At 39.8% G+C, this 44908-nt stretch carries 23 protein-coding genes (1 of these 23 only partly in view); 10 read left to right on the top strand and 13 right to left on the bottom strand.

Features of this window, described 5'->3' with window-relative positions:
- A partial coding sequence (locus tag LVD51_RS01340; protein ID WP_236969372.1) for a SprB repeat-containing protein occupies positions 1 to 18350 on the bottom strand: 18350 nt, incomplete at its 3' end.
- Positions 18351 to 18796: 446 nt separating this feature from the next.
- Here LVD51_RS01340 and LVD51_RS01335 point away from each other — a divergent pair.
- From LVD51_RS01335 to LVD51_RS01310, 6 genes are all read left to right on the top strand, one after another.
- Positions 18797 to 20938, top strand: coding sequence for a hypothetical protein (locus tag LVD51_RS01335; RefSeq protein WP_236969371.1), 2142 nt, complete (start codon positions 18797 to 18799; stop codon positions 20936 to 20938).
- A gap of 18 nt (positions 20939 to 20956) precedes the next feature.
- Positions 20957 to 22141 (top strand): AGE family epimerase/isomerase, encoded by a 1185-nt coding sequence (locus LVD51_RS01330; RefSeq protein WP_236969370.1) that lies wholly within the window; start codon positions 20957 to 20959, stop codon positions 22139 to 22141.
- Complete coding sequence (locus LVD51_RS01325; protein WP_236969369.1) at positions 22134 to 23522, top strand: sugar porter family MFS transporter; 1389 nt, start codon at positions 22134 to 22136, stop codon at positions 23520 to 23522. The genes LVD51_RS01330 and LVD51_RS01325 overlap by 8 nt, the downstream gene beginning before the upstream one ends.
- Positions 23523 to 24033: 511 nt before the next feature.
- A complete protein-coding gene (locus LVD51_RS01320; protein WP_236969368.1) occupies positions 24034 to 25176 on the top strand; it encodes an FAD-dependent monooxygenase in 1143 nt (380 codons plus the stop codon).
- Between the two features lie 242 nt (positions 25177 to 25418).
- Complete coding sequence (locus LVD51_RS01315; protein WP_236969367.1) at positions 25419 to 26006, top strand: hypothetical protein; 588 nt, start codon at positions 25419 to 25421, stop codon at positions 26004 to 26006.
- A gap of 133 nt (positions 26007 to 26139) precedes the next feature.
- Positions 26140 to 26979, top strand: coding sequence for an endonuclease/exonuclease/phosphatase family protein (locus LVD51_RS01310; protein ID WP_236969366.1), 840 nt, complete (start codon positions 26140 to 26142; stop codon positions 26977 to 26979).
- A 29-nt stretch (positions 26980 to 27008) separates the two neighbouring features.
- Here the strand turns inward: LVD51_RS01310 and LVD51_RS01305 are convergent, their stop codons facing one another.
- From LVD51_RS01305 to LVD51_RS01285, 5 genes are all read right to left on the bottom strand, one after another.
- The gene (locus tag LVD51_RS01305; protein ID WP_236969365.1) at positions 27009 to 29012 is read right to left on the bottom strand and encodes an SGNH/GDSL hydrolase family protein; all 2004 of its coding nucleotides are present in this window, start codon (positions 29010 to 29012) and stop codon (positions 27009 to 27011) included.
- A 3-nt stretch (positions 29013 to 29015) separates the two neighbouring features.
- Positions 29016 to 31325, bottom strand: a complete 2310-nt coding sequence (locus LVD51_RS01300; protein WP_236969364.1) for a glycosyl hydrolase family 95 catalytic domain-containing protein — start codon at positions 31323 to 31325, stop codon at positions 29016 to 29018.
- 331 nt (positions 31326 to 31656) lie between these two features.
- A complete protein-coding gene (locus LVD51_RS01295; RefSeq protein WP_236969363.1) occupies positions 31657 to 32199 on the bottom strand; it encodes a hypothetical protein in 543 nt (180 codons plus the stop codon).
- Between the two features lie 122 nt (positions 32200 to 32321).
- Positions 32322 to 32516 carry a hypothetical protein gene (locus LVD51_RS01290; RefSeq protein ID WP_236969362.1) on the bottom strand — a complete coding sequence of 65 codons (195 nt, stop codon included), beginning with the start codon at positions 32514 to 32516 and terminating at the stop codon, positions 32322 to 32324.
- A 416-nt stretch (positions 32517 to 32932) separates the two neighbouring features.
- On the bottom strand, positions 32933 to 33322 hold the full coding sequence (locus tag LVD51_RS01285; RefSeq protein ID WP_236969361.1) for an alkaline phosphatase family protein: 390 nt from the start codon (positions 33320 to 33322) through the stop codon (positions 32933 to 32935).
- Positions 33323 to 34294: 972 nt separating this feature from the next.
- On the opposite strand from LVD51_RS01285, the gene LVD51_RS01280 reads away from it, so the two are divergent.
- Together LVD51_RS01280 and LVD51_RS01275 are read left to right on the top strand one after the other, a co-directional pair.
- Complete coding sequence (locus tag LVD51_RS01280) at positions 34295 to 35029, top strand: hypothetical protein (protein WP_236969360.1); 735 nt, start codon at positions 34295 to 34297, stop codon at positions 35027 to 35029.
- Positions 35030 to 35041: 12 nt separating this feature from the next.
- Positions 35042 to 35293 carry a hypothetical protein gene (locus LVD51_RS01275; protein WP_236969359.1) on the top strand — a complete coding sequence of 84 codons (252 nt, stop codon included), beginning with the start codon at positions 35042 to 35044 and terminating at the stop codon, positions 35291 to 35293.
- 80 nt (positions 35294 to 35373) lie between these two features.
- Here the strand turns inward: LVD51_RS01275 and LVD51_RS01270 are convergent, their stop codons facing one another.
- Complete coding sequence (locus LVD51_RS01270; RefSeq protein WP_236969358.1) at positions 35374 to 36765, bottom strand: sulfatase family protein; 1392 nt, start codon at positions 36763 to 36765, stop codon at positions 35374 to 35376.
- Positions 36766 to 37358: 593 nt separating this feature from the next.
- On the opposite strand from LVD51_RS01270, the gene LVD51_RS01265 reads away from it, so the two are divergent.
- Both LVD51_RS01265 and LVD51_RS01260 read left to right on the top strand, forming a co-directional pair.
- Positions 37359 to 38312 carry a 2-dehydro-3-deoxygalactonokinase gene (locus LVD51_RS01265; RefSeq protein WP_236969357.1) on the top strand — a complete coding sequence of 318 codons (954 nt, stop codon included), beginning with the start codon at positions 37359 to 37361 and terminating at the stop codon, positions 38310 to 38312.
- Positions 38305 to 38940 (top strand): bifunctional 4-hydroxy-2-oxoglutarate aldolase/2-dehydro-3-deoxy-phosphogluconate aldolase, encoded by a 636-nt coding sequence (locus tag LVD51_RS01260; protein WP_236969356.1) that lies wholly within the window; start codon positions 38305 to 38307, stop codon positions 38938 to 38940. Before LVD51_RS01265 ends, LVD51_RS01260 begins: the two co-directional genes overlap by 8 nt.
- Before the next feature lie 102 nt (positions 38941 to 39042).
- On the opposite strand, the gene LVD51_RS01255 is transcribed toward LVD51_RS01260, so the two are convergent.
- From LVD51_RS01255 to LVD51_RS01230, 6 genes are all read right to left on the bottom strand, one after another.
- On the bottom strand, positions 39043 to 39999 hold the full coding sequence (locus LVD51_RS01255; RefSeq protein WP_236969355.1) for a phosphotriesterase family protein: 957 nt from the start codon (positions 39997 to 39999) through the stop codon (positions 39043 to 39045).
- A 66-nt stretch (positions 40000 to 40065) separates the two neighbouring features.
- Positions 40066 to 41442: an FAD-dependent oxidoreductase gene (locus tag LVD51_RS01250; protein WP_236969354.1), complete on the bottom strand. Its 1377-nt coding sequence runs from the start codon at positions 41440 to 41442 to the stop codon at positions 40066 to 40068.
- A 19-nt stretch (positions 41443 to 41461) separates the two neighbouring features.
- Positions 41462 to 42253, bottom strand: a complete 792-nt coding sequence (locus LVD51_RS01245) for a sugar isomerase domain-containing protein (protein WP_236969353.1) — start codon at positions 42251 to 42253, stop codon at positions 41462 to 41464.
- Between the two features lie 7 nt (positions 42254 to 42260).
- The gene (locus LVD51_RS01240) at positions 42261 to 43172 is read right to left on the bottom strand and encodes an ROK family protein (protein WP_236969352.1); all 912 of its coding nucleotides are present in this window, start codon (positions 43170 to 43172) and stop codon (positions 42261 to 42263) included.
- On the bottom strand, positions 43165 to 43959 hold the full coding sequence (locus tag LVD51_RS01235) for an SDR family NAD(P)-dependent oxidoreductase (protein WP_236969351.1): 795 nt from the start codon (positions 43957 to 43959) through the stop codon (positions 43165 to 43167). Before LVD51_RS01235 ends, LVD51_RS01240 begins: the two co-directional genes overlap by 8 nt.
- A 22-nt stretch (positions 43960 to 43981) precedes the next feature.
- On the bottom strand, positions 43982 to 44908 hold the 3' end of the coding sequence (locus LVD51_RS01230; protein WP_236969350.1) for a PVC-type heme-binding CxxCH protein. 1920 nt of this gene lie beyond the right edge of the window; only the last 927 of its 2847 coding nucleotides appear in the window; its start codon lies beyond the right edge, outside the window; it ends in the stop codon at positions 43982 to 43984.

Below are 44908 nucleotides of genomic sequence, written 5' to 3'. Positions count from 1 at the left end.
CCAAAGTTCTCTACATACTCATCATTTACGATCTGGTAGGCCGTATCTGTTGGATTCGCATTTAATATACTGGTCTGCAAATTATCATCTCCTCCATAGGTAACCAGTCCACTGATAAACTCAGCTCCAGCCCCATATTTTATCGTATCGCTTAAATCATAGTAAGCTCTTACTCCTGTGGTATCTTCTACTCGAATAACATAGGTGGTGGTAAACTCATTCACATTGCCAGTAGGCATACCATTCACCAATACATCCTTGGTCAACAATACTCCTGGCATTGGCACAGGTTGACAAGTAGAATCCCTTGAAACAGGTACCCCATCATTGATAACGGCTACGTTGGTCAGACCACTATTGGCTCCTCCATCATTACTATAGTCACAGTCAGCACTTTCCGCTGTTAATGTATTGGGATCTATCGTAAAGACTACCTCTACATAGAAACTATCTACCCCAAAGTTCTCTACATACTCATCATCCACTATTTGGTAGGCCGTATCTGTTGGATTCGCATTTAATATACTGGTCTGTAAATTATCATCTCCCCCATAGGTAACCAGTCCACTGATAAAGTCAGCTCCAGCCCCATATTTTATCGTATCGCTTAAATCGTAGTAAGCTCTCACCCCTGTGGTATCCTCTACTCGGATGACGTAGGTGGTAATAAATTCATTTAAATTACCTGTCGGCATGGCATTCACCAATACATCCTTGGTCAACAATACCCCTGGCATTGGTACAGGCTGACAAGTCGAATCTCGACTAATCGGTACACCATCATCGATAACAGCTACGTTGGTCAGACCACTGTTGCCTCCACCATCATTGCTATAATCACAGTCCGCACTTTCCGCTGTTAATGTATTGGGATCTATCGTAAAGACTACCTCTACATAGAAACTATCTACGCCAAAATTTTCAATATACTCATTATCTACTATCTGGTAGGCTGTATCCATAGGATTGGCCGTAACAATACCAGTCTGTAAACCATCTGGTCCTCCGTAAGTAACTTCCGCACTAATAAAGTCAGCTCCCAAGCCATACTTGATGGTATCACTTAAATCATAATAAGCTCTCACCCCTGTGGTATCCTCTACTCGGATGACGTAGATGGTAGTGAATTCATTTAAATTACCTGTCGGCATGGCATTCACCAATACATCCTTCGTCATCAAGACCCCAGGCATTGGGATGGGCTGACAAGTGGAATCTCGACTAATCGGTACACCATCATTGATAACAGCTACGTTGGTCAGACCACTATTGCCTCCTCCGTCATTACTATAATCACAGTCCGCACTTTCTGCGGTCAAAATATTCGGATCAATAGTAAAGATTACTTCCACATAGAAGCTATCTATTTCAAAATTTTCTACCGTCTCATTATCCACAATCTGGTATGCTGTATCTATTGAATTGGCTGTAATAATAGTTGTCTGCAATCCATTCGTTCCACCATAAGTAACTTCTGCACTGACAAAATTCGCACCTAATCCATATTTAATGGTATCACTTAAGTCATAGTATGCCAAATTACCCGTGGTATCTTCTACTCGAATAACATAGGTGGTAGTATATTCATTGACATTGCCAGTAGGCATGGCATTCACCAATACATCCTTCGTCATCAAGACTCCAGGCATTGGAATAGGCTGACAAGTTGTATCGCGAGATATTGGGACACCGTCGTTGATTACGGCTACGTTGGTCAATCCACTATTCGCCCCACCATCGTTACTATAATCACAATCAGCACTTTCTGCTGTTATGACATTGGGATCTATAGTAAAGATTACCTCTACATAGAAACTATCAACTCCAAAATTCTCAACATATTCATCATCCACTATTTGGTAGGCAGTATCCGTCGGATTGGCATTCAAAATACTGGTCTGCAAATTATCTCCTCCACCATAAGTGACCACAGCACTGACAAAATCAGCTCCTAAACCATATTTTATCGTATCGCTTAAATCATAATAAGCTCTAATCCCTGTTGTGTCTTCAACTCTAAGAACATAAGTCGTTGTATATTCATTGATATTGCCTGTAGGCATGGCATTTACCAATACATCCTTCGTCATCAAGACTCCTGGCATTGGGATAGGTTGACAAGTGGAATCTCGAGAAATTGGTACACCATCGTTGATAACAGCTACGTTGGTCAAACCACTATTCGCCCCTCCATCATTACTATAATCACAGTCCGCACTTTCCGCTGTTAATGTATTGGGGTCTATGGTAAATACCACTTCTACATAAAAACTGTCTACTCCAAAATTTTCTATATATTCATCATCTACGATCTGATAGGCCGTATCCATTGGACTGACTGTAACAATTCCAGTCTGCAAGCCATCAGGTCCACCATAGGTTACCGCTGCACTGACAAAGTCTGCTCCTAAACCATATTTTATCGTATCACTTAAATCATAATAAGATCTAGTGCCAGTAGTATCTTCCACTCGGATCACATAGGTGGTGGTAAATTCATTGACGTTGCCAGTAGGCATAGCGTTGACCAATACATCCTTCGTCATCAATACCCCAGGCATTGGGATGGGTTGACAAGTAGAATCCCTTGAAACAGGTACCCCATCGTTGATAACAGCTACGTTGGTTAGACCACTATTGCCTCCTCCGTCATTTGTATAATCACAGTCTGCACTTTCCGCTGTTAATGTATTGGGATCTACAGTAAACACTACTTCTACATAAAAACTATCTACTCCAAAGTTCTCTACATACTCATCATCTACGATCTGATAAGCCGTATCTACTGGACTGGCTGTAACTAATCCAGTTTGCAAGCCATCTGGTCCACCATAGGTTACCACTGCACTGACAAAATCAGCTCCTAATCCATATTTTAGCGTATCACTTAAATCATAATAAGATCTAGTACCCGTAGTGTCTTCCACTCGGATGACATAGGTGGTGGTAAATTCATTGACATTGCCAGTAGGCATTGCGTTGACCAAAACATCCTTCGTCATCAAAACCCCAGGCATTGGGATGGGTTGACAAGTAGAATCCCTTGAAACGGGCACACCATCATTGATCACAGCTACGTTGGTCAAACCACTATTGCCCCCTCCGTCATTTGTATAATCACAGTCTGCACTTTCCGCTGTTATTGTATTGGGATCTACAGTAAAGACTACTTCTACATAGAAACTATCTACTCCAAAGTTTTCTATATATTCATCATCTACGATCTGATAAGCTGTATCCATTGGACTGGCTGTAACTAATCCAGTCTGTAAGCCATCTGGTCCACCATAGGTTACCACTGCACTGACAAAATCAGCTCCTAATCCATATTTTATCGTATCACTTAAGTCGTAATAAGATCTAGTACCAGTAGTATCTTCCACTCGGATGACATATGTTGTGGTAAACTCGTTGACATTTCCAGTAGGCATAGCGTTCACCAATACATCCTTCGTCATCAAGACTCCAGGCATTGGGATGGGCTGACAAGTAGAATCCCTTGAAACAGGTACACCGTCGTTGATAACGGCTACATTGGTCAGGCCACTATTACCCCCACCATCGTTAGTATAATCACAGTCTGCGCTTTCTGCTGTTAAAGTGTTGGGATCTACAGTAAAGACTACTTCTACATAGAAGCTATCTACGCCAAAGTTTTCTATATATTCATCATCTACAATCTGGTAGGCCGTATCGGTTGGATTGGCATTTAGTATAATAGTCTGTAAATTATCATCTCCACCATAGGTTACCATTGCACTGACAAATTCAGCTCCTAAGCCATACTTAATTGTATCACTTAAATCGTAGTAGGCTCTGAAACCAGTAGTGTCTTCCACACGGATGACATAGGTGGTGGTAAACTCATTGATATTGCCAGTTGGTAAAGCATTTACTAAAATATCCTTGGTCATCAGTACTCCCGGCATTGGAATGGGTTGGCAAGTAGAATCCCTTGAAACAGGTACACCGTCGTTGATAACGGCTACGTTAGTCAAACCACTATTGGCTCCTCCGTCATTAGTATAGTCACAATCTGCACTTTCTGCTGTTAATGTATTGGGATCGATGGTAAAGACTACTTCTACATAGAAGCTATCTACTCCAAAGTTTTCTATATATTCATCATCTACAATCTGGTAGGCCGTATCGGTTGGATTGGCATTTAGTATACTAGTCTGTAAATTATCATCTCCACCATAAGTTACCACTGCACTGACAAATTCTGCTCCCAAACCATACTTAATCGTATCACTTAAGTCATAATAAGCTCTTACTCCTGTGGTATCTTCTACTCGAATAACATAAGTTGTAGAGAACTCATTGATATTGCCAGTTGGTAAAGCATTTACTAAAATATCCTTGGTCATCAATACTCCAGGCATTGGGATGGGCTGACATATGGTATCACTATTCATCGGTACACCATCGTCGATAACAGCTACGTTGGTTAGACCACTATTGGCCCCACCATCGTTACTATAGTCACAGTCCGCACTTTCTGCGGTCAATGTATTGGGATCAATGGTAAACACAACCTCTACATAGAAGCTATCTACTCCAAAGTTTTCTATATACTCATCATTGACTATTTGATAAGCCGTATCTGTCGTATTAGTTGTAACAATACTGGTTTGTAAACCATCTGGACCACCATAAGTTATTTCAGCACTAATAAAGTCTGCACCCAAGCCGTATTTTATCGTATCACTTAAATCATAATAAGCCCTATGACCAGTGGTATCTTCTACTCGGATCACATAAGTCGTCGTAAATTCATTGATATTACCTGTTGGCTCAGCATTTACCAATACATCCTTCGTCATCATTACCCCAGGTAATGGAATGGGTTGACATGTTGTGTCTCTACCTATTGGTACCCCATCGTTAATGACGGCGACGTTGGTCAGTCCACTATTGCCTCCTCCGTCATTACTATAATCACAGTCAGCACTTTCTGCGGTCAAAATATTCGGATCAATAGTAAAGATGACTTCTACATAGAAGCTATCTACTTCAAAGTTTTCAATGACCTCATCATCTACTATCTGAAACGCTGTATCCAGAGGATTGGCTGTAACAATACTGGTCTGCAGTCCATTGCTTCCACCATAGGTAACTGTAGCACTGACAAATTCTGCTCCTAAACCATACTTAATGGTGTCACTTAAGTCATAATAGGCTAGGTTGCCGGCCCCGTCTTCTACACGAATCACATAAGTCGTTGTATATTCATTGACATTACCTGTAGGCATAGCGTCCACTATGATCTCCTTAGTCATATAAACACTGGGTAATGGAATGGGTTGACAAATGGTATCTCTATCCAATGGTACACCGTCATTGATGACAGCTACGTTGGTCAGACCACTATTGCCTCCACCGTCATTAGTATAATCACAGTCCGCACTTTCCTCAGTAATAACATTGGGATCGATGGAAAAAAGTACTTCTACATAGAAGCTATCCACTCCAAAGTTTTCAATGACCTCATCATCTACTATCTGAAACGCCGTATCCATAGGGTTGGCTGTAACAATACTAGTTTGTAAGCCATCTGGGCCACCATAAGTCACTACCGCACTAATAAAGTCTGCACCTAATCCATACTTGATGGTATCACTTAAATCATAATAAGCTCTCACTCCGGTAGTATCTTCTACTCGAATGACATAAATCGTTGTAAATTGATTTACTACTCCAGTTGGTCTCGCTTCAACCAAAATATCTTTCGACATCGCTACCCCTGGTAATGGTATGGGTTGACAAATCGTATCACTGGCCATAGGTACGCCGTCGAATATAACAGCTACGTTGGTCAGACCGCTATTGCCTCCGCCATCATTAGTATAATCACAATCCGCACTTTCTGCGGTCAATGTATTGGGATCGATGGTAAAGATTACTTCTACATAAAAGCTATCCACTCCAAAGTTTTCTATATACTCATCATCTACAATTTGATAGGCCGTATCCAGTGGGTTGGCCGTAACAATACCAGTCTGTAAACCATCTGGTCCACCATAAGTAATTTCTGCACTTACAAATTCTGCTCCCAAGCCATATTTAATGGTATCACTTAAGTCATAGTAAGATCTAATTCCTGTAGTATCTTCCACGCGGATGACATAAGTCGTTGTATATTCATTGACATTGCCAGTAGACATAGCATTTACGAGAATGTCCTTAGTCATCAAAAGCCCAGGCATTGGAATGGGTTGACAAGTGGAATCTCGAGAAACAGGTACCCCATCGTTGATAACGGCTACATTGGTCAAACCACTATTGCCTCCTCCATCATTAGTATAGTCACAGTCCGCACTTTCTGCGGTCAATGTGTTGGGGTCTATGGTAAAGACAACTTCTACATAGAAGCTATCCACGCCAAAGTTCTCTACATACTCATTATCAACGATCTGGTATGCTGTATCCATTGGACTGGCTGTGATGATACTGGTCTGCAAACCATCACCACCTCCATAACTCACTAATCCACTTACAAAATTTGCGCCTAATCCATACTTAATCGTATCACTTAAGTCGTAATATGCTCTCACTCCTGTGGTATCCTCTATTCGGATAACATAAGTGGTGGTAAACTCATTGACATTACCAGTAGGCATGGCATTGACCAATACATCCTTAGTCATCAATACTCCCGGCATTGGAATGGGTTGACAAGTGGAATCTCGAAAAACAGGTACACCGTCGTTTATAACGGCTACGTTGGTCAAACCACTATTATCCCCTCCGTCATTAGTATAATCACAGTCCGCACTTTCCGCGGTCAAAGTGTTGGGATCAATGGTAAAAGTTACCTCTACATAAAAACTATCTACTTCAAAATTTTCAATAGTTTCATTATCTACAATCTGATAGGCCGTGCCCATTGGACTAGGAGTTACCATACTAGTTTGCAAGCCATTACTTCCACCGTAGGTAACCATTCCACTAACAAAATTTGCTCCTAAACCGTACTTAATGGTATCACTTAAATCATAATAGGCCAAATTACCAGTGGTATCTTCTACTCGAATAACATAAGTGGTAGTAAACTCATTGACATTCCCTGTAGGAATAGCATTGACCAATACATCCTTAGTCATCAATACTCCTGGCATTGGGATGGGTTGACAAGTGGAATCTCGAGAAACAGGTACACCGTCGTTGATAACGGCTACGTTGGTCAAACCACTATTGCCACCACCATCGTTACTATAATCACAATCCGCACTTTCTGCGGTCAAGGTGTTGGGATCTATAGTAAAGACCACTTCTACATAGAAGCTATCCACGCCAAAATTCTCTACATACTCATTATCTACGATTTGGTATGCCGTATCCATGGGACTGGTTGTAACGATCACAGTCTGCAAGCCATCAGCACCTCCATAACTCACTAATCCACTTACAAATTCTGCTCCTAAGCCATACTTAATCGTATCACTTAAGTCGTAATATGCTCTCACTCCTGTGGTATCCTCTATTCGGATAACATAAGTCGTCGTATATTCATTGATATTGCCAGTAGGCATGGCATTCACTAATACATCCTTAGTCATCAAAAGCCCAGGCATTGGGATGGGCTGACAAGTGGAATCACGACTAATGGGAACCCCATCGTTGATAACGGCTACATTGGTCAAACCACTATTGCCGCCTCCATCGTTACTATAGTCACAGTCCGCACTTTCTGCGGTCAATGTGTTGGGATCTACAGTAAAGACTACTTCTACATAGAAGCTATCCACGCCAAAGTTCTCTACATACTCATTATCTACGATCTGGTAGGCCGTATCCATGGGACTAGATGTAATGATACTAGTCTGCAAGCCATCAGCACCTCCATAACTCACTAATCCACTTACAAATTCTGCTCCCAAGCCATACTTAATCGTATCACTTAAGTCGTAGTAAGCTCTCACACCTGTGGTATCCTCTATTCGGATAACATAAGTCGTGGTAAACTCATTGATATTACCAGTAGGCATGGCATTGACCAATACTTCCTTCGTCATCAATACTCCTGGCATTGGGATGGGTTGACAAGTAGAATCCCTTGAAACAGGTACTCCATCGTTGATGACGGCTACGTTGGTCAGTCCACTATTACCCCCTCCATCATTACTATAGTCACAGTCCGCACTTTCCGCTGTCAATGTATTGGGATCTATGATAAAGACTACCTCTACATAGAAGCTATCCACGCCAAAGTTCTCAATAAACTCATCATCTACAATCTGATAGGCCGTATCCATTGGATTAGCCGTAACAATACCAGTCTGCAATCCATCTGGTCCGCCGTAGGTAACCACTGCACTGACAAAATCGGCTCCTAAACCGTATTTAATCGTATCACTTAAGTCGTAATAAGATCTAGTACCGGTTGTATCTTCCACACGGATGACATAGGTGGTGGTAAATTCATTGACATTACCAGTAGGCATGGCATTGACCAACACCTCTTTAGTCATCAATACTCCTGGCATTGGAATGGGTTGGCAAGTAGAATCCCTTGAAACAGGTACTCCATCGTTGATGACGGCTACGTTGGTCAGTCCACTATTCCCCCCTCCATCATTACTATAGTCACAGTCCGCACTTTCCGCTGTCAATGTATTGGGATCTATGGTAAAGACTACTTCTACATAGAAGCTATCTACTCCAAAGTTTTCTATATATTCATCATCTACGATCTGGTAGGCCGTATCGGTTGGATTTGCATTTAATATACTAGTCTGTAAATTATCATCTCCACCATAGGTAACCACTGCACTGACGAAGTCAGCTCCTAACCCATATTTTATCGTATCACTTAAATCATAATAAGATCTAGTGCCAGTAGTATCTTCCACACGGATGACATAAGTGGTGGTAAATTCATTGACATTGCCTGTAGGCATAGCGTTTACCAATACATCCTTCGTCATCAATACTCCTGGCATTGGAATGGGCTGACAAGTGGAATCCCTAGCTATCGGTACTCCATCGTTGATAACAGCAACGTTGGTCAAACCACTATTCCCCCCTCCATCATTGCTATAATCACAGTCCGCACTTTCCGCTGTCAATGTGTTGGGGTCGATAGTAAAGACTACTTCTACATAGAAGCTATCTACTCCAAAATTTTCTATATATTCATCATCTACGATCTGATAGGCCGTATCTACTGGATTGGCTGTAACTAATCCGGTCTGCAATCCATCAGCACCTCCATAGGAAACTGTGGCACTGACAAATTCTGCTCCCAAGCCATATTTAATCGTATCGCTTAAGTCGTAGTAGGCTCTGTAACCAGTAGTATCTTCTACACGGATAACATAAGTGGTAGTATATTCATTGACATTTCCTGTAGGCATAGCATTTACCAATACTTCTTTTGTCATCATCAATCCGGGTTTCGGAATCGGTTGACAAACAGTATCTCTAGCCACGGGGACACCATCGTTGATGACGGCTACATTGGTCAGACCACTATTCCCCCCTCCATCGTTGGTATAATCACAGTCGGCACTTTCAGATGTCAATACACTGTGATCAACAGTAAAGGTCACTTCTACATAAAAGCTATCCACTTCAAAATTTTCAACGGCTTCATCATCCACTATCTGGTAGGCTGTATCTGTAGTACTTGCGGTAACTAAACTGGTCTGTAATCCATTACTTCCCCCATAAGTTATAACAGCACTTTCAAAATTGGCACCTAAACCAAACATTATGGTATCGCTTAAATCATAGAACACCCTTAAACCCGTTGTATCTTCTACTAAAATCACATAAGTCGTAGTATACTCATAGCCATTACCTGTAGGCATAGCATCGGTTAATATTTCTTTCGTCAATCTTACTCCTGGCAGTGGGATAGGCACGCAAACACTATCCAATATTTCATCGATAGGAGAGACTAGACTGGCCACGTTGGTCAATCCTGTATTGCCCGCATTATTAGATGGATCACAATCTGCTAATGCTGGGGAAATCACTGAATAGTCCATTTGCAAAATATAGGAAACCCTAAAAGTATCCACCATACCTGGACCAACGGTATCGTTCATCACAATCAACTCATCGGATACACCATCGTACATTGTATTAATCATTCCCGACAAACCATCACCACCCAAATAGGTAATACTTGGACTCCCGACTACACTCACACCATCGGCAAAAGCAATGCTGTCATATAAGCTGTAGTAACCTTGGGTTACATCATCGTTTCTAGCAATTAGATTGTATTCCAATAAAAACTCATTAACAGTCCCCGTTGGTGTTAATCCAGCCAATTCCTTTTCAAATTGAATATCAGTAGAACAATTGGGATCTAGCTCTAATTCATAGCCTTCCGCTACTACACATCCATTGGCATCAGTCACCATAACACTATAAGCACCACCTGTTATATTGATTAAATCTTTACTCGATCCACCATTGCTCCAATTATAACTATAGTTAGGGCTGCCTCCCATTACATCGATACCCAATACGCCACCGGGATTATTCATATCACATATAGGCAATTCAATACTGGTAATTTCCAAATCCAAGACTTCTGCAGGCTCGGCTATTTCTATTATGGTTACTGTTCTACAACCCAATTCTGTGTATGCAGTAGCATGGTAAGTTCCCGCCCATAAATTCTCTATAACTGGACCTGTACCTACGATCAAACCTTGATCATCACTTAATGCCAATAATGTGCCTGGAGTACTGCTGGACAAATGTATAATGCCACTCGCATCTCCTATACACAGTACATCTGAATTCACTGTAGCGGTCAATTCCGGCCCACCCTGATTGCCGATCGCTACCGAGGCTAGGGTTGAACATCCATTGGCATCGGTCACCAATACCTCATAATAACCGGCTACCAAATTAATTAGATTTTTACTCGTCGAACCTGTATTCCATAAATAAGTAAAGGGAGCTGTACCTCCACTGACATTGACCGTTGTCGACCCATTGGATCCATTACAAGCCGCATCACTACCTATGATACTTACAGATAAATCTCCTGAACTTTCTCCGATAGTTACCACCTCTGTTTCAGTACAACCATTGGCATCGGTAACTACAACAGAATATATACCTGCAACCACATTGGTCAATGTATTACCTGTCTGTCCGTTGCTCCATAAATAATTATATGGACCGACCCCCTCATCTACCATTACAGTCGCACTTCCATCTGCATCCATACAAGTAGCATCGGTGACAGAAGAAATACTGATTCGAGGACCTTGTAAACTTCCTACAGTGAGAACGTACTCTACGCTATCGGTACAGGCAGGAACATCGGCTCTGACGACAACACGATAGGCCCCAGGCAGTAAACCAGTAATCAAACTATCGGTAGATATCTCCATATCATTGGAGTTGTACCAATTAAAGGTATAGCCAGAAGGACTACCGGTAGGTACAACAGCTGCTGTTCCCGTAGACATACCACATTCACTATCCACTACCACACTGGACTGAATCCCTATCCGAGGGCAACAATCTTCTTCCGATCCAATGGTTTGTTGACTGGATAATATACAACCATTGGCATCGGTAACTGAAATAGTATAAGTTCCAGATTCTACACCAATAAGGTTTTGTGTTGTTTGTCCATCTGGACCCCATAAATAAGTATAGCTGGGACTCCCTCCATTTACATGTAATTCTATACTACCATATTCATCATTACAGTCGGCGGCCTCTATTCTATCTATATCCAAGTGCATGGTTGGAGGATCATTTAATCTGACCACTTCCGACTCTACCCAACACCCTGATCCATTGACTATTACTACAGTGTAATCCCCAGGCAGTAATCCATCTAAGGTATCATTCATTGAGAGAGTAAGACCGTAATTATTCAAAATCATTATTTGATGCGGAGGGGTCGATGCGCCATTGACGAGATCAACAATGATGCGCCCCGTATTTTCGCCTGCACACAATGGATCTCTTGTTTCGACCGTAATATCATAATTGCTATTCATAGCATTAGTCAATAGGATCATTGTATCCTTACTACAACCTGTAGCATCTGTAACTGTTACATCATACACCCCTACGGGTAAATTATCTCTAAAAACATCTATACTTCCGTCACTCCACTCTATAAAATAGGGAGCTTGTCCGCCTATTGGCTCAAAAAATATACTTCCATTGTCACTGCCGCAAGTAGGATTCTCGGTAGTCACATTTACAGCCAAACCCTCATCACTAGACTTCACACACACTTCGAACAAATCACTACAAGATTGACCCACAGCATTCATCTCTACAACGTAGCATCCAGGCTCTAAATCATTTCTTAAGTAGCCAGTACCACCGTCACTCCATCGGTAATTATAATGTCTTGGACTCAGTTCTACCATACCTAAAGTACCCTCACTACAATTTGCTGCAATATTGACCAATTGACTCACCACTGGATTCTCTGCATTGGTACCGACGACCAATAATTCTTCAGCATAACATGCAGCGAATTCACTATAGGCTGTTTCCACTACTTTTACTCGATAGCTGCCCAATCCAATATTACTGCGTTGGGTGTGATCTAGACTGAGATCGCCTTCCGTAGTTGCCCATTCAATAATATAATTACTCGGATCCATAGGCAATACTATAGAAGCCAAACCATTATCGAGACCGCATTCAGCATCATTGACAATAGTATTGATCACTGGTGGAGTACAACATCCATCGTCAGAAATTACGATATCTATCGCTGTGCTTCTGGTACAACCATGTTCATCTGTCACCGTCAGTTCATAGGTGTAAACACCCATACCTACATCGTTGGTATTTAATATAGGGTTTTTGATGAAGGGATTGCTCAAACCCGTACTCGGAGACCAATCATAGGTTTCATTTCCGGTCTCCCCGATAATATAGGGTTCCAAATCTATAATTTGACCAAAACAAGCCGAAATATCTGGTAATACGGCTTCAGGTGCTTCCAAGTCTGACACTTCGACACTAACTTCCGTACTGGTAACACAACCAGTCAATTCATCTTCCTTGATCAATGTATAAGTTCTCGATACCGAGTCCACACATACCCCTGTCATCGATCCGAAAATATTATCTAAACCAACGGTGGGATTCCAATAAAAAGCTTGATTGGGTTCAGTATTTTCAAATCCGATGACGCCACAACTATTCCTACACAGAGTTATAGATTCCAATGGTGGAAGTGGATCGATACCGGTTACCTCAATGGTAATAATGTCTGAACTTGTACAGCCACCTGAATTTATGGTAACTTGATAGTTAAAAGTACCCGCACCAGAAATCTCAGAATCGAATTCCACAAAGGGCTGATTTGTACTACTCAATGCAGCCAATGGTGCACCACTAAGACCAGTCCAGGATATGCTGCCAGTATTACTTGCACTACCAATAGTCACCCTTTCTCCTAAGCACAGTTCTTTATCACTTCCTGCACTGGCCCGTAGAGTAGGGGAATAGGTTATCATACCTTGTGCCTTACAACCATTGATATCGGTAATATTAACTGTGTATGTAGTCTGGTTTATAGGTGCTGGATCTACAGTTGGTGAGGCAATATTTGGATTATCCATATTAAGTGTAGGAGTCCATGAATATGCGGTTATGGCGTTTCCTTGATTCGTATTAGCTCCAGGCCCCAGTAGATTTAACGCACCGGCACTGGGACAGAAGGTTTGATTCCCTGCCATAGTTATATCTGCCTCATTTACTTCTACTTGTATGGATAGTATGGTGTCGGCATGACATGCAGGGTTATTATATCGAACCGTCAATACATAATCCGTGGTTACCGCAGGCGATGCAGAAGCTTCAGAACAAGTACTGCAATCCAATCCTGTAGTCGGAAACCATTCATAGTTATAGTCTGGGTTGTTTTCTATGGTTCCTATTAATACATCATCACCTAAACAGATAACACCTGGATCCCGAGCTTCAACCTTTGGTGCTCTCGATAAATTGACCTGTAAGGTATCTCTATCTACACAGCCAGATTCATCATCGGTTACCTCTAGATAAAAGGTCAAAGGTGCAGCTATCAACACATAAGGTTGAGCTAAAGTATCACCCATAGAAGCTGGCATAGTAGTATTGGGAGGAGCCTGTCGCCAAGGAGCAACCGTGGGTTGCCACTGATAAGACCATCCCTCGACGGCCTCATCTTCACCCAATTGAATCACCGCTCCCTCACATATGAATCTAGGAGTTTTACCGGCATTGGCTTCTACGTGATTGACCGCAACTTCCACTGTATCGGTAATAAAGCATCCCGTCATTTCATCATGAACTATGACGGTATATTCGGTTGTCTCACTAGGACTGACTCGGGGATTGTTATCTGTCACTATGCCCGATTCACTGACTCCACTCCATTCAAAATTAAATGCAGACAAAGGGTCTCCAATAAATACCGAATCGCCCCTACAAATATTATAATCTTGTAAGTTTACCGTGGGAAGACCACTACCTAATTCATTGATCTTGATACTATCGATACAAGTGACATATTCAGGAGGTCTGCCTCCTTCAACATCAGAACAAGCATCGTCAAAATCAAAAGCTGAAAAAGCAGTTATTTTCAGAAAATACCATTCCTCATTCGCGTCGACGACCTTCAATGAATATTCCGTCGATAGTATATCTCCATCTGAATTGGTCCACTCAAATGTCCACTCAGAATTATCGGGCCAAGGTAGTCCTCCAGTCACTGGAATAAGGGTCAAAGTATCATTGGGCCCAGCCACAAGACAGTTGTTATCATCACTGGCAATATCAAAGTCACAACCACCAACCTCACACATTTCAATACGAACTGTATCTTTACAGACAAAACCCTTATATTCTATTATTTGCTCTACAAGATTAGAAGATCCTTCAGCAGCCATCTCATTTTCCAGCACACGTACCGAAGTGAGATTGGGCCCTGAAATTGTACCATTGATATCATCACCCATACAATCCCCATCGATATCCAGTCGCCCGTCCCCTTCCAAGATATTATAAGTATATAAGGCATTCCCTTGATATGGATCGGAATTGAATTGATCCCCAATAACCTTGGTCGCACATCGATCCGGTCCCATATCAGCTTTTAGAGTATAAACGGTTACTTCATCCTTAAACTCACAGCCCTCAGGAGTGAGCATGGTTAGGGTATATGTCACCTCATGATTATCTGGAAAAAAATTGCGATTAGAAAATGTTAAGGTGGGATCATTTTGTTCACTTAAGTCAATATAACCATTGAGTGGAGTCCATTGATATTTATATCCCGGAGTAGTAGGCAAACTAGGATTTCCTATGGTAATGGTATCATAATTTTCATGAATGGAAATAAAATTATTTAAACAAGTAGCCATATCAGGTCCTGCAAAATCAGTTATTGGCTCATTTACCACATTAACTATTACTTGATCAGTAAACGAACAAGTTCCACCAGCATCTGATGGAAAAGTCACCTCCACTTCATATACGGTATTGGTATTCGGCGAGGCAATCGGACGATCACAATCGGTACAACTCAAACTTCCAAAATCCCCAGAAACTACTGACCAATCATAGACTATCCCATCTTCTCCAGCTGGACGAAAAGTCCCAATTCTCACACCGTACTCATCTCCACAGAGGTATTTATCTGGTCCTGCATCGTATGACCACACTTTAATCGGTACTTGATCTAGGTCTTGACAACCTGCAGCATCAGTCACCTCTAAGGTATAGATAGAGTATAAATCAGGCTGGACCACTGGTCTAGCAATATTAGTATCTGCTAAATTCATTAAACCACTTTCTGGAGTCCAATGATAAGTATAAGGCGGTACACCACCAGTGGCTGCTGGAACACCTCCCAATTGCCAAGTCTGTCCCATACATATGGTGGCCGCCAATCCTGCATCTGCTACTGGTGCTACATCATTATTTATAATTACACTGTGTACATTAGAGATAGATATGGTATCATGGGGAGAGCAATTATTGGGATCGAGGGCTATTCGACGGAAAAAGATATCTACTGAACCCGCTTTACTAGGATGATAATCCTGTAGTATGGCTCCATTGATATCCTCCCAAGGTCCTCCAGGAGAATCAGCTTGCTGCCATTGATAAGTGGCCTTCTGTTCTGGATAGGTTTCAATACCATCCCTGTAAATATCAGGTAGTTCATCGGGATCTACAATCACCCTATTTCCAGTAATCGGACCAATTAAACCATTAATACAAGTCGATTGTTCGGTCGGAGATAATGTATTATCCAACCAATTTACTTCCTTTTCCAGATCAAATGAAAAAAACGTGAGGTCAGAGAAATTTTTATAAAGTGCAGCATCAGGGGTATAGATGGGTTGATGAGCATCTGTAGTCGTAGGGTATTCTTCAGGATCCCCTATTGAAGATCCGACATATAGTTTCCCATCGATAAATCTAGGGTTGGTCTTAAACCGTTCCCCATCAAGCCAATATTTATCAAATTCATCTAACCAAGCATCCCAACTATTCCTACCCCCCAAATAAGTCTTGTAGACTACTTTACCGGTTTTTCTACATATTTTGACAATCCGTGTAGGATCACCATTAGATATCGCCATCGGTTGCATAGCGTTCACCGATGATGTATTAAAAGCATAATAATTATCCCCAAAAACATAGATATAATCACCATCTATTACCACTTCAATTGGATTCACATCGATGACGGCTGAAGTCTTCAGACTACCGTCACTATTTAATATCAAATAAATTCCATCCTCTTCTCTGGTTGCTCCAGGTGTGGTAATAAGATCCGTAGAGTGTGAATATCCAGTAAACAAGATGTCGTTCCCATCGACGACGATACTTCGACGATAAGCCCAGTCACTCGGATAATCTTGGCTATCCCCCCCCCAATAGGTTCCATAATTTGTATTGCCTGTACTGCCATCTACAAATGCAATATAAAGATCAAATCTGTCTCCTGGGTCTGGTTGAATGGCATCTGCAGTTATTTCAAAATCATTATCAGAACCTTGAAAAATAACAGAATATACGATTACACTTTCTCCATCAGGATGAGGTTCAAGCGTAAGATAGCGCGTATAAACATTAGAAAATATATAGGCTTTTGTCCACAACTTTTGACCTTGACCATCGTAGGTCACCATAAAAATATCATCTCGGGTGTCATCATCAATTGTTCCATCAGAATAGACTATATCATTAGAAAGCGTCATTCCCGAAACGACAATATTCCCATTGGGCAATTCTACTAGATTCATTACAGACCGGTAAGTTTCGGCCATACGTGTTTTTTCGGAATTACTTCCACCAAAGAGAGTTGAAAAAACGAGATTCCCATTTCGGTCATATCGTCTTAAAAACATATCATATGTATTATTCGGTCCAGCAAAATCGGTACCGTCAGTCGTCAAAAAATCGCCACTGTTCCCTTTGGCTGCACCTAACAGTATTAAATCGCCATTCTCAGCAATCATTTGCCGTCCTATTTCAATACCTAAGTTGGGTTTTCCCGCATTATCGAGTCCGGGTAACAATACCCCGGTATTATCTGGTTTAATCACATAACCCCATGAATCTTTATTGGAATTGCCGTACTTTAACCTTGTATTTGTAATATAGGCATAGCCATCTTCGGCTACAATTCCGATATTTTCATCTCTGGGACTATATATATATGAACCCGATCCTAAAAAACCATGCTCTGAACCTGGCAATTCAGTGACCAATACCGGTGTCATTGTCGATTTCTCCACCTTAGCTAAATAGCAAAATAATGAATTGTTTCGTGAAGCCAATCCAAAATTATTGGCTGTAGTCTGCACTGTAATAGGGTTAGACGGCTCATTTTTTGCTGAATATATATTACATAGATAATACACATAATCATCATCTTGTCCAATAGCTATAACCTGGTCCGAATGATTCGTCCTCAAATATGATGAATATTCAAGTTCACCATCCGGTGAAAACTTACCTATAAGACTATTAGAGAAAGGATTATTGGCTGTACCAAAGTCGGTTTGCCATGCATCTGGCGTAGTCACTGTACCTCCATCACCATAATTCGCATCTCCATCCCATCCTCCCGACACCACTACTGATCCAAAATAGGTAGATCCATCATCTCCTACGACGTAATGTAAGCCCCTATTCCCTGTAGTACCTCCAAAATAAGTCGACCAATCCAAAACCGGATGTGGGCTTTGTGCACTTGTCTGTCCTGAAAGAAGTAAAAATAGGGTATAAATCAGGAATTTCTCATAGGATAAATTCAATACAGAAAGCTTTACATGTCTTGCTGTTTCCTTCGCCCAAATAATAAACATAGAAAGTCTGTACCATACTTTATTAAGCATAATTCAATTTTTAAAATTTCTAAATTATTTTTTGGGGCGAATCGAAGGCATATGCCTAAATCAAAGATTTACTACTAGTCCTACACAAAGAATCAATTTAAGCTACAACGCATTAAAAATAACCCTAATGTATACACATTTATAAATCGACGAGATAAATATATGTAATCGAGTTAATATTTTTATGTCATTTAAAATATATAATTATTTATATTTGTTTTTTTGACATAATTTTAAATACAAAAGTACAAAAATAAACAAACTTTCACATTTAATTCGAGATAAAATTTATATTTTGTAACAATTAAATTACATTTTAATAAAAACATAAACAAACGAATTAAGTAAACAACTCCCTCTTGCCACCACCTAGATGAAATTCGACGCAACTGTCTAACACTCAATAATATTTCATATATTACTCATATGTCCAATAAATTTTAATCATGAAAAAAAACTCATTTCAACTCTCCCTCTTTTTAACATTTATAACAACAATGATTTCTTGTCAGCAGGAAAACATTTTACATATTTCTGGAAACCCTAACAACGACCTAACTCAAATCCTTAAAGATCAAGAACAAATAAATTACAAAATATATAATAGCCCAATCGAAGCCCTAGATCAGGCAAAAGAAAATGAGGCTTTAATCATCTTGTCGACGGCCTATCCAGACCAAAGAGAAGTCTTGAATCAAGATTTTTATACTAAGCTTAAAAATAGAAACATAAGAGCCTTTATTGAATTTCCCTCCATTATACCAGACCTAACCTTGGATTCAACCGTAAAAGCCGGAAATCAACGCGCCATTATCCGCGATGGAAATTTCATAAAATCAGCAGATAGTCTGCAGATTTTAAGTCTTAACGGCCTACATTTTATTCCTGTAAATGCCGAACGACCTCTTATTGTAGCTGCAAAAGTAGCCGGATTTGATCATGCTATATACGGCTTACCAGAAGAAAATCATCCTCTTTTATTTCAATGGGAAGACCTTCCTGTCTATATATCTACTACCAATTTGAGCCAATTTATATCCGGCAGATATGCTCCTCAGCGAGAATGGGCCAAAATCTGGCACTCAATACTTAGTCATTTATTGCCAAATGCATCAATTTCCCCTCTAGAGTGGACAGCTACTGTCGCACCATCCTTTCGCAAAGAAAAAGTTTTACCCCAAGATGTAGCGCTCAACAGTGTACAACGGGCCATCAACTGGTACAGAGAAGCCCGTATGCTAGTACCGGATAATTATGATGAAAAATTGCAAAAAATATGGGACAACAAAAGTCAACATCTTTCTTGGAATGAAAATATTCCATACGGAGATGGATCAAAAGGAGTATTTGAATGTATTTTTTCCTCCATAGATGAATCCGGTAGTCAACCCATTGGCATTGCCATTCGCGGTGATTGTGTAAGCGAAACTGCTATGGCTTTTGCTTCGGCGGGACAACTACTTGACAATGCCGAATATTTGTCGACATCGAAAAATTTGCTCGATTATTATTTATTCCATTCTTCAGCCATCACCAAAGGATATGCCGATCCTCAACATGGTGCCTATGGCCTCCTTCCATGGGGGATAAGCAACTATGCTTGGTTTAAAGCCAGCTATGGAGACGACAATGCACGGTTTATTTTGGCTGCCATCACCTCTGCCGCACTTACGCAAAACAATGAATGGGACGAATTGCTAATGAAATCTATTCTAGCCTGCCTTCGCACTACTGGGAAGAAGGGATTTAGAGGAAGCCGCATCAATGAAGGAGACTTAGGAATCAATGGTTGGCAATATTATCGCGATCGAGAAATTGAAAACTACTCTCCACATTTTGAAGCCTATCTTTGGGCTTGCTACCTTTGGGCTTATGACAAAACTGGAGATGAGATTTTCCTCCAAACGGCCAAACGAGGTATTCTGACAATGATGGAAAAATATCCCCACGGTTGGACTTGGACCAATGGTTTGGCGCAAGAACGAGCAAGAATCATCCTCCCTTTGGCATGGTTGGTCAGAGTAGAAAATACCGATGAAAACAAAAAAATGTTGCTCCGTGTAGTCAATGACTTCCTCAAACTGCAAGACTCTTGTGGTGCAATTCGAGAAGAATTAGGCGAATTAAAAATGGGTAAGTATCCACCCCCACAATCCAATGACGACTATGGAACCAATGAAGCTTCCCTTATAGCGAGAAATGGAGACCCTGTCAGTGACCTATTATACACTACAAATTTTGCCTTCCTCGGTCTCCATGAAGCAGCCTATACCACCAATGATTCAAATATTATAGATGCTACGGATCGATTGGCAGATTTTCTATGTCGTGCCCAAGTTAGATCTCCCCATCATCCCGAACTCGATGGAGGTTGGATGAGAGCCTTTGATTTTGAAAGATTCGAACATTGGGGCTCAAACGCTGACCACGGTTGGGGAGCCTGGGCTATAGAAACGGGATGGACCCAGGGTTGGATTACCAGCATCATGGCCTTGCGCGAATTAAAAACATCCATTTGGGATCTCACTCAAAATTCGGATATTGCCCAGCATTATCCCGACTTGAAAAAACAAATGTTAAACGATTAATCTAAACCTTTATTCAATATGTCGACAACAGAACAATCCCTTACCGACCTTAAGATTTTATATAAAAATCAATTATTCGATAACGTCTTACCATTCTGGTTAGAGCACTCCATAGATCGCGCACATGGTGGATATTTTACCTGCCTAGATACAGATGGTGAAGTGTTCGATACCGACAAATTTATCTGGCTGCAGTGTCGCCAAGTATGGACTTTTGCTAAGCTATACAATGACTACGAAGCTCGTGAAGAATGGTTGTCTACTGCCCTACACGGCGCTCAGTTTTTAATTCAAAATGGCAGAGACCCAAAAGGCAATTGGTACTTTTCCCTCAATCGTCAAGGCCAGCCCTTAACCCAACCCTACAATATATTCTCTGACTGTTTCGCCGCTATGGCCTTTAGTCAACTCTACTCGGCCACTGGAGATCAAGAATACAGCGACATAGCACAACAAACCTTCAACAACATACTTATACGCCAGAATAATCCCAAAGGCATTTATTCGAAAATCTACCCCAATACACGGAATTTAAAGAGCTTTGCCCTGCCCATGATTTTAAGCAATCTCGTATTAGAAATGGAATCCGTATTGGATCCTGACTTGGTGGAAAAAACTTTAGACCATGCTGTCCACGAAGTAATGGAGGTATTTTATAAACCCAAATTTCAAACCATTATTGAAAATGTAACCGATACTGGAGATTTTTCAGATAGTTTTGAAGGGCGGCTATTTAATCCAGGCCATGTATTAGAAGCCATGTGGTTTATGATGGACATCGGTCAAAGAAGGAAAAACTCCAATTTAATACAACAAACCGTTTCCATTAGTTTGAAAACCCTAGAATTGGGTTGGGATAATAAGTACGGAGGTTTGTATTATTTTCTAGACATCTTAGGCAGACCTCCACAACAATTAGAATGGGACCAAAAACTGTGGTGGGTTCACTTGGAAGCTATGGTGGCTAGTTTAAAAGGATATCAATTATCCGGCCATCCCGAAATGCGGAATCATTTTCTAAAACTACACAACTATTCTCAAAACCATTTCCCGGATCCTCAACATGGAGAATGGTTTGGCTATCTCAATCGTCGCGGAGAAGTATTACTCCCCCTTAAAGGAGGGAAATGGAAGGGGTGTTTTCATGTTCCACGAGGCCTATATCAAATATTTACCCTATTAGAAAAAATAGAAAATGAATAGTCGATCTTCAACTCTACCTAGATATTTATGGCAAATTTGCTTTGTAGCTTCCCTAGGTGGTATTTTATTCGGATTTGACACTGCCGTTATTTCAGGCACCTTTGCCATGGTAGAACAACAATATAACCTAAATCAAATACAGGTAGGCTGGTTTGGAAGTGCGGCCCTAATTGGAGCCATCATTGGAGCCTTTATGGCTGGCGGCCTCAGTGATCGACACGGTAGAAAGCCTATATTGTTGATAGCTGCGGCATTGTTTTTTGTTTCTGCCCTACTTTCAGCCATTCCTCCCAATTTCACCTTTCTCATTGCGGCTCGAATTATCGGAGGACTAGGAGTAGGTATGGCTTCGGTATTATCACCCATGTATATTTCAGAAATTTCCCCACCACATATCAGGGGTCGCCTCGTGGCATTATACCAAATGTCCATTGTATTGGGTATTATGTTGGCTTATTTTTCCAATTACCTTCTCCTTGCCGACGCCCAACCTGGTATAGCCACTAGCCATCATTCCTTTTGGAAAAAAATCATCAATATCGAAATTTGGAGATCAATGTTCTTAGTAGAAACCATCCCAAGTGGTCTATTCTTCCTTCTACTATTGTGGATTCCAGAAAGTCCGCGTTGGCTACTCAACAATGGATTTGTCGAACAAGCGCAAATCCTATTTAAAAAATTAAATACCGAATTGATTGCTCCTATAGAGGATAAAAAACACCAGCAAAACCAGTCTAAATCATCCATACTTCACCCTCAATGGCGCAAAGCCTTGTTAGTTGGCCTTGGCTTATCCATATTCGGACAATTTACTGGGGTCAATATTGTGATTTATTACGGACCTACCATATTGGAAAATGCGGGATTTGAATTGGACAGTGCAGTTCAATTTCAGGTTTTAATCGGCATTATCAATTTGATATTTACGGCCATAGCATTGTGGAAAATCGACAAATGGGGACGCAAACCCCTACTCATTGGAGGGATGACTGCTGTATTTTTATCTCTTTGTGGCATTGGCTGGCTTTTTACAAGTACAGAATCTTCAGGAATCCTCATCGTTGTACTACTCTGCATTTATATTGCCAGTTTGGCCTTGTCCATCAATGCTGTCATCTGGGTACTCTTAGGAGAAATTTATCCCAATCACATTCGAGGTCAGGCTATGTCATTGGCTACCTTCGCCAATTGGGCAAGCAATTTTGGCGCGGCCTTTTTATTTCCATACTACGTATCGCAAGTAGGTATGAGTACTGGCTTCTTTACTTTTGCGGCTTCTTGCCTAGTCGCTATTTTCTTCTTTTACAAGATGATTCCAGAAACCAAGGGCATGAGCCTAGAAGACATTGAAAACTATTGGATACATCAACACAAAAGATAACACGTCGAAGTGATGAAGCTAAAAACCTATTTCAACCTTTTAATACAAAATGAATTTATAATTGACTTCTGCAGTGAAAAAACATTAAAAATAGACTTTAGTCATCAAATCACTAGGGATCAATGATGGTTCACATTATTTACGGTCATTTTAACCGTAAAAATAAAATTCATTTCGTATACTTAAATAACTAGGATAATATTCAAGTGAAACAACTAATACGAATTACATTTTATAATGACGGAAAAGATTCCGAGACAACTGAGCAGGATGCGTAGCATTGAAAGTCGTAAATCGACTTTCAGCGAGGGAGCCGTGAGCTCAGTCTCACGGGAGGGTTGGCCGTTTAACGAGGCTATGACTGAACAAAATTGCTCTTTGAGCAATCAAAGGTCGTAAATCGACCTTTGGCGAGGGAAACGAAACCTCCGTGTTTCGGGTGGGAAAGCCCCCGTGTCGTGGGTGGGTGAGCTTATAAATTATAAATGTATTTCGTATAAAAATTAATCAAATGAAAATAGCCATCATCGGAGGCGGTATTACCGGATTAACAACAGCCATTGCATTGCGTAAACTAGGTATCCCTGCTGAGATATTTGAACAAAGTGAAGAACTCAAAGAAGTAGGTGCTGGCATTATGCTTCAACCCAATGCTATGAAAATCCTAGATAGATTACATTTAGGCAATACCATTAGAGAACATGGCATCATCCTTCATCGAATGGAAATAACCGACCAAGATCTCCATCCTTTAAAAGATTTTGAAAACGGCATAAATAATGATGTAAGCAATCAAATTATTGGAATCCATAGAGGAAGATTGCAACAAATACTTTATAATGCTTTACCTCCAGAAACAGTTCACCTAGGTCATACCTATTCCAGCCATTCCTCCAATAATGGTACAATAGAAATCAAATTTCAAGATTCTACCTATACAGCAGATGTATTGTTAGGCGCCGATGGCATTCATTCCAAAGTGAGACAACAACTCTTCCCTACCGCCTCATTGCGGGATTCTCAACAAGTATGTTGGCGGGGCATTTCACCCATACCACTGCCTCCAGACTTGAGACATGTGGGTAGAGAATCATGGGGCCCTGGCAAGCGATTTGGAATAACCCAGGTAAGCGCTGAAAAAACCTATTGGTTTGCAGTACTCAACTCCTCCGTTGATATTTCATTAGACCCCAACTATGTGAAGAGTGATTTACAAAACCAGTTTAAAGACTTTGCACCAATTGTCAACCAAATTATAGAACACACAGCCTCGACCCAAATAATCAGAGGAGACTTATTTGACCTTAAAAGACTTCCGACATGGCATCTCGGATCCGTTTGCTTACTCGGCGATGCTGCCCATGCGATGACTCCCAATATGGGGCAAGGCGCAGGACAAGGAATAGAAGATAGTTATTGCATGAGCAATGTCTTAAATCAAAATAAAACCCCCAAGCGAGCTTTCGAAAAATTTGAAACCCTACGACGTAAAAAAGTAGATTATATAGTCAATAATTCATGGCGGTTCGGAAAAATGGCCCATAGCACTACAGGGCAATTCTTTTTGAAACTCATCATGAAATTCAGCCCTCATTCTGTGGTTTTAAGTCAAATGAAAAAACTGTATGCCGTGCATGATTTTGAGAATAAATAGTCTCCGACATGGGATCGAAACCCATCTTAATGATGGAAACAATACTTAATCATTTGACTTCTTAACCTAAACCAAAAGTTCAAGATAGTTGTCATCCAATCAATAAAGATAAAGGACAAGAAAACATATGCCCAGTCATTAGGGGAAATAAAGATATTTCTATATCTTAAGCCTCTGGCTGATTTAAGGGCGAGCCTAGGCTGACAATAGCCCTATTCAATGAATTTTATAACAGATTTTAAATGAAAAATTTATTAGTTATCCTTCTCTGTTTATCGCTACAAGCATCTATCGGTCAAGACATCATAGATTGGGATGGAGAATACCAATTGCAGTTTTCTGACTTTCAATCGCCTAAAACTAAAATTGGAGATGTTAATCAAAACACCATTAATTCAGCCATCGGCATCAACTTCGAATTTGAAATGACCAGTGCAGAATTTATTTTCACTAAAAATTTTAATTCAAAAGTCGACTGTACATTTGACCCTAGTGAATCCTACATCGTATCACCAGATGAAGAAAAGGCAGATCAATTGGTCAATTTTTCTCGCTTTTCTTTTGATCTAGCCGAATTATATGCCCGTAAACTAAGAGAAAAATTGTTTGAAAACAAAGGTCTATTTTCGAATACCGACTTTTTTCATCCCATATACGACGAGATGAATAGACAATACAATCAAAGACATGTTTTGGCCAGTAAAGAAACCAATATAGGGGAAGACAAAGTAAAACTTAAGGCATTACACTTAGAAGTAATGGATGAGATTAACGCTTTAAGTGATTTTTGCAAAGAATGTAAACCACCTAAAAAGTCCAAACGAAATTAAATAATTGGACCATTAGACATCCTTATATCAAAGTTATATTATCAATATATAAACTTTTGTACTTTGGGCTTGACATTCCTTTTATATTGCGGACGAATCACTACATTCACGGTATCAAAATATAAATTCGACCATGATAATTTTAGTGCATTTCGTTCGGAAATATTCCCTAATATTAGTCTTATTTTCTTTAATAAGCTGCTCCAAATCAAACAGTGATTCATCTGTCAATGACAACAATGACAATACTACTTCCCTGCGATTGATGACCTATAATATTCATCACGCCAATCCTCCTTCCAAACCAAATGTTATAGATATTGATGCCATTGCCGAGGTTATAAGAGAACAAAATGTAGATCTTGTCGCCCTACAAGAAGTCGATGTACATACCATAAGATCTGGCCAAGATTTACACCAAGCCAAAGCCTTGGCCGACAAACTCGGCATGGAGTATTATTTTGCCAAAGCATTTGACTATAGTGGAGGCTATTATGGCAATGCCGTACTAAGTAAAATGCCGATACTGGATTCATTGCGCATTCCATTGCCTACTATGGAGGGATTAAACGCCGAAGACAGGGTTTATGCAGGAGTTAAAGTAAATTATGCTGGTCATGAAATTTATTTTGGCAGTATTCACTTGGATTACAAATTTAAAGAAAACAATTTAGCTCAAACCAAGATGATGTTGACAGGTCTAGACAAGATCCCGGGCAATCACCTTATTGCCGGTGACTTTAATGTTGAAGAAAACAGTGAAACCATAAGTTTGCTCGATCAATATTTTACTCGAAGTTGTTTGCCCAATTGTCAACCAACCATTCCAGTAGACAATCCAGAAAAGGCCATCGATTTTATATTTTTCAAACCAGACCATCTAGTTAATTCTTATACCAATAAGGTGATTGATGAAAAATACGCATCCGATCATTTACCTGTAGTTGCAGAACTTCAATTAATCAAAAAATAATTGACCATCATCTACTAGGAAAACTCAGCTTATGGATGATTGACATAGAGATATCGAATTCTGCAAACATTGCCAGTACTCGCTTCATTGCGATCACTACTCATCTTAATTCGTATTTTATGTGACCCACTATCCAGATCGGCCGCCAGTGTATAATACCAGGGAAGATGTAAGCTTCCACTCCACTTGGTATATAAATCTTGTGTTAGCCAAGGTCCTCCGTCGATAGAATATTCAATGATTCCTGCATCAGAACCGGCAGCCACCGCTATTCCGATGGCCGGACCTTGAAATTTGAATTTTAACACCCCACTTGGATATTCTCCAACCAACATTGGCACTTCAGTATAATTTTTTCTTACCCCCTTGCCATCACTTGGTGTCCAATGCGGTACTTTTTGCCATCCCTTGCCCCATTTGGCTTCATCAACATCGATCAATCTTCCATTCTGGTAATTGTATTTATCCATAGCCAGAGGCATTTCGTGGCTGATTATCTTATCGTCGTCAGCCACAAAGCCCGACCAAACCGTATTGAAAAAATGCTCAAAAGATCGCGCATAGATATTGTGCCCAAAAGGAGATGGATGTAGATTTTTAAAGTCATCTTCCCATGTAAATTCTCCAGCATCGATTCGATCCGTCACTTCCTTTGCGAGGTTAATACTGGACACTTGATAATGCGCAGCGACCTTCTCATGATTTTGAATAACTGTAGGTACTTTTCCCGCTCGATAGTCATCCATTTTTCCTGGATCTACAAAATGCATTAGGACGATATCTGCACTCGGATTGTTCGATTGGACATGGCGGATGATACCTTCCATGGCTCTCATCTGTTCCTCATCCGTACGACCATTGGTATCGTCATTGACAGCAGCCTCTTCAAACAACAAATCGATTTTGCCTTTGGACAATACATCGCGCTCCAGTCGAAAGGCGCCTGGTGTAGAACCCATAGATGAAATACCAGCAGATATAAATTCAAACTCTGTATCTGGAAATCTACTTTCCAACATTTGAATCACACTATCTCTCCAACCCGTCCCTTGGGTTATTGACCCACCTACAAAAGCAACTCGCCCAACTTTCTCCCTTTCAAATTTGATAAAACTATTTTTCAGTCCCCGTCGAGTATTGTGATATGGCCCAGAAGAAAGACGTGGTTGGTGATTTTTATCTGCGTGCAATATAATCATATCAGCAGCCAAGGCTGAACTTTGAATTTCAAAATGATGGCCTTCTAAACTAGACTTACCTTCCGTACAGGGAATAATGGTAGCGGGACCACCCAATCGAGTATACTTATCAATCAACGGGAAACTATTTTCTTCAACTGGCACCACTTTATCATCCAAACCAATCATATGCAAGATAGGCACTTTAGCAGCTGCCAATCCTTCCAAGTCATCCATCGGTTGATGCAAATATTCCTTAGCTTGTGCATCCGAATCAAAACCATAGGCTTCCTTTAGTTGTGCCCAGTCTTTGATACTTCCTTTACCTGCACCCAAGCCACCAGGCCAGCTGGTAAAATCACAAACGGGAGCTTCAGCATAAATAAAAGTCACCTTCTCAGGATGCCTTTTTGCCCAATTGTATACAAAAAGTCCACCTCTACTGACTCCTTCCAACACCACTTTATCATTGAGATGAAAGCTATTCAAAACATATTCATAAAATGAATCCCAAATTTCCATCGCCTTAGGGCTGCCGTAGAGATTATCGGTATTGATATAGAGTCGATAAAATCCGCGATGAAGCAATATACTATCCATTTCTGTATGCCATTCTGGAAATCTAGCCCGCCATACCCAAGCCTTATCAGCCCGCTCAGACGAAGGGACTATGATATGGGCATCTCTACCTTGAAACTCAAAATCATAGCGATCAAATCCTTGCCAAATGGATTTAGTCCCGGGATACTCCATTAATAATTCAATGCTTGAAGATGTGTTGTTGGTGAAAATAGGAGAACCTATCAGGACCTTGCAAAATACAGAGAGGAGAAAAATAATGATATAATTTTTCATAACTTAAAAATTGGCTAATTGATATTGTACAGTAATTTTTTGATTGGCATTTATCGATATATCCAGAATGCCATTTTTGAATTTAGAATTATTATCTGATATTCCCAATAGATTTATGAGTCGATTATTATTTCCTATTTTTAGATGAAATGTAGTTGGCTGATTAGAAGAGAGCACGACCTCTATCATATCTCTATGTTTAGTGGCTGAAACAACAATACCGCCTTGGGCTCTCAATCCACTAAACCTCACCTTATCCCAAGAGGAAGGTATGGCGGGAAATACTTCGATATAACTGCGATGACTTTGAAGCAACATCTCTTGTACCCCTGCCGCTGAAGCAAAATTACCTTCTAAGGTAAAAGGTCGATAGGTAAAATTTGAAAATTCCCCATTATTTTGATCTCCATTTAAATGAAAACTATTGCTAGAGACAAAGTTATTAGCAAATTTTCGCAATTCCGCAGCTGCTTTATCTCCTTGATAAGTGCGCGCATAAAGATTGGCCATCCATGCAAAAGAATAACCTACCCAATGACTCGAACCGCCGGTTTCCAAATTTCTAATTGAAGCTTCCACAATAGATGAATCGTTGCTTAGGCTATCATTATTTTCAATGTCTATAATAGCGAGAGGATGTATGGCCAGTAAATGTGAAAAATGCCGATGAGAACCCTGATATGGATGACCGGGAGCAATGGTTAATCCTCCTTTATCATCTAAATCCCAATCTGGCAATTCTGTTAATATTTTTCGATATTTGTTTTCCGACATAAGATCCCCAACATTGTGCGCCAGTTCGCTGGCTTTGAGGAAAGTATATTTAACCAGAGCCAAATCGTAGTTGCTATAATTGGAAAACCAAGCTTCTTTACTATTGTTATTGTATTCGGGACTTGAACTCAGTGGAAGCATCCGATATCCGTTCCGCATACTTGTGAGTTCCTCTAGATGCCTAGCCACTTCCTGAAAATAAGGATAGGCCCGTTGCTCCAAAAAAGAGCGGTCGCCACTGAATTTCCATTGCCAGTAAAAATACTGTGCCAACCATGCAGACACGGTCGGCGACATTGAATACTGAATCCATCCTCCCATAGGTTGACCAATCAAAGTAGACACTCCCGGCACATTCAACCCTGTAGTCCCAAAATACCATTGACTATATTCTTTACATTGCTCCTTAATAGACCATAACCAATCGGTAAAAGACTGACTCAGGTCTAGATGATTGCTCACATAACCAGGCCAATAACTGAGCTGAGTATTGAGATCGTGGTGAAAATCCCCTTTCCATGGAGGGAGATTTCCATTATCAGCCGTCCAAACTGCTTGTAGGGTAATGGCTGGCGCACCTGGTCTAGCGACACAAGCCCATTTATACATATCGAGATAATACTGACGTTCGATGATATCATCGGGTATACCTATACTCGATTGACTCCAATAATTGTCCCAATAATCAAGATGATTTTCACGAAAATAATCTATAGATTTTGTAATTCCCTCCTCCACTACTTCTGTTGCAGTAAGATTCTTTGCAAGATCGGGATAATGGCTTGAAATCGACCAAAGACCAGTCAAACTATGGTCTTGATATTGCCAGCTAACAGCCACTATATAATACATTCCTTCAGCTCCTTCTTGTCGATAAATTATAGAATGATCATCCTCCTTTATTTCCCCTTTGGGGTAATGCAATTTTTCAAGTCCATGAAATGACTGCGCATTTCCTGCTATATCATTATTAGATTTCGTATATCCAGGTGGACAAAGGATGGGTTTGGGTTTACTAGGTAATCCCGTGAACGAAAACCAACCCATGGCCTCGGTTGCATGGACAAAAGTTTCCATTTTTACCCCATTGGCCCATTCTACTTTGGCTATTGCAGATTTTATATCCAATTGAGCATGAAGAACATTACCCCATTCTTCGCTATCAAATTCAATAGCAGCGGCTGGAATCTTTGTAGGATAGGGATCTCTATCATAGGGTAGATCACCCCATTGCTGTACCGCCTTATAATTATTGGATTTTACACGATCGACAACCCATGCCCAATTATGATCCTTCAATCCTTTTACTTCACGGAGATCCCAGAGATCAGCTCGGTCTAAAGATAGTCGAATATGTTTATTTTTTTCATAAACCAAAATACCTAGCATTCCATTGCCCAAAGGCAAGGCTTCGTCCCATTGTTTCGGCAAATGATTAAAGGATAAAAAATGGTCTTCCCTAGGCTGACCTCCTAAAAATATGGAAGCCTCTAAAATAAGATAAGATGTAACCAAGAACAATGACAGGCTTTTTGACATTTTCATTTATTTACACCCAATAAATGTATTGAAAATATAGGCAAATGCCATAAGATTAACCAGATATTCCGAGTAAATCTCCCAGTCTATTCTAATTAATACGAATTACATTTTATAATGACGGAAAAGATTTCGAGAGTATTTGAAGTTTGACGAGGTTAAAAACACAGGCATAGCCGTAGCTACGGCGAGTATTTTAAACGAAGTAAAACTTCTAATAAATCGAAAGATTACCGTTAATTATAAATGTAATTCGTATAACTACAAAGGACATCAAAACTAACCATAAAATTTGACGACAAGATAACTCAGTTTCTAATATTGCAATATATCAACCTTCCTGGTATTTTATAACGATTACAGCCTGATCAGGTTCATCTAATAAGGAAAATAACTGTCGCTCATCGTTTACTATATTTATGGTATAGATATACTCGTATTTATCATCTTCATAGTCCATGCCAAGGGCCAATATAGGCAGGGTATTATCATTGGCATTCCAATTTTCAATATGAATGGGAATAGTGATCTGAATCGTCGGTTGAGTGAGCATTGTAGTTTGAAAAAAATTAGCATCATTCGTTTTTTCAATGAAATACTCTTCCAATGTTTGGCTTCCAATCATACGATTTTTTGCCAATTGATATACCATATTGTCATCATCGAATCCGAGTAATTCTTGCTTTAAAAACAATCTAAATTCTTTGTATTCCATAACCAGATCTACATACTCGGCAAATTTTATAACCAATTCATCTTGAGTTTCGTAGATATTATGTTCTGGCTCCTCTATACTCACATCATCATTGCTACAGGAAATTGCAATTAATAAGGATAGCCAACATATTATTGATAGAATTTTTTGACACCTCATAACACATTGATTTAGAATAAATAATATCAATTATTTAAATATAAACTAAATGAATTAGTGAGAGAGATTCCCTGCTATTACACCAAATGCATTCTATATGATCGGTTAATATTTGGTATCAATTACTTTCTAACCTTATACACGCCCATCCATTCGGTTAAATAAACCATGACAAATGCTGCACCAGCCGAAGATAGAACATGAACGACTTTTTCACCACTTTTCGTAGCATCAGTATGACTTGAAGAATAGCTCAAGAAATACATAAATGCCATTAATACAAAAAATGCTAAAATTTGAATTATTCTCTTTTTCATAATTCACCTATTTAAAACATTTTACTTTTTATACCATCCGAATCTAGACAACCGTGAATTGCCTCTAATTATCGAGGATTTTACTTACTTGATTTCACATCAAACACCCTGTTGATCTATTTCCATAAATCCTCGTCCCAAAAGTCTAGTCACAAGTATGGAACTTTTGATTTCGGAAAATCTAATAAAGCTAAATGGGGCTACAACGAAAAAATTTCTTTGAGAGGTTATAACATATATCACAATACATTAAATCAAACAAATATTAATGAATTGATTTAATCTATTAAATTTCAAACAAATACAGGATTCTAAATTAAGGAATTTATCTAAAAAAACAAAATAATTTACACTAAAAAAAATAACAATTCAAATAAATTCAGATCATAAAATTCCTTTTCTAATATTCTAGAAACCTATTCCACTTTTGTATAAAATTTCTCTTCGTGAGCTTCCGCCCATTTAATCAACTGTTGAGCCATTTCTGGATATTGTGCAATGACGTTGGATCGCTCATAGGGGTCGTGAACCATATCAAAAAGAGAGGTATCGATAGTTTCAAACTTATACTTTCCAGGAATTCCATCTTTGCCTCCAAAATCGATGGTTCGATAAGGATGCTCTAGATGCAACTTCCACTTGCCATCCCCAGTTATCACGCCTTGAAATTGTTTACTGTTGGAAAAAGGATAGTAATTATGTGGGTTTTCACCACTTCCATCACCGCTAATCCAGTTCCATATATCTTTACCATCGATTTCATTCTGCGGTAAATCAGCTCCTGTAATTCCGCAGAGGGTTGGCAAAATATCAATAGAGGCAAAAGTATTATAAGAAACGGAGTTGGCATCTATCTTCCCAGGGTATTAATCTGTTGTACAAAATTAAGTTGATCAATTCAGCATCACAGGTGTCCAAAATAAATTCAAGACAAAGAAATGGCTATTCAAAACCAAAAATTTACGCTTTATAAATGGGTCAAAAAAAAACGAACCTATGTTTGTTAAAATAAGGTGTTAATCGGAGGATAATTGACCATATACATCCTAGTATAATCGTCGATTAAAAATTCATTTGGTATAAAATCTTAATTTGAAGGAAAGTCCTGAAAGGACGAAGTCTATTAGCCGTGGATGAACGAGCAAAGTGCGAAGCACCAGAGCCCGTAAATCGGGCTCTGGCGAGAGAAGTCATGCCCACTGTGGCATGACGAGATTCCATAAAGTGTAAACAGAGTTGATTTGGCGATATTTTTGCGATATCATATTTTTATTATGAAACAAATTTGGATTTAATCGTATATATTTTCATATGAAGATATATTGGGCAAAAATCATGACAAATCCGATTAAGGTGTTTTAATGATTACCCTACATAATTCATTCTATCGCTATTATTCTATTCATTAACACTGTTAAGATTAATATTTTTAACACAGCAATATTTTTAATATACCCATTATCTCTATTATTTGCCTACGTCCTTTCAGGACTTATTTTTGGAAGATCTATCCTCCATAGGGTTGCACCCTATGCTATTAGACTAGGCCCCTTCAGGGCTTTTTTTACTTTTTTTGGACGCTTCTGATTCAGCATTATTATTACAATTATTTCCCATTGTAATTCGAAAGCAATTTAGCTCTGCTAACTAAAATACATGAATAAGCATACAATGAATATTTTTTAAATTTAAAAAATATTCATATCTTAGGAACATACATCTATACGCTAAAGCTAAAAAGAAACTTTCATTTTTTAAACCTATAAAATTATTGAATCATGAAAGTATTATTTTTAAACAGAAAAAGTTTAAAGGGGTGTTATTGGTTTATTTTTAACATAATCACCCTCCCACTAATTATCCTTAGTTGCACCGATAGCAACAATATTTCTAAATCAAATAATATTACAAGAGAACTTTCCGAAACCGAATATTTTTTAATTGTTAATTCAAATGAATATTTTGACTTATGGGAACATCGACAACAATTTTTCAAATACCTTGAAAAAGCCCAATCTATTGGCTATTCTTTATATGATATTAGAGAGTCAATAGTCGAAAGGATCGGCACAAAAAAAGAAAATGAAATATTCGAACTAGTATTTGGATCATTAGAAGTAGGCAACGAATACATCCTTGAACTTAACAAAAAAAAGAATCAACTTTTAAAAAAGTTTCCTTCGTTAAATGAAATTGCTAGCAATCATAATTCGTCTTCAGAAAACATTGAAAATGTTAATTATTTTTTTGATAATTATGAAAGAATATTTAATTTATGGAACAGTTTAAATCCCAACCTAATCATACAAAACATTGATAATTCAAGGACTTACTATGAACAAGACACAATAGTTTGTGGTAATTATGGTAACCAAGTGAAAGTTTTAGTATGCACATATGGTTGTAGTGTATCAACAGCAGGTTTAGGCACTGCCTTCTGTGGATGGGGATGTTGGTGCTTCTTCTGCGAAGACAATTCTCAAGTCTCTAATGCAATATGTTATGTATTTTAAATACTTGTTATTATGGAATATATGTTGCTACTATTATGTGTTTTAATTTTAATTTTTGGTCAAATTTTTCTCAATAAAATTCCACAAGCAAAAGCTGGAATTATCAGAATCGTTTTTGGAGTGCTTTTTCTATTATGGATCATTATAGATGACAGTTTTAGTACCAAAACCATTAGTTTGAAATGGGTAATGATTTTTATCGTCTTATATGGAATATATCACGGTGGAAAAACTTATTGGCGTCATAGAAATGCACCACAATAATTATAACCAGTTGAAATCAGATTAACGATCTAAAATATAAGACAATAATTATTTGGGAGATATAGTATTAATATGATAACCTATTCCTCCTGAGCATAAAACCGCTGTTCGTGAGCTTCCGCCCACTCAATCAACTGTTGAGCCATTTCTGGATATTGTGCAATGACGTTGGACCGCTCATAGGGGTCGTGGACCATATCAAAAAGAGAGGTATCGATAGTTTCAAACTTATACTTTCCAGGAATTCCATCTTTGCCTCCATAATCGATGGTTCGATAAGGATGCTCTAGATGCAACTTCCACTTGCCATCCCCAGTTATCACGCCTTGAAATTGTTTACTGTTGGAAAAAGGATAGTAATTATGTGGGTTTTCACCACTTCCATCACCGCTAATCCAGTTCCATATATCTTTACCATCGATTTCATTCTGCGGTAAATCAGCTCCTGTAATTCCGCAGAGGGTTGGCAAAATATCAATAGAGGCAAAAGTATTATAAGAAACGGAGTTGGCTTCCATCCTTCCAGGATATTTCACTATGGCAGGATTTCGCACACCTCCATCGAAAGTAGTTCCCTTGCCTTCTCTAAATGATGTCAATCCAGCATGATCACTATAGCTCAACCATGGACCATTGTCTGATCCAATAAAAATCAAGACGGTATTATCCTCCAAGCCTTCATCCTTTAGGGTTTGATTGATTTGACCTACCGACCAATCGAGTTCCATCATGACATCACCATATAGACCAACGCCGGATTTCCCTTCAAACTTGTCACTACAGAAAATCGGCACATGAGGCATTGAATGAGGTAAATAGACAAAGAAAGGCTGATCTTTATGTCGTTTAATAAAATCAACGGCGTGTTCAGTATACCATGTGGAAAGCATCTTTTGATCTTCCTTGTCTACGGAATCAATGGTAATTTCACCATTTTTCCAAAATTGCAATGGCCACTTAGCCCAGTAGTCTCCACTTTCAGGATGATTAGCCCACATATCATTGGAATACATTAATCCAGAAGACTCGTCAAAACCGCGAGCCATCGGTCTGGTTTCTGGTTGATCACCAACATGCCATTTTCCGAACACACCAGTAGCATAGCCATTTTTTTTCAAAACTTCACCTATGGTAGCAAAACTGGGATCCAAACCTTTTTGACGTGGGCCATGAGCACCAAAAACCTTGGTACGACCGGGATAACATCCCGTCAACAACGCTGCCCTCGAAGCAGAACAAACGGCCTGTGGCACATAAAAACTATAAAAACTACGCCCTTCTGATGCCAGTTCTTCTACATTAGGAGTAGGATATCTCGGTTGCCCAAAGGGACTAAAATCTTCAAAAGCCCCATCGTCTAAGAAAATAAGTACAACATTGGGTTTTTCATTGTCCACCGTTTCAACTTCTTGACTACTACATGAAAACAAGAAAATACAACTAAGAATAATATACACAAATTGATGAGCCATATTTTATAGATTTTATATTGTTTCACTAATATAAAACTATTCATCAATAAACTCTCCCAACAAAACAACCATATGAGGTAAAAACATAAAATAAACCAATAACACTAAAGGGTATTTACCATCATTTAATATTATTACACAAATAGTGAGGGAATATTACAATTTTGACTTTTGGCTTTGAATTTGATCCCAGGTTATCACTTTGGTTATTAAAATAAGGTTTCCATTAATAATTCTTAGTTAATGAATTCTTCCATGGTGAATACTATCGCCAACAACGACTTACTGCAACCTTCCTTTGAAATATTTTGAAATACAAGGACGTAAAACACGTAATCCACAGCTTAGACAATTTTATATCAATTAAAATAAGGAAGCAAACAAGAAGGTAAAACCTTCCACTAGAATATGAGACAAATAAAAGAATGAGACAAAAAGTATTCAACACCTAACTTTTGTTTCAAATTATGCACAAAAACCATAATTACACACAACAAAAGAGACAATTAGAAAATTTTTCATATATTATTCTACATTTACACCAAAGAACTATTCTATTGTAAAATCAAGAAGGGCTAACCCAAATAGAAAAAATGAAAAATATTTCAAAATTTATAAGTTGCGACTGGGGCACATCAAATCTTCGACTGCGACTTGTAGATACCCATTCTATGAGGGTTATAAAGGAAGTGAAAACCAATGATGGTATTAAAAAAATATTTAATCAATATAAACAGCTGTCCAGTTTAAGTCAATTTGATTACTTTAAATCCTTCCTCCAAAACACATTAAAGTCCAATGGATTCAGTACAGAAAGTTCTGACTATATCGTGGCCTCTGGCATGGTTACTTCAAGTATTGGCATGATGGAACTTCCCTACGCCGAAATGCCGATAAATTACAACAGTCCTTCGATCATAACCAAAAAAATAGAACTAGAAAATGGAATGAATTTACTCCTCATTTCTGGTGTCCGTTCAACAGATTCCATTATGCGAGGAGAAGAAGTCCAAGCACTTGGACTCTGTCAATATATGACAACAGATCAAAAGAATGGTGTTACCATCCTTCCTGGCAGTCATAGCAAACACATATTTTCTAGTGAAAATCAATTTGAATCATTTAAAAGTTATATGACTGGAGAACTCTTTGATTTATTGGCCAACCAGAGTATTCTAAGTAACAATGTTGAATATTCTCCATGGTCAGAAAAATATAAAAAATCCTTTCTCAAGGGAGTAGCCCTAGGTATGGAAGGGGGATTATCTGCCAATATATTTTCCATAAGAGCAAATGAAATATTTGGAAATATTGATAAAAAAGCCAACTTTCACCAATTAAGTGGTCTGCTTATCGGAGACGAGCTAAGCTATTTATCCAAATACCCATTAAATATCAATATCGCATCCGACGAGCCCCTATTGACCATGTATAAAAATGCCATAACATTTATGAATCTATTGCCAAAAACAACTTTTTTTTATGGGGAAAAATTGCAGCAGGCTATTATATTGGGTCAATTAAACATATTAAAACACCATGTCTAACCATAGCACATTTAACAAAGAGAACTTTGAAAAACTACCCATCGTAGGTATACTGAGAGGAATAAGCCAAGTAAAGACTTTAAAAATAGCAGAATCATACTTCAAAGCGGGCTTCAACACCCTAGAGGTAACTATGAATACAGACAATGTAGTGGACATCATAACTGCTCTCCGAACGACTTTCCCCAATATGAATATAGGAGCGGGGACGGTTTGCAATATGGAGGATCTAAACCACGCCCTAGATGCAGGATCTAAATTTATTGTCACACCAATTCTCGACGACCGTGTAATTAAGCATTGTGTATCCCAATCTATTCCAATATTCCCGGGCGCATATACACCAACGGAAATATATCGCGCTTGGTCAATGGGAGCGGATGCCGTAAAAGTATTTCCCGCTTCACAACTCGGTGTGGGATACATCAAAGACGTTCTAGCACCTTTGAACGACATTAAATTGATTCCAACTGGCGGTGTCAATCACGGCAATGCAAGTGCATATCTCAAGGCTGGGGCATATGGTTTAGGCATGGGCAGCAGTCTGTTTAACAAAGCATTAATCGAGAATAATGATTTTAATGGACTCTTCGAACATTTAGTCCAGCTAAAATCTCAGCTGTTATAATGCGATATCTCTCAGACATCATCCTTTGATTTTTTATATTATACGAATTGATGACAATAGGTAATATTGACACCTATCGATCATGGATTTGTACATAAAAAACTAACCTTTCTTAAAAGAAAATATCGATGCTGGATTGTCCACCATCATATGTCGCCAATGCCACAATAGATCTCTTTCTTTTAACAAAGCCACTAAATCAGTCAGCAAATAACCTAATCCCGGACTCCCCCCATAACTATGCCAATAGCTATGACGAGCAGCATCCATACCGAGAGTTATCTGATAAGGGAATTCTGGTAACAGCGCTTCCAACAATATCATGGTCCAATTATCCTCGCCCTCCTTCCATCGAAAACAACTGTCGTATTCTACATTCACCCCTGATTTCAACAATTCTCGGTGGTACTCTATATCCTTACGACGATCGACATGACTAATCACCACCTTGGATAAATCCACCCCCCATTTATCGAATTCCTTAACTTGAGACATAGCTTGCAATCCCGCATTACTATGGGTGAGAATAGGGCATCCCGTTCGATGATGAGCCAAAGCCACAGCCTCAAATATCTTCTTTTGATGAGAAGTAATTTCACCATCACCGGTGGCCAATTTCAATAAACCTGCCTTATGTGGACTTCGTTTTACTATGGGACCACCGTAATCCAGTCGATCGATACCGATTTCAATATCGGCAATAAACATCTCCACCAATTCCTCCACAGAATAAAGATAACGCCAGTGATTAGTTGGATAATACATTTCTAAATGAATCCCAGTTGGAGCTATAATTTGTATGCCGCTTCGACGAGAAACTTCGGCCAAGGCCAGCACATTGCGCCCGCAATTGGCCGGCATGGTATCGACCATGGTTCTACCGCCCAAACGATAAACGGTTTTTAATTCTGTAACAATTCGCTGTATATCATTCAACAAAAAATTGGGCTGACTCTGGGTAGGATAACTATCGTCTATCACAATGTGCTCATGGGAATAGGTCACTCCCATATCTTCCACTTTGATATCCCCCAATACTGTGCGAACAAAAGTATCCATATTATGGTATTTTATATAAATCAATTCACCAGCAAAAAAAAGAGTTTCTAATACCAAATGAATTCATTAAAAATTATTTTTCCAACCATGGCGGGAAATATCAGCATCACCATCAGGTAGTTCTAAAACTGCACCAATATCTGACAAAATATTTCTCAAGCGACTCACAGACAAATTACTTGCCGACTCTTCATGTGACAGAGACAATACGGCAGCGACACCAGCCGCCTGTCCCATAGACATAGTCTGCGCCATGGACCTACAAGAAGCATGAGCATCGTGACTGGCCGAAAAACAACGTCCGACACACCAACTCACCTGACTTTCCTGCGGCACAATGGTCCCATAGGGCACACCGTAAACTCCGGCATTGGGGATGTACTCCCAATGTGTTTCCATTTCCCCTTGACTGCCCTGCCGATGATCTTCTATAGGTGCACCACATAAGAAAATACTGGATTCGGGAATTTTAGCCTCCAAACACTCCATCTTTGTCAATCGGTGATTGCCATAAATTCTTCTCGTTTCTCGCACTCCAATTTGATGAGACATCCCTATAATATTGGCATCGGCATAACCGGCCACTTCATTTCTAAAAAACTTTTCATAAACAAAAGCCTGCCGCCGTCCTTCCATCTCAGCTTCAGTCAATTGCATGGCATCTAATCCCGAATATCCCGCCACCTTAACAGCCACTGTAGATATACAATTTTTGGCATTCATTTCGTGGGCTGACCCCTCTTTTCGAGGCAAATCGTATTGTCCTTTGTCTACTGCATCACTCATTTTTTGTTTTAACATTGACTTGCCGCCCGCCTTTTCAAATTGATCCAAATCCACATTACTCATCCGAAAAGTTGTAGTCATCGTCTGAGCAGCCTCTTTTTTACCGGCCTCTTCATAAGGCAATCCAGCCAAATGCGAAAAGTCCCCATCGCCTGAAGCGTCAATCACCCGCAATGCATTGATCTTAAAAAACCCACCTTTATGCCAGAACACACAGGCATAACCTTCGTCATGGGGTTCCACACCGATTAAAGTAGCATGTAAAATCACATCGATATCGTGGCCGACAATCAATTCATCCCATACAAACTTCAATCGTTCGGGATTGTAATTTACCCCAGTACCCGCCCCATAGGTATTGGGGCGCAAGAAAATACCTTGATAACCATCCAGGGCATTCACCACTTTATCTGGCCAACCGCCCACTATTTTTTGGGGATGGTTACCCGGAGTAAAAAAACCGTAAAAAGTATCCAACATTTGAGTGGACGAACCACCTAAAAAACCGTACCGCTCTACTAAAGCCACCTTATATTTTCCCTCTGCCTGTCCAGCTGCCGCCAATGCTGCAGTGCAACCCGCAGATCCACCGCCAATCACCAATACATCTTTTACCCCGTAAAAGGGCACTTTTGAAAATTTAATTATGGAAGACATATTCTCTATTTTTCACTATTTAAATCTTTTTGTCTTGCCCAACATTTGCATATAGCTTAGCCATTCGATGGGCGTGTTCGTCATAGGCTTTCTCGAACAAGGACGTCGCTTTTTCAACTCCTACATGAATCCCAGAGGTCAACACCGTAGGTGGTTGACCAGCCATAGTCAACATATTGGCCACTTCTGCCTTTATACAATTGATCAACGCAATGCCACCCAAAGATGACCCCGGTGATACAGGTTCATCTAGATGAGGCACTTGGATCATGGCATCACCTGCTGGCGCACCTGTATCTAAAATTAAATCGGCAAAATCGGTCAACTTTAATCCTTTTTCGTGTTTACTCGAACTGAGATCGGCATGACGCTTCGAAACCAAAGCAACTACCTTTATCCCAGCCTTTTGAAATCCTTCAGCCATTTCTATGGGTACGACATTGCTGCCACTAGAAGAAATAATCAAAGCCGAATCCTCAGTGGACAAATCAAAATTCCGCAGTATTCTGGCTGCCAACCCCGGTACATTTTCTATAAACATGGCCTGTCGCTGGCCATTGGCTCCAATAACCAAGTTGTGAAAACTCAATGACAACTCAACGATGGGATTAAATCCGGGAAATGAACCATACCGAGGCCACATTTCTTCCACCATCATCCGGCTGTGTCCACTGCCAAACACATGTACCATCCTACCAGCTAGAATGGTTTTGGCAAACCATTCTGCCGCCATCCTAATTTCATGCTGCTGTTGCAAAACCCCATCGAGAATGGCTCTTGATTTTTCAATATATGTCTGTGTTAAATTCATATGTTTATTAATTTTTACATTCTATTACGGCAACTGCTGCACCTATAGCACCCGACCACTCCTCAAATTCAGCCTTCACAATGGGCACATTTTCACCCATAGGACACCATTCATAACAATTCATAAATGCATTTAATGGCTGAAAAAGAGATTCCCCGGCATTGGCAATTCCACCACTCAATACTATTTTTTCAGGAGCGAAAACATTAATTAATGAAGCGAGCCCGATAGCCAATTGCCTTACACTATTCAACCATACATAACTCGCTATCGGCTCTTGATTTTCATAAGCCATTACCAAATCCTTGGTGTGTTGATAGTGTTGCCAACTCCGTTTACCCACACTCTCATTGCCAATGGCAGCTTCCAAACTCCCCGGCATAGAAGTTATCCCACGATCTACACTATTGGCATCGATAGACAAATGACCTAAGTGTCCAGCGAAATGATGCTTTCCACCATACAACTGGTTATTGAGCCAAAGAGCCCCACCAACACCAGTGCCCAAGGTCAACAAAAATCCATCGGTAACCCCTTTTAGTTGACCATAATACACCTCAGCCAGTAAGGCTGATTGCCCATCATTAATGACGGTGACCGATCGATCCAAATAAGATGACCATTGAAATCCCTCCAATCCACTCAACCTTCCAGGCATCAAAGCTATGGATTGTCGATTACTGGCAGCTATACCAGGTGCAGCCAGACCTATGCCCATAATGGGTGAATCAAGTCCAGTCTGCAATTCGACAACCATTTCTTTAATTTTAATTTTCCAACCCTCAAACTCACTACCCAAACTATCACATGTAAGTCGATTGACCACCACACCTTGCCCTACATCCAATAAAACGGCCTTGATTCGAGTCCCCCCCAAATCCACGCCTATGGTATATGCTATTTTATCTCCTTCATTCATTGCTAATAATTTGCCCCTCCTGAGTACTCCATCCACCATCTACGGATAAAATCTGCCCGGTTGTAAATTGAGAGTAGTCAGACATAAAATACAATGCTGCTCCCACTAAATCTGTTGGGCTACCGATCCTCCCTCCATCCAATGGCTGTTTTGTCTTAATATAAGCCATAATATCTCGGTTTTGTGCAGCTCGCTGTGCCATGGGACTGTCTACCAATCCCGGCGCCAATCCATTGATTCGAATTCCGTATTTAGCGTAGTGAGCAGCTGTAGATTTAGTCAAACCAATTACTGCAGACTTGGCCGCAGCATAACCGTGGGTCGTAAAATAGTGTGGAGCTGGAGAAGAAGCCAAGACAGAAGTTAAATTTAAAATGGATCCCACCGTATCTGAGGCCAAAAACGCTCGTAAAGCCGCTCGATTAGACAACATTAAACTCGTCAAATTGACTTCAAAGGTTTTATTCCACCCCTCAATACTCATCTCGTGCAGTGGTCCATCACCGTACTTTCGTCCACTCGATCCCGCAACATGGTATAATCCAGTCAACTGTCCGAAATGTTGATTACATTGTTCTATAGCGTAAGCCGCTGTTTTCTCATCCACTGCATCGCCTTGCAAAACTACAGCCTGATTGCCAAGTATATCCTGAGCAACTTCACAACTTTCTTCATCCAAACCAACAACGACTAATCCAGCGCCTGACGCAACAAATCCCTCCGCTGCCGCCAAACCAATCCCAGAAGTACCGCCAATAATTACAATATTTTTGTTTTGTAAATCCATCTCTTTAAGATAATTCTTTCATTTAGGGAATATTCCATAAATAACTCACTACATCGACGATATCTTTTTCGCTCAAATCCAGTTGTTGGGGACTGGGCATCAATGACCTACCTCGAGTTCTAGATTCTACCTCTGAAGAATGAATACTAAAAATATTCCCTGCCCCATCCTTTATGCTTAAATATTCTCCCTCTCCCTGTATAAATCCAAACTTACTCTCACCATTTTTCAATTTTATTATCCACGGTTCATAGCCAAACACAATATCGGCCTCGGGATGAATAATAGCATCGAATGCCGTCCTTCTGTCCATCTTCTTCTTTAAATCTGTCAATGCTGGCCCTATATCCCCTCCTTCATTTCCCGCTTTATGACAACTCTGACATCTTTTCCTAAAAATCTCACCGCCTTCTACTTTTCTGCCGCGCATTTCCATCATTTGCACGATATTGTATATGTGCTGCCCATTTTTACTGACAAAATATTCACTGGCCAACACCCGAACCCCCTGATCTGGATTTGAAAAAATATACTGAGCCGTGGTATCTCTTAATGATCCCGTAATTAAATTTTCTGCCGCTAAATTAATCAGCATTTGACCACCCTCTTTATCGGAAGCCATGGTCTTAATTAAATCTATTTTTGTGTCAAATGCTGTTTCACCTGCCAATAATTCCTTGCGCCAAACGCCGACATGACTACTCCTGGGCTTCTCCTCCTTTTTTAATTGATAATACCCCGCCCAATCATTGGTCGATCGATGCTGCAACCAATATCCTGCCCACGATTGGATAGGATGGTTGCCCACCTCTTTCGCTATCTCTAGCATAGCTGTAGCGGCCTCTGGCGTGGCAATAAAGGCCAATGCCGTGCAGGCTCGTTTCCGCTGTTCCAATTCTATCAGATCAGAGACAACCCTTTGCTTCAAGTGGGTAATAGCCGATTCCGG

Origin of the sequence: Membranihabitans marinus (assembly GCF_021729155.1) — a bacterium.
Classification (GTDB): domain Bacteria; phylum Bacteroidota; class Bacteroidia; order Chitinophagales; family Saprospiraceae; genus Membranihabitans; species Membranihabitans marinus.
This window is presented reverse-complemented; position numbering and strand designations above follow the sequence as displayed.

What these genes read in the sequence shown, in the direction of transcription:
- LVD51_RS01235 (WP_236969351.1), bottom strand. Translation starts at nt 43,959, where the DNA reads ATGGATTTACAAAACAAAAATATTGTAATTATTGGCGGTACTTCTGGG.
- LVD51_RS01260 (WP_236969356.1), top strand. Translation starts at nt 38,305, where the DNA reads ATGTCTAACCATAGCACATTTAACAAAGAGAACTTTGAAAAACTACCC.
- LVD51_RS01250 (WP_236969354.1), bottom strand. Translation starts at nt 41,442, where the DNA reads ATGTCTTCCATAATTAAATTTTCAAAAGTGCCCTTTTACGGGGTAAAA.
- LVD51_RS01275 (WP_236969359.1), top strand. Translation starts at nt 35,042, where the DNA reads ATGGAATATATGTTGCTACTATTATGTGTTTTAATTTTAATTTTTGGT.
- LVD51_RS01330 (WP_236969370.1), top strand. Translation starts at nt 20,957, where the DNA reads ATGTCGACAACAGAACAATCCCTTACCGACCTTAAGATTTTATATAAA.
- LVD51_RS01300 (WP_236969364.1), bottom strand. Translation starts at nt 31,325, where the DNA reads ATGTCAAAAAGCCTGTCATTGTTCTTGGTTACATCTTATCTTATTTTA.
- LVD51_RS01320 (WP_236969368.1), top strand. Translation starts at nt 24,034, where the DNA reads ATGAAAATAGCCATCATCGGAGGCGGTATTACCGGATTAACAACAGCC.
- LVD51_RS01295 (WP_236969363.1), bottom strand. Translation starts at nt 32,199, where the DNA reads ATGAGGTGTCAAAAAATTCTATCAATAATATGTTGGCTATCCTTATTA.
- LVD51_RS01240 (WP_236969352.1), bottom strand. Translation starts at nt 43,172, where the DNA reads ATGAATGAAGGAGATAAAATAGCATATACCATAGGCGTGGATTTGGGG.
- LVD51_RS01265 (WP_236969357.1), top strand. Translation starts at nt 37,359, where the DNA reads ATGAAAAATATTTCAAAATTTATAAGTTGCGACTGGGGCACATCAAAT.
- LVD51_RS01270 (WP_236969358.1), bottom strand. Translation starts at nt 36,765, where the DNA reads ATGGCTCATCAATTTGTGTATATTATTCTTAGTTGTATTTTCTTGTTT.
- LVD51_RS01280 (WP_236969360.1), top strand. Translation starts at nt 34,295, where the DNA reads ATGAAAGTATTATTTTTAAACAGAAAAAGTTTAAAGGGGTGTTATTGG.
- LVD51_RS01315 (WP_236969367.1), top strand. Translation starts at nt 25,419, where the DNA reads ATGAAAAATTTATTAGTTATCCTTCTCTGTTTATCGCTACAAGCATCT.
- LVD51_RS01290 (WP_236969362.1), bottom strand. Translation starts at nt 32,516, where the DNA reads ATGAAAAAGAGAATAATTCAAATTTTAGCATTTTTTGTATTAATGGCA.
- LVD51_RS01335 (WP_236969371.1), top strand. Translation starts at nt 18,797, where the DNA reads ATGAAAAAAAACTCATTTCAACTCTCCCTCTTTTTAACATTTATAACA.
- LVD51_RS01310 (WP_236969366.1), top strand. Translation starts at nt 26,140, where the DNA reads ATGATAATTTTAGTGCATTTCGTTCGGAAATATTCCCTAATATTAGTC.
- LVD51_RS01305 (WP_236969365.1), bottom strand. Translation starts at nt 29,012, where the DNA reads ATGAAAAATTATATCATTATTTTTCTCCTCTCTGTATTTTGCAAGGTC.
- LVD51_RS01245 (WP_236969353.1), bottom strand. Translation starts at nt 42,253, where the DNA reads ATGAATTTAACACAGACATATATTGAAAAATCAAGAGCCATTCTCGAT.
- LVD51_RS01325 (WP_236969369.1), top strand. Translation starts at nt 22,134, where the DNA reads ATGAATAGTCGATCTTCAACTCTACCTAGATATTTATGGCAAATTTGC.
- LVD51_RS01255 (WP_236969355.1), bottom strand. Translation starts at nt 39,999, where the DNA reads ATGGATACTTTTGTTCGCACAGTATTGGGGGATATCAAAGTGGAAGAT.